Raw genomic sequence first — 41,269 nt, 5'->3', positions numbered from 1 at the left:
GCGTCACGGTGTGACGCGGGCGGCCCTGGGTGGTGCGAAGACGTCAGTCGCCGTTGCCGGGCGTCGGGGTCGTCTTCTGGATCTGCATCAGGAACTCGCCGTTCGACTTGGTCTGCTTCATCTTGTCGAGGAGCAGCTCGATCGCCTGCTGCTGGTCGAGGGCGTGCAGCACGCGGCGGAGCTTCCAGGTGACGGCCAGCTCCTCGCTGCCGAGCAGGATCTCCTCCTTGCGGGTGCCGGACGCGTCGACGTCCACCGCGGGGAAGATGCGCTTGTCGGCGAGCTTCCGGTCGAGCTTCAGCTCGGCGTTGCCGGTGCCCTTGAACTCCTCGAAGATGACCTCGTCCATGCGGGACCCGGTGTCCACCAGCGCGGTGGCGAGGATGGTCAGCGAGCCGCCGTCCTCGATGTTGCGGGCCGCACCGAAGAAGCGCTTCGGCGGGTACAGGGCGGTCGAGTCGACACCACCGGACAGGATGCGGCCGGAGGCCGGGGCGGCGAGGTTGTACGCACGGCCCAGGCGGGTGATCGAGTCGAGCAGCACGACCACGTCGTGACCCAGCTCCACCAGGCGCTTGGCGCGCTCGATGGCCAGCTCGGCGACCGTGGTGTGGTCCTCGGCCGGGCGGTCGAAGGTCGAGGAGATGACCTCGCCCTTCACCGACCGCTGCATGTCGGTGACCTCTTCCGGACGCTCGTCGACCAGGACGACCATCAGGTGGCACTCGGGGTTGTTGTGCGTGATCGCGTTGGCGATCGCCTGCATGATCATGGTCTTGCCGGTCTTCGGCGGGGCCACGATCAGACCGCGCTGGCCCTTACCGATGGGCGCGACGAGGTCGATGATGCGGGTGGTGAGTACGCCGGGGTCCGTCTCCAGGCGGAGGCGGTCCTGCGGGTACAGCGGCGTCAGCTTGTTGAACTCCGGCCGTCCGCGGCCGTGTTCGGGCGCCATGCCGTTGACGGAGTCCAGGCGCACCAGCGCGTTGAACTTCTCGCGGCGCTCGCCCTCCTTGGGCTGGCGCACGGCACCGGTGAGGTGGTCGCCCTTGCGCAGGCCGTTCTTGCGGACCTGGGCGAGGGAGACGTACACGTCGTTGGGGCCGGGCAGGTAGCCGGAGGTCCGGATGAACGCGTAGTTGTCGAGGATGTCGAGGATGCCGGCGACCGGGATGAGGACGTCGTCCTCGTTGATCTGCGGCTCCTGGATCTCGTCGCGTCCACGACGGCCCCGGCGGTCGCGGTAGCGGCCGCGACGGCCCCGGCGGCCGCCCTCGAAATCGTCGTCGTCCTGCTGCTGGCGGTCCTGACGGCCGCCGCCCTGCTGCCGCTGCTGGCCGCCGCCCTGGCCCTGCTGGTCGTCGCCCTTGTTGCGGCGGTCGCGGTCGCGCCCGCGGTCGCCGCGGTCACCGCGGTCGCCACGGTCACCGCGGTCACGGCGGTCGCGGCGGCGGCCCTCGCCGCCCTCGCCGTCGGAGCGGCCGTCGCCCTGGCCCTGCTGCTGGCCCTGGGACTGCTGGGCCGACGTGTCGCCCTTCGGCTCGCGGGTCTCGACGGCGACCGTCTCGGCGGACGGGCTGCCCGCGTCGGCGGTGGCGCGGCGACGACGGCGCTCGGAGGGGGCGTCGTCACCGGCGGCACCGGACTGGTCGGCGGCGGGCGAGACCTTGGACGGCTGACCGGGGATGTCGATCTGCTGCTGGGCGGCGGCCTGGTCGGCGGTCGCCTTGTCCGCCTTCTTCTCGGCCTTGCCGGCCTTCTCCGCCTTCTCGGCGGGGGCCTCGTCGCCCGTGCGGGACCGGGAGGTGCTGCGGCGCTTCGGCTTGGTCTCGCCGGCGGCGTCCGCGGCGGGCGCGGCCTTGGCGGGGGCTCCCCCGGCGGCCTGCGCCTCCTTGATGACCTCGATCAGCTGGCTCTTGCGCATACGCGCGGTGCCCCTGATGCCGAGGCCGGATGCGACCTGTTGCAGCTCGGCCAGCACCATGCCCTCGAGGCCGGTACCGCGGCGCCGCCGGGAGCCGGCACCGCTGGCAGGCGCGGAGGCGTCCGTGGCGGGCGCGGCAGCGGTCTCCTCGACACGTGCGCCCATCAGATCGGTGGTGTCGCTCACGAAGGGTCCTTCCCTGGAGCGGACGTCGGCCTGTCTGGCTCGGCGACCGGTTGTGCTGTCCGGCTTCGGTCCTTGCTGTGCGAACCGTGCCGGGGCGGTGGTCCGCCTGAAAGGCGGAAGAGATATCTGGTGATGGCGCGCCCCCTGGCCGTGACACCCAATGTCTGTGACACGCGGCGTGGTCGCACCGGTTCCGAAGCGTGCCCGGCGGGTCGCTCAGTGTCCGTGTCGGCCGTACTGTTCACGTACGACATCCACCACACAGTGCGACTTGGGGGGCTCCCGGAAGGATGTCTGTCCCGGACGGGGACACGAGGCACCTCGCCATGGTGGGGTCGGGTGCAGACTTGAGGTTAACACTACCGGATCCAACAAACATTCCCCCTCTCGAAATCCGGCAACCCTCCGCGTCTAAATGTCACTGGAGGTTGCCAGAGGCAGCACGCTCGCGCCCTGCTGGTCCAGGCTCAGCCGGTTGGCCGCCCAGTCCGTCCCCGCCAACGCCTCGACCTTGTCGGCCGTGTCGGCGTCGGCGAGGGCCATCACGGTGGGTCCGGCACCCGAGATCACCGCGGGGATGCCGTCGCCGCGCAGTCGCTCCACCAGCGCCGCGCTCTCCGGCATGGCCGGTGCGCGGTACTCCTGGTGGAGGCGGTCCTCGGTGGCCGGAAGCAGCAGCTCGGGGCGCCTGGTCAGGGCCTCGACGAGCAGCGCGGCGCGGCCGGCGTTGGTGGCGGCGTCGACGTGCGGGACATGGCGCGGGAGCAGTCCGCGCGCGGTCTCCGTCAGTACCGGCTTTCCGGGCACGAAAACCACCGGAACGATGGAATCGGCGGGCTCCATCCTGATCGCGCGGGCCGCGCCGGACTCCATCCAGGACAGAGTGAAGCCGCCCAGCAGACAGGCCGCCACGTTGTCGGGGTGGCCCTCGATCTCGGTGGCGAGGTCGAGCAGCGCGGCGTCGTCGAGGCGGGCCTCGCCGCCTATGGTCACCGCGCGCGCGGCGACGATGCCGGCGCAGATGGCGGCGGAGGAGGAGCCGAGGCCGCGGCCGTGCGGGATGCGGTTGGCGCAGACGATCTCCAGGCCGCGGGGCTGTCCGCCCAGGAGGTCGAAGGCGGTGCGCAGGGAGCGGATCAGGAGGTGTTTCTCGTCGCGCGGCAGCGTCTCGCTGCCCTCACCCGCGATGTCGATGTGCAGCCCGGAGTCGGCCACCCGGACGACCACGTCGTCGTACAAGCCCAGCGCGAGACCGAGGGCGTCGAAGCCCGGGCCGAGGTTGGCGCTGGTGGCGGGGACGCGCACCCTGACGGCGGCGGCGCGGAACGCTGGACCGGCCATCTCTCGATGACTCTCCTTGAGCTGCGTGGGTTGTCGAATGACGTTCGATCTGGCATCCGATGACGTACGGAACCTTCGGTGGCCGCCGCTGCCGGCGCGGCTGGGCGGCATATGCGGCAGGCGGGTTCGGGTACAGCCTATCGAAGGAAGGTTCCGTGGCGACATAGGGCGCACAGGAGGCGCACGATGCGTGTCGCAAGCCCCCTGTGCACCCCCCATAAGTGACTTTCCCGGCCGGACGTCGCTTACGCCCTCGTACGCCGGTGGGAGTGGCGCGGTATGCGCTGCGTGGCCTCAGACCAGCCCGAGCCGCTCGGCCGCCGTCGCCGCGTCGACCGGGACGGTGACCGGCTGCGGGGCGCCGGCGACGGCCCAGTCCGGGTCCTTCAGGCCGTTGCCGGTGACGGTGCAGACGATGCGCTGGCCCGGGTCGACCCTGCCCAGCTCGGCGGCCTTCAGCAGACCGGCCACCGACGCGGCGGACGCGGGCTCGACGAAGACGCCCTCCTGGGAGGCCAACAGCCGGTAGGCGCGCAGGATCTCACGGTCCGTCACCTCGTCGATGGCGCCGCCGGACTCGTCCCGCGCGGCGAGCGCGAGGTCCCACGAGGCCGGGTTGCCGATCCGGATGGCGGTGGCGATGGTCGACGGGTCCTTGACGACCTCGCCGCGCACGATCGGGGCGCTGCCGGAGGCCTGGAACCCCCACATGCGGGGCGTCCTCGTGCTGACCCCGTCGGCGGCGTACTCGCGGTACCCCTTCCAGTACGCGGTGATGTTGCCGGCGTTGCCGACCGGCAGGACGTGTATGTCGGGCGCGTCGCCGAGCATGTCCACGATCTCGAAGGCGGCCGTCTTCTGCCCCTCGATACGCACCGGGTTGACCGAATTGACCAGCGCCACCGGGTAGTTGTCGCTGAGCGCGCGGGCCAGCGTGAGGCAGTCGTCGAAGTTGCCGTCGACCTGGAGGATCTTCGCGCCGTGCACGAGGGCCTGGCCCATCTTGCCGAGCGCGATCTTGCCCTGCGGCACGAGCACGGCGGACACCATGCCCGCGCGCACGCCGTACGCGGCGGCACTGGCGGAGGTGTTGCCGGTGGACGCGCAGATGACGGCCTGCGCGCCCTCCTCCTTGGCCTTGCTGATGGCCATGGTCATGCCGCGGTCCTTGAAGGACCCCGTCGGGTTCGCCCCCTCGACCTTGAGGTGGACCTCGCAGCCCGTGCGCTCGGAGAGCACCTGTGCGGGCACGAGCGGCGTGCCGCCCTCGCGGAGCGTCACGACGGGCGTGCTGTCGGAGACGGGCAGCCGGTCCCGGTACTCCTCGATGATTCCGCGCCACTGGTGGGTCATTGCTGGTTACTCTCCTTCAACCCGCATGATGCTGGCGACACCCCGCACGGTGTCGAGCTTGCGCAGCGCCTCGACCGTACCGCCGAGGGCGGCGTCGGACGCACGGTGGGTGACGACGACGAGGGATGCCTCGCCGTCCTTGCCGGACTGCCGCACGGTGTCGATGGAGACACCGTGCTCCGCGAACACGGTCGCGACCTGGGCGAGCACGCCCGGTTTGTCGGCCACGTCGAGGCTGATGTGGTAGCGCGTGACGACCTCGCCCATCGGCGAGACGGGCAGTGCGGCGTACGCGGACTCGCCGGGTCCGGTCGCGCCGCCCAGCCGGTTGCGGCAGACGGCGACGAGGTCGCCGAGTACGGCGGACGCGGTCGGCGGACCGCCGGCGCCGGGCCCGTAGAACATGAGCTGCCCCGCGGCGTCGGACTCCACGAAGACGGCGTTGTAGGCCTCGCGCACGTTGGCCAGCGGGTGGCTGAGCGGGATCATCGCGGGATGCACCCGCGCGGTGACCGACGCCCCGTCCGCGGCCCGCTCGCAGATCGCGAGGAGCTTGATGGTGCAGCCCATCTCCTTGGCGGAGGCGAAGTCGGCGGCGGTGACCTCGGTCATGCCCTCGCGGTAGACGTCGTCGAGGCGCACGCGCGTGTGGAAGGCGATCCCGGCGAGGATGGCGGCCTTGGCGGCGGCGTCGAAGCCCTCGACGTCGGCGGTCGGGTCGGCCTCGGCGTACCCGAGGGCGGTGGCCTCGTCGAGCGCCTCCTGGTAGCCCGCCCCGGTCGTGTCCATGGCGTCGAGGATGAAGTTGGTGGTCCCGTTGACGATGCCGAGCACCCGGTTGACCTTGTCGCCGGCGAGGGACTCGCGCAGCGGCCGGATCAGCGGGATGGCACCGGCGACGGCGGCCTCGTAGTACAGGTCCTTGCCGTGCTCGTCGGCGGCGGCGTGCAGCGAGGCGCCGTCCTGGGCGAGGAGCGCCTTGTTGGCGGAGACGACGGAGGCGCCGTGCTCGAAGGCGGTGGTGATGAGGGTGCGGGCGGGCTCGATGCCGCCGATGACCTCGACGACGACGTCGATGTCCCCGCGCTTGACCAGGGCGGTGGCGTCGGTGGTGACGAGGGCGGGGTCGATGCCCTCGCGCACCCGGTCGGGTCGCCGTACGGCCACGCCCGCGAGCTCCACCGGTGCCCCGATGCGGGCGGCGAGGTCGTCGGCGTGCGTCGTCATGATGCGCGCCACCTCTGAGCCGACCACACCACAGCCCAGCAGCGCCACCTTCAGCGGACGCGTACGCATCATCCGACCTCGTTTCCTCATACCGTCTACGGTTGGACCAGTCTCACGCACCGGACGGGATTTTCTGCCTTTCGTCCGGATCGTGAGACGTTTATTTCATTTTCGGAGGGGTGTGGGGCGAAAGATCTTCACCCGACGTCGAGACGCAGCAGGTCCTCCTCGGTCTCACGCCGCACGATGACCCGCGCCTCGCCGTCCCGCACCGCGACGACCGGCGGGCGCAGCACGTGGTTGTAGTTGCTGGCCATGGAGCGGCAGTACGCGCCCGTCGCCGGTACGGCGATCAGGTCACCGGGGGCCAGGTCGCCCGGCAGGAAGGCGTCCTTGACCACGATGTCCCCGCTCTCGCAGTGCTTGCCGACGACGCGGGCCAGCATCGGCTCGGCGTCGGAGGTGCGGGAGGCGAGGGCGACGCTGTACTCGGCGTCGTAGAGCGCGGTCCGGATGTTGTCCGACATCCCCCCGTCCACGGAGACATACGTCCGCAGCCCGTCGAGCGGCTTGACGGTGCCGACCTCGTAGAGCGTGAAGGCGGTCGGGCCCACGATGGCCCGGCCGGGCTCGACGGAGATGCGGGGCGTCCGCAGCCGGGCGCTCTCGCACTCCCGCGTGACGATCTCGGTCAGCGCCTTGGCGATCTCGTGCGGCTCGCGGGGGTCGTCGTCGCTCGTGTAGGCGATCCCGAGCCCGCCCCCCAGATCGATCTCGGGCAGCTCGACCCCGTGCTCGTCGCGAATGTCCTTGAGCAGCCCGACGACCCGGTGCGCGGCGACCTCGAACCCGGACATGTCGAAGATCTGCGACCCGATGTGGGAATGGATCCCGATCAGCTCGATCCCGTCGAGCTGGAGGGCCCGCCGCACGGCCTCCGCGGCCTGCCCGCCGGCCAGCGGGATGCCGAACTTCTGGTCCTCGTGGGCGGTGGCGATGAACTCGTGGGTGTGCGCCTCGACGCCGACGGTGATACGGATCTGCACCCGCTGCCGCCGGCCGAGCGACTCGGCGGTGTGGGCGACGCGCACGATCTCCTGGAAGGAGTCGAGCACGATCCGCCCGACGCCCGCGGCGACGGCCCGCTCGATCTCCTCCGGCGACTTGTTGTTGCCGTGGAAGGCGATGCGTTCGGCGGGCATGCCCGCGGACAGCGCGGTGGCCAGTTCGCCACCGGAGCACACATCAAGGTTGAGCCCCTCCTCGTCCAGCCACCGCACGACGGCGCGCGACAGGAAGGCCTTGCCGGCGTAGAAGACGTCGGCCTCGGTCCCGAAGGCGGTACGCCAGGCCCGAGCCCGCTCCCGGAAGTCGGCCTCGTCGAGGATGTAGGCGGGGGTGCCGTACTCCTCGGCGAGCTGGGTGACGGCGATCCCCCCGACGGTGACGGCCCCGTCCCCGTCCCGCCCGACGGTGTGGGCCCACACCTTGGGGTCGAGGGCGTTGAGATCGGCGGGCGGCGCGGAATAGTGCCCCTCGGTGAGGACGTCGGCGTGACGGGGCCCGGCGGGGTGTGCGGAACGGCTCATTTCTTCGCTGACTCTCTCGCTGGCTTCACAGGTGGTCGGGTGCGTCGATACCGAGCAGGGTCAGGCCGCCGGCCAGCACCGTCCCGGCGGCTTCGGCGAGGGCGAGCCGGGCACGGTGGGCGGCCGAGGGTTTCTCCCCACCGCGCGGCAGCACGGCGGGCAGAAAAGGCAGCACGGCATCGGCGACGGTGACGAGGTGCCGGGCGAGGCGGTCGGGAGCGTGGTGGGCCGCGGCGGCGGCGAGTACGCGGGGGTGGTCGCCGAGCAGGACGTATATCCGGTGCCCGTCTATCCCGTTCGCGTCCTCCACGGGCCCCGGCTCGGCGGCGAAGCCGAGGTCGGCCGCGTTGCGCGCGAGGGCGCGGGTGCGGGCGTGGGCGTAGCGCACCCGGAAGAGGGGGTTGCTCTCGCGCTGGACCAGGTGCTCGTCACCGATCCGGGGCCGGTCGTGGGCGGCGGGGTGGAGCAGCGCCCAGCGTCCGGCGTCCCGCCCGAGGGGGAGGGGGTCGCCGGGGGCGGGCACGGGCCTGACCTGGACGGACGGCCCCTCGGAGGCGGGCTTGCCGGTGTCCACGCGCACGCCGAGGACGGCGCCCCACTCCACCGGGATCGGCGCGGCACAGCTGATGCGGGCGAGGGCGCCCTGGGAGCGCAGGATGCGGGCGGCGGCGTCGGCGACGACGAGGGCGCGGGGGTGGTGGTCGCAGTGCAGCCGCACGAGACGCCGTTCGCCGTCTCCGTCCTTGGGGTCGACGTGGCCGTACCGTGGCCCGCGCCGCAGCACCTCGGTGACCAGCTCGGCCGGGGCGGTGCGGTGGAGGCTGATGTTGAGAAACCCGGGCCCGGTGAGGACGACGTCGGCGATCCCGTCGGCGGCGGCGAGATGCGCCCGCAGCACCTCGGCGACCCGGTACGGCGGCTGCCCGGCCGGCCGGGCCAGCTGCAGGGCGATGCCGGTGGCGTAGTCACCACACCCACCGGGCCCCGGAGGCCCCACCCGGACCCGCACGGGCACGTCCACGTCCAGCTCTCCCCCGTCGACAGCGCGACGCACCGCGCGCAGCACGGTACGGGAGAGCTCTACGGGGGTCACGGGTCAAGCGTATGGGAGGAGGCGGGTGGGGAGGCCAACCGGTTTCGGGGAGTCCCGGGATATGGACGGGAAGGGTCAGAGGGAGGTCGCGGGGGCGATCACGCCTGAGCGGACGACTCACTCTCCCCCGCGCGGGAGGACGAGGCGGCCGCCCCGTCACCACCCGCCACACCGACCCCCGTGACGGTCCGCTCGGCCAACTGCCGTACGAGACTGACGAGCTCGGCGGGCTCGAACGGCTTGGAGAGGAAGGCGTCGACCCCGGCGGCGAACCCCGCGTCGACCTCGTACCGCGTACAGGCACTCACGATCGCGATCGGAAGCTCCTGGGTACGTGGGTCGGCACGCAGCCGCGCGGCGGTCCGGAGCCCGTCCAGGCGGGGCATGACCACGTCCAGCGTGACCACGTCGGGCCGCACCTGATGGACGACATCCAGACACTCGACACCATCGCCCGCGGTCACGACCTCGAAGCCCTCCAGCTCGAGATTGACCCTGATCAGCTGCCGGATGACCTTGTTGTCGTCCACAACAAGAACCCGGCCAGACGCCCTAGGCACAACTCGAGAGTAGGTCCGGACCGGCCACCGCGTCCGGCTTTTCCCCACTTCCACCCCTGCGGGGGACAACGGCCCGCGCGTGTGCCCCGACAGGCCCCACGACCCGCGAAAACCCGTTCATGACCACCCCGGGGGAGCTGGTAGTGTTCTACCCGTCGCCGCGAGCAACACCGAACGCGACGAACACGCCCCCGTAGCTCAGGGGATAGAGCAACGGCCTCCGGAGCCGTGTGCGCAGGTTCGAATCCTGCCGGGGGCACCCTGCATGAGGTGCCTAAAGACCCTGTCACCAGCGGAAACGCTGAGGATGGGGTCTTCGCGTATGTGCAGGCGTGTGCCGCTCGGAGCAGGCGCATGTCGGCGTCTGTGGACTATTCGTGGACAGGATCTTGGACTGTCTCCCCTGGTCAGCCCCAGAGTTTCCGGAGGAGCCGTCAGCCAGCGTCCGGCCACTCCTCATGGGGCGAAGGCGGCTCCGGATCGTTCTGCCGCTCCACTCGCCGAGCATTCTCCCCTCGCAGGGACGTCAACCACGGCCACAGATCCGGCAGAGGTTGTGCAGGGCAGGCAAGGCGGTGCTCGACGCGGCACCGTTGGAACTGATCCGGCGGGCACACTCCGTAGACCGTCACCCGCCCATCCGACAGTTCGATCCACCGGTGCTCCGCCGGCACGGTATGGGCCAGGGGATTCATGTCCGGCTCCAGCAGCACCCACTCTTGCTCAAGCGTCGGCACTCGGTCCTGCAACAGACCGCAGTCAGGACAAGGGGACTGCCCACCACTCAGCCGCCGCGGTTCCCTCTCTAAAAGCCCCATACCGTGAGGGTCGCCAGTCCGTCAGCCTCCGCGTAGAGCGCGAACCGGACGGAACCCCTGGGGCAGTAGTCCACCAGCGGAGCCAAAAGCGACGCGGCAGGTGCAACCGACAACCAACGACCGACGCCACGCGGCCGAGATACGGCGAAGCCCCCAGTCCATGCGGGCTGGGGGCTACAACTCACGTACGTGTCACTCGTACTCGCGCAACAGCTCTTCGATCTTGCGATTGACGACCTCTTGCCGCCCGTCGATGCATTTTGCGTACCGACTCAGCAAGACCTCCACGCTGTTACCTGCGCGTTCGGCGACCTCCGTCGGGTCGACACCGGCGTTGAGCCAGGTGGACAACGCCGAGTGCCGCAGATCGTACGGACGGGCAGCGAGCGGTGAGGCCACCGCGGCCGGCGGGAGAGCAAACACACGAGCCTCCTGCCACACGCGGAAGTACGTCGATGAGCCGACCACTCCCCCACGCTCATTGGTGAACAGCCGCCCGTCCTCGGCGGTACCGAAGGTGTCGAGGTGCCGCTTAAGGATGGCAACGAGCTGGGGCGGGATCGGCACGAGCCGCACTTCCTCGGCCGGCCGGTTCTTCAGACCCCGGTCGTCGTGGGTCTCTCCCGAGTCCGTCCACTGCTTGCCAGCACTGGGACGCGTCCGGTTCAGCAACGCCGTGCCCCAGCCCGTCTCCGGCAGCTTCAGGTCTGCCGCGGTGAGGCCCACAGCTTCAGCGGGGCGGAAGGCCCCGTAATACATGCAGGCGAACAGGCCGACCAGTCGACGGCCGCGAGCCCGACCATACCCGCCAACGTACGACACAGCCGTCAGCAAAGAGCGCGCCTGCTCTGGATTGGCCACCACCCGTGGATCGACTTCTCCGGCGACCTTCGGTTTCTTCCAGCGAATGCCAGTGATCGGGTTCTCTTTGAACTCCCCGAGATCGACCGCGTAGTGCAGGGCGTTGACGAGCGTCCGGCGCTTGCGGCGAACAGTCTCCGCGGCTGCCGCTGTGCCATCCAGTTTCAGCTTCAACGCGTCCAGCACGGCCCTGGCGATCGCAGCGTCACCGAGATCGGCGAGGGGGCGTGCAGCCTTCGACACCCAGTGCAGCGCGTGTGCGATCTCTTGTGGCAGTTCGCGGTCATCCGGACCGGGAAGGACGAAAGCCCAGTTCCGGAGCACCCTCCTGATCAGCTCCTCGGGTGGCCGACCTGGTCGATCGTCGAGCAGGGTCATGGTCACTGCAGTCAGCGACTCGTTGATGCCATTGCGCGTGTTGGGAGCGGCATGCGGCCACTTCATGGCGAGGTACTTCAGAGCGAAGGCGTACCAGCTCATAGAGGCCGCCTTTTCGACCATCGAGTCAGGCAACCCCGTGACCGTGTCGAACTCCTCGCCGCCATGAGCGGCCCGGAGGAGCTTGGAACGGTAGTGATCCGCCAGCCCCTTGGTGCGGAACTGGTCGGAAAACACATTGCCGGCCACGATCCACCGGACGTCATAGGACGACTTCTTCGTGTTCCTCTTTCGCACCCCCCAGACCTTGACGTCGAGAGACTTCACGCGGCGGCCTCCAACTGTCGCAACCAGGTCCGGAAGTCGCTTCGCCAAACCCGCAGTTCCCCGTTCGGGAGCTTGAAGGAAGCCGGTCCCTGTCCCAGTTCGCGCCACCGGTAGAACGTCCTCCGTGATACTCCGCCGAGCTCATCGAGGATCTGCGGGACGGTCATCAACTCGTCTTTCACGTCAGGCTCCTTCCAGGGCCAAGAGCTCTTCGCGGGCGGTTTGGCGGTTGAGCTGGAGATCTCGGGCGATGGTTGCGGCGAGGGCGGATTCGCCGGGGGTGTGGCCGTGGCCGGCGTACTGCCAGTCGGAAAGCACGAGGACGGTGTCCGGCTCGCGGGCGTCGATGCCGAGGGCGGTGACCTCTTGGGCCGCGCGGTAGTCAGCGCGTGCCTGGCGGAGCGTGCCGAGGGTGGTCGAGTAGCAGCGCGACTTCGAGGAGAAGTGACCGCGAAAGCCGAGCATGTGAGCCCAGGCCCACAGCCGCCGGTCCGGGTAGAGCGGATCGAGCATCTTGCACGCGACGATGAGGCGGCGGGCATGGTCCGGGACGTCGTGGCGGTCGAGTTCGGACAGCTCCCCAATCCGGCGGTCGAGCGTGCCCGTGTTCTCAGCCGCTTTGGTGGCGTACTTGGCCACGTAGGAGGCAACAGCCTGTTCGGTGATGTCGGAGCCGTCCCCGAACGCCTTCACGGGCCGTACGTCGAGTTGGGTGCCCCACCGGAAGGTGCGGGCCGGTTGGCCGTCGGCGGCCGGGGCCGAGACCGAGGTGTACGAGTGCGCGGCGGCGGCGCGGATCGCGTCGGCGAGGAGATCGACCGTTGCCCAGGATGGCGGCGGGGCGCCCGGGCCGTCGGGTCCGTCGATGCGGATCACGGCGTGGAAGTGCACGGCGCCGCGTTTCTGGAACTCGGCGACCTTGCCGTACGAGAGCCGGGCGCACTCTTTCAGTTCACGTTGCGTGATGCCGGCGCGGGCGGCGATCTCCCGGCGGAGTCGGTTGGTGAAGCGCTGCCAGAGCTGCCCGGCGTGGTTGTTAAACAGCACCGCGCCCGCGTAGTCGTACCTGGCCGGGTCGAGGGCGGTGCCCAGCTCCGCAGCGTCCGGGGTGTGGCGGATGCCGCAACGGCATGCGCCTCGGTCAGGGCGGTTGTGGACCGGGCCGAACGACGGGGCGGTGAGCGTGGCGAAGACGCGCGGGTGATCCCGGACGGTGGCGGGGATGTCGCGGCGGTCGTCGCCAGCGAGCCCGGCACGGATCAGGTGGTAGGTGTCTCCGGCGTAGGTCCAGGCGCAGGCGGGGCAGCGGGAGGCGCGGCGGTTGCCGCAGGCGACACGGAGCCGTCCACCCGGCTCGTCGGCGGTCGAGTAGTGGTGCAGGGTCTCGCCGGTGGCCTTGTCCTTGTGGATCGTCCAGCCGGTCAGGTGGATCGGGTCGGAGCAACCGCCCGTGCGCTTGGTCTGGTCTTGCCAGCGGTCGAAGCCCGGGGACCCGGCCACCCGCAGCAAATCGCCGAGGGTGATCGAGTCCAGGCCCGCCGCGGTGGCGGTGTCGCTCACGCCGCTACCTCCCGGCACGGACGAGGGAGGCGGCGGGGATGGTCGTGCCGGTGCCCTTGCAGGTCGGGCAGGTGACGCGGAGGGTGGCGCGGGTGCCGTCGGGGTGGCGGGTGCCGGTGGTGATGGCGACCGTCGGGAAGCCGTCGCAATCGCGGCAGATGCGCGCGGTGGGGGCGTGCTGGGGCATCATGAGGGTGCCTTTCGGGTCCGTTGGGTCTGGAAGGTGGGAAGGCGCCCGGGGCGGCGGTTCTTTGGCGAGAGAGCCGCCCCGGGGGCCGCTAGCGACGCCGGGCGTCGGAGGCGAGCAGGGAGCGCAGGACGACGGCGCAGACGGCGACCGAGGCGCCGGTGATGGCGACCGCCAGGAGCATGGAGACCAGGACGGCGCCGACGACCAGGACGACGGCGGTGCCGCCGCCGATGAGGGCGAGCGCGGTACCGGGCGTGAGCTGGATCGTGGGCCGGGTCGAAGCCGGGACCGGAGCCGGGGCGGCCGAGGCCGGCGGCGTGGTCGGGGTGCCGGGGGTGACCGTGGTCGGTTCGACGACGGCGGGCGGGGTGACGATGCCGGTGGGCTGGGGCATGGTCGGGAGCTTGGGCCGGAACATGAACGTTCCTCCTTCCTTGGTTACTTGAGGGCGGTGTCGATGACCGGGGCAAGGACGCTGTCGGCGAGGAGGAATCCGCCGAGCAGGAGCACGCCGATGAGCCACCAGGGCGGGCGGATGAGCTTGACGCCGAGGACTCCGACGATCAGCAGGGCGAACCAGAGCGGGACGTCCATGACGATGGCCTCCTAGCGGACCTTGCAGCGGTGGGTGCGGGCGGCGAGCTGGGCGGCGGACTGGCTGGTGTAGTCGGCGGACCAGCCGCAGCCGTCGGAGCTGCACACGGCGGCGTGCTTGGTCTGGCCGTGGCGGTCGCGGTGGGTGCCGATCTGCACCGGTCCGATCCGCATCACGGAGTGGAAGAAGTCGCGGGCAGGCATGACGGGTGATCTCCTCTCGGTTCAGGCGAGTTGGGCGGCGATGGCATCGGCCATGTGCGGCGGGACGCCGAGACGTGCGCGAAGGGTGTCGGTGTCGATCCGGGCACCGGTTCGGTGTTCGTGGTCGGCGGCGACCTTGCGGGCGTGGTCGACCAGCGCGGCCGGGACCGGGACGGCGGGCGGGGGTGCCGGTGTCGGGCCGGCGGGCGGGAGAGTCTGAGCGGCGTCGACGGAATCGACCGGTTCCGGAGCCGGGTCAGCAGCAGGTGCCGGAGAGGGCTGCGCCTTGGGCACGGGGTCCGGGTCGAGTTCGGCGGGTGCCGTTGAGGTCGAGGGGCGTTCCGCGGGCGAGTGGACGAGGAGGGTGCCGCCCATGAAGGCCAACGCGGGCCAGGCAGCGACGAGGATGCGCAGCCAGGCCGGAACGTTGCTCAGGTCGAGCAGGCCGGCGGTGGCGACGTTGGCGCCGAGTGAGGCGACCAGGGCAACCAGGAACCAGCACCAGGCCAGCCGGGACGGCCCGTCGGAGCGCAGTCGGCGCCAGGCGGCGACCAGGAGCAGGTCGACGGAGACCGGGTAGGCCCAGGCCTTCCAGCCGGTCTGGCCAGCCGCTTCGGCAAGGTCGTGCAGGTGGGCGAAAGACAGGGCGCCGGCGATGACGGCTTGCACCAATACGGCATCCACGCGGAGCACGGTGCGGGGCATGGTGTCCTCCTTCCAGGTCAGTCGGTGGCCTGGCCGGTGCCCCAGCAGGTGAGGCACAGGGCGGTCTGGTGGTCGTCGGTCACGCGGCCCTTGCGGGCGCCGACGCGGACGGTTTCGCGGGTCTCGCCCTTGCCGTCGCAGTCGGGGCACTTGGCGGGTTCCGGCGCCGGCGGGGTGGTCTTGCGGCGGGTGGTGGGCTTCTTCGCAGTAGCCATGAGGAACCTCCCGAGCGGGGTCAAGCGGCGGCCGGGGCCGACTCGACAGCCGGGGCCGGGACCGGGGCGAGGGTGCCGAGGGCGGGCCGGAATGGCGCGAGGGCGGGCAGATCCGGGGTCAGGTCGGCGTGCCGGTTGCAGACGTTCACTGCCTGGCGCAGCGAGGTGTGCGGGGCGCGGACGCGGGCCCAGCCACCGGACGAGTCACCGGTGACGGCGACGCCGGGCGTCTCGGTGGGGATCTGGATCGCGGCCAGCACGGCATCCGGGGCGATGTCGCCGAAGGCCATGTTCGCCGAGGATTCGTCGTTGACGCGGTGCGCGGTCCGGCCGGTGAGCTGCGCACGGAGCATCGTGATGCCCTTGCCGAGTTCCGAGCCGAAGCGCTGCCCGCAGATCTCCAGATAGACGCCGGCGGCACGGCCGAGCTGAGCCAGCCGGGCGAGCGCGGTGATGATCCGATCCCGGCGCTTCTCGTCGTCCTTCGTGGCGAAGAGGGCGAGTTCGGCGACCTCGTCGACCAGGACCACGATCGGCACCGGACGCAGGTCTTCGGGCAGGTCCCAGATGTCGGCGGCGATCTCGGCATCCGGCACGTCAGCGGTGATCCGCTGGTGAGCCCGGATGAGCTGATACACGTCCTGCATGTGGGACACGAGGGCGGCGAGGAGTTCGGCGGCGGTGTCGGGGTTGTCGGCGAGCGCGGAGAACCGACGTGCCAGCGGGAACAGCTCCACACCCTGCTTGCAGTCAATGCCGACCAGGGCGACCCGTTGCGGCGCGAGCCCGGCCACGAGGGTGCGCTGATAGACCGACTTGCCGGACTCCGTGGCGCCGAGGGTCAGCCCGTGCGGGACCGCGCGGTAGTCGCGGTAGTGCACGGCTCCGTCCTCGCGCAGGGCCACCGGGACCCGCATCGGCCGGGTGTCGACGCGGGCAGGCATCTGCACCCGCTTGAGCACGTCGTAGCCGGTCATCCGCAGCTCCACCACACCCGAGCGCAGCTCACGCGAGGTGACGCCGTACAGGGCGAACGAGTGCCGGAGCCGGTCGCACGAGGCCGCCACGTCGAAGGCGTCCTGACCGGGCCTGAGCTTGAGCCGCAGGACCAGGCCGGTCCGGGTCACCCCCAGCCGGAGGATGCGCGGGGCGCGGGGGCCGGGGATCGGCCGGTTGGTCATCCGGGCCAGGGTCAGGCGCCAGCGCGGGGCCGGGACTGTGAGCCCACAGGCGTCCATGACCGAGCCGTAGCGGACCAGGACCCGCAGCGCGGCGAGGGTGACCCCGAAGGTCATCCAGTACCAGGCGGGGCGCCGCCACCGCAGGAGACCCGCAGCGGCGACGACCAGCACCAGGGCGACGGTCAGCCACGTCATGGCTCAGGCCGCCTTCGAGGACGAGGCGCCGGCGGCGAGAGAGGTCACGGCGACCGCGCGGAAGGCGATGCCGTGGCGCTTCTGACCGTTGAACTCGTTCTCCCACGGCCGGGCGATCAGACCGGTCAGTGCGACCGGGGTGCCCATCATCAGGTCACCGGAGATGCCGGTCTCGGGGACGGTCACGGACAGGATCTCGACCTCGCCGTTGGCCGCGAACATGACGTCCACGGTCGACAGCGCGGCGCCGGTCTCGGCGTCCATGGCCCGCTCGCCGGTACGGCGGTCCTTCACCTTCGGCTGGGGGGACTGGGCCACCATCACGGTGGCGGTGGAGGTGTCGACGGGAATCTGACGCATGATGGAACTCCCTTTCCGGGGACGGGAGCGGCGGACTTGCTTGGCGATGGGTCGCCGCTCCTGTGCGATGGCGGGAGCCCGCAGCTAAGCCGCAGGCCTTGCGCTTCCAACTGGTGCGCACCAGTAGATTGCATCTGGTGCGCACCAGATGTCAAGCACCGTCGCGCGCTGGAAGCTTCCAACTCCCCTTGCTGCGACAGTTCTAGGGAAGCGCTCGCGCCAACGCCCCGGTAGCCAACAGGTCTTAACCGGGGGCCTGTTAACCCCTGCCGACCTGCGCTGATGTGAGGCATGCTGCTGTTACGGCTCAACACCCATACGCAGGGCGGCACTAGCGATGAACGGACTCAAGGCAGCGAGAATCGCGCGGGAATGGTCTCAGGGGCGCCTGATCCACGAGATCGAACGCCACGCTCGCCGGCACCTTCTCACCATTGCGTCGACCGCCAGCCTGAAGGTGTACGTCTCGGAGTGGGAGAACGACCGCCGCCCCATCTCAGCGCAGTACGCGAAGATCCTTCGTGCACTACTGGGCGTCACAGACGACGAGCTGACCGGCGGGACGGAAACGGCTGCCGTCGTCTCCGTTGCCGACGGATACGACGAACTCATGGGCCGCATCGACGCAGCTCGCAGCGTCAGCCTGACCATGGTCGAGACGTTCATGGATCAGACGGAACTACTCCGGACCATGGACCGGCAGTTAGGTGCCGCGAGCCTCGTCGACCAGATGTCCGCACACCTTTCGACCCTTGAGGACGCTCTCACGTTCGCCGTACTCCCCGAGACGCGACGACCGGTCGCCCGGGCACTCGCCGGGGCGGCGACCCTGGCAGCGTGGCAAGCACTCGACGTGGGCGCCGTTGAACGGGCCTGGCGGAACTACGAGCTGGGCAAGCGGGCAGCCCAGGAAGCCGAAGAGCCGATGTATCTGGCACACGCCACCGCTGAGCAGGCCTACGTACTCTGCGACGCCGGACGCCCATCCATGGCAGTCGAGCTGATACGGGACGCGCAGCGACTCGGAGGGGCGGCCATGTCCCCGCGCCTCGCGGCTTGGCTGTACGCGGCCGAAGCTGAGATCTGCGCCCGCGCCGGCCTCCAGGACGAGTGTCAACGGGCGCTTGAGAAGGCGGGCAGGCGCCTGCCGCCAGGAGAGCAAGCACGAGACCCGGACATGCTGAGCATCTTCCTGAACGCGGGGCATCTGGCCAGGTGGAGGGGGAACGCACTTGCACTGATCGGCGACGACGACGCGGTGAGCAACCTCTACACCGCGCTGGAAACGGCCGACCCGACATTCATACGGGCATCAGCCGGCCTGCGCTGTGACCTCGCGCAAGCGCATCTCGCTCGGGGCGAGTACAACCAGGCGCACGAGCACCTGCGGCAGGCTCGCCTTGTAGCGAGCAGGACCGGCTCAGTGCGTCATCGGCGACGGATCGAGCAGCTTACGCAGCAGTTGTAGGCGACGCGCCGGCGCCCCGAGAGGAGAGGACGTGCAGCAGCGCGACCAAGGTGCCCGACCCCATGAGTTCGCCGCGGGCCATCAGGCCGGGGATGTCGGCAAGGGGCACCCACGCGATGTGTCCGGCCTCTTCAAGGTCGGTCGGCTCGCCAACCAGCGTCGCGCCGTGGCCCACGAAAATCTCGTGCGGGGAGTCGACCATGCCGACCATCGGCTGATAGGTCACCACGTGCTCCAAGGAGTTGGGCCGCCAGCCGGTCTCTTCCTCGAACTCACGCATGGCCGTCTGCAACGGCTCTTCTCCGTCGTCGACGATCCCGCCGGGTAGCTCCCAGCCGAAGGACTGCGGGACGAAGCGGTACCGCCACATCATCAAGACGCGGTCCTGATCATCAATGACGGCAGCGATGGCCACATGGTGGAGGTGTACTACGTGGTGCTCAAAGCGCTTCACACCGGGAGGCTCGACATCCACGAGGGCGAGCTTCACCCAACGGTTGTCGTACAGCGTCCGCTCACCGTAGATCTTCCACGGCTCAACATCAGTCGGTGCCTCGGTGACGGCAGACCGGTCGGGCACGCGGTACGAGCTACGACCGTGCACCTCGACGGCGCCCTCAGAGACGAGCTTGGCCAAGACCTGACGCAGCGCCGTACGGCCGATGCTCAGCTCTTCGGACAGTGTCCGCTCGGACGGAAGCTTGACCCCGGGCTGGTACTTGCCCGTCGTGATCCACTCGCGAATCGTGCGGTAGACCCGCTCCGACTTCGGCCCCATCCGGTGAGCACGCTCCTTTGGATTCAACTTGCGGTGACCCGACCAGCGTAGCCGCAGCCTGCTCACGTGAGTAGGCAGATCGGCCGGGGATCAGCAGCCAGAAGAGCGCGGTAGGACTTTCCCTACTTCATCAAGGCTCGCTTCGCTCGCCTCGCTCCCGGCCTCCTGGAACTGCAAGCAGTCCGATCGGGAGATCGGAGGTGCCGCGCACAGCGCGGCGGCGCCGGTCGGTCGCCGCCGCGCCACCCCTCCTTGCCTTCGTCACCGGGGCAGCGCGCCGTCGCCCGCCCGCGCCCACAAGGGGCGAAGACCAGGCCGGGGCAGGGTGGGAGGGCGATGCCCAGGTCAGAACCCCGTCGTGGCTGGGGCGGTCGGCTCCACGGCTTTAGGCAGCCACTTTGGGGCGAGCCTCTAAGATCATGGCCCCAACGTCGTGCTTTAACGGGCAGGTCAACAGACTGCCCGACTCGCCGGAAGCTTACGGGGCCATGATCACTCGCCCCAAAGCAGCTCCAGCCCAAAGCCGTTCCACCGCCCTCTCTATGCAGTGCCGGCCTACGTGCCGCCGAGGCCGGTGCAGCCCGTCAATAGCTGCCCGAGCGACATGCTCATCTGCCAGACTGGCGAGCGTTGGCAAGCCGGGGAGGGCGCGGTGGCACCAGGTAGGGGGTACCAGCCTCGGGACCACCGAGGTCGTTGGGCAGCGTCGCGCCGACCACGTCCGAAGGGGCCGCCTTGGTGGTTCGTCGTCGGCTTCGTGGTGATCCTTCTAGTCGTGATCTACGCGCAGTAACCACCTGGCTTGCCACGGCCGATTTGGGGCACTGCTGCCAAGCGGTGTCAAGGCTGGCTGGTTCGGCTGACATCAGCGGCTGGCACCAACAGGTGCGGACGATGCCGACCAACGCTGAATCTCAACGGACTATCAGTCGACGGCACTGGCCAGTTGGCCGATGGTGTCGGCCCCTCGTGATCGACCTGATAAAAATAAGGCCGATCTGCAATGCGCATGGGTCAGGCCGCCGCCATCAACTGATGGAAGTGGCCGGCCAGGTTAGGGTCGCAGTCGTCTGAGTTGCATGAAGTCAGCCGGAGAGATACTCCAGAACAGCAGTAACTGCAGCATTTCTCATTTGACGGGCACGCTTAGTGCCGACGTAGTATGCCCGCTTAAAGACTTCTTCGTCAGACTTTAGGACCTCACCAATCGTCAGCAAGCCAAGCTCATCCCGTAGCTTCGAGCGCTGAAAATTAGTCACATCAAGATAGTCGATGGACCTATCGAGCTGCGCTTCCAGAGCCTGATTTCCTGTAGAGTCGACGCTACCCAGAGCGAACTTATCGATCGGACGATATGCCGGGTGATTTGCCCCGTACTCAACCATTCGCTTCAAGTACAAGTGCTGCCTGACGTGCTGGCCAAACTTAATTGGTTCCGCATCTTGGGCGAACATGCAGCCCAAGTTGACCATGTAGCGAGTACCAATCTCTCCGCGGGTTGCTCGAATTCCTGCGTCACCTTCCTGCACGATCCCGCTATAGCAGAGCAGACGCAGAGCTTCACGCACAGCCTGGGGTGCATCCCGATGGATCCAGAAATAGGAAGAGGTCTGCGAGGACCGACCGCTATTCCGCGCGAATAGCGCAGGTAGCACAGAGTCCTCAATAAAGCTCCGCCCCCAGTCGATCAGCCCACTATGCCCGGGATACCTCTCCGACAAGTTCGAGTGCTCTTTCCAGATCTCTTCTCGATAGTACTCCCTGATCGTCTCCTGTGCGTTCCTCCGATTAAACGGCGAACGCATAAGGAGCGTCTTGAGCAGGATGCGGGGGTTACCCGTGGCAGCATAAGAAAGCGTGTCAAATACGTCACCATTCGGTTCGATCTGTTTTTTGAGTGAACCATCTTGCTTGTAAACGATCGACCGCATCGCTGAAGCGTATTCGGAATCCGTCACGTTGCGATCCACGGATAGCAACGATGCATCATGCGTAGGCTGAAAAGCCTGCCCATAAGACGTAGCGCCTGGATAGACTGCGGCCTTGACCGTCAGATACGGGCTCCGCAGGTCACGCATCAAGGTGAAGAACTGGCGCTGTTGCTCCGGAATGAAAACATGGGCCGCCTCGTCAACAAATACGACCACACGCTTAATTCCCGTATACCGGCAGAGATCTTCCACGGCGTCACGCAGGACTTCGGGTACCGGTACGCTCACAGGCAGATCTTGCTGCTGATCATGCATCCACGACGTCTCGAAGATTGATTCTACTTTCTGCATACCTGCGTAATTACCGATGGCAGAACTGCCCTGAATCGCAGTAATTGCAGACCCGCCAGGGAGGGTCAGGCCAAACGTCGAGGCGGCACGCAAGATGCTCGTGCACAGCTTAGCCATCATCCACATCAAGAACCGGTCTGGCGTATCTTGTCGAATTAGGCTCGCCTGCGCGAAAGTGACATAGACGGGCAAGACCTTCAGCTCAGAGAAATCCCGACGAATCTCCGCCTCGGCAGCTCTCATCAAGAAGGACTTACCGACGCCGCGACTCCCCTTCAGAACAACAGGAGATCGCCCTTTCAGCGCGTCAATGAGATGGCGGTCTGTATCCGTCTCAACCAAATAGTCGAGAATTTCTTCCGGAGGAATATCCTCAGTGCGATAAACGATGTCACTCTGCATACAACGCTACCCTTCCAAGGGAAGACCGAGTACGGTTCGAACCGACTTCAAATGAGAGAGGCTATGCTCCAATGTCGCACCCAATTGACCATTGTCTCGCGAAAGGAGTTCTGAAGCGTAGCGCCCGTACAACAAGAATAGGACTGACTGTGCAGCATTTCGTGCTGTCGTGACCCAATCCTCTAGCGCCACTCTGGAAAAACTTACATCCTTGGGCAAAGAATCCGTCACTGCGAGTTTCCCGTGCACGAACTGCGAGCAATGCCGGTACGCCCTGGCAGACATGGCGGCATAGGCCGCTGCTTCCTCGACATCATGTTCGAAAAACTCGCGCATAAAGGACTTCGAGAGGACGCCCGAGTTCTCATCGAGAGCTTCCGACCAGGAGAAATCACGCCTATCGGATACCCATTGCCTCCTATGAAGTTCATTAGCAGAAAAGTAGACAGCGGCGAAGCTAAGTTCCAAGAAAGTGCGAACGCCACCGAAGGCCATTCTATACAAGCCGCAGGAAGCTGCGTACGTGGCAAAACCCAATTCTCGCCGGGCGTCAGCAAGCTGTCCAGCCTCAGGCCTATCTGCCATTCGAGCTTCCCATAGCCCGATATCAGCTTCGAGCTGCAAAATAGCGCCGAGTGATGTGCCACACACAGACGTCGAAGATCGAATTACATCACTACTAAGGTCAACCAGGTGAGAGAAGTGCTTAAAAATTCCCACACTCTCGGTCGAATCCATAGCGCCGTCACCCATTAACGATGCCTCCCCCAGGACACACGCCGTTCAGAGCAGCCTCACATCAAGGCCCCGACCCGCAGTCTATCTCCAACATCGGCCAGCGAACGCTGAGTTGTCGGCTCCTGCGCCGACGAGATCCCCACGACTGTGGCCAACTGCCATCAGACTCGGGTGGCTGGCCAACGCGCCCAGCAGCCTTCGCGCCCGTAACTCAGTTCGAATGACCAGGCATGCAACCGTCGACGGACGGTGACTGTTCCTGTGGCACCGCCGGTTGTCAGTGCTGTGATCTACAGTTCCCCAATCACGCGATCAACTCTGAGGGACACATGGCTACTTGGCTTCTGAACTGCAACCCGAAAACGTTCAAGCTCGACGAATACCGCAGCGACGGAGGGGTCCTGACGTCGTGGACCATTGCCCGGCACAAGGAGGAGGTCGCCGGTGGCGACGAGTTCGTGCTGTGGGTGAGCGGACCCAACGCGGGTGTTGCTGCGTACGGCCACTTCACAGGCCCTGCAGAGTTCGGTCAGCTAGATCCTCGCTACTGGGCGACCGATCCTGGTCGAAAGCACTTCGTGCCTCTAGAGGTCGACAGGTGGCTTGACCTGCGCGTGCCGAAATCTCAGCTGGCCAGCGACGCGCGCATGTCCGACGCGACGATCCTTCGGCAGCCCTTCGCGGGCAACCCTCATCGCTTGACTGCCGACCAGTGGCAGGCCATCCGCGAAGCCATAGAGGTCTCGGAGGGTGGTGATCCGGGATGGGATCTGGACCCGGGCAACACGATTCGTCGCACCGACCTGCATGCACGCTACGGAGGGAGCTCTCAGAACGGGATCTCGCCCTCCGGTACGTCGGACAACATCCTGATCTTCACGGCGCCGAGCTCTGGCCACCAGCACGGCTACTTCGATACCTGGAACGAAGACGGCACCTTCCATTACACCGGCGAAGGCCAGTCCGGCGACCAGAGGATGACCCGAGGGAACAAGGCCGTCCTGGAGCATCGCGAGACCGGTAAGCGCTTGCGTCTCTTCGACGGGGCCCGCGGAACGGTGCGCTACCTCGGCGAGTGGACGCTGAACCAGGAGCAACCCTTCACGTGGGCGGATGCGCCAGAGACGGGTGGCGGTCCTCTCCGGAAGGTCATTCGGTTCCACCTCGTTCCCGTGCGGGCAACGATCACCACGCCGGAGGTGAAGGTCGGGCAGGGCTACGTTGCTGTTGACGAAGACGTTGCACCCGCGCCATCAACCCCGAGCACCCCGGATCCGGATCTCGTGGGCCGCAACTTGTCGGCGCACCGCAGATTGCAGAATCAACTGGCTCAGGAGGCGCTGAGCCGCGGGCTGGAAGCTCTGTCTCCGGACGTCGCCGATCCCGACTTCGATCTTGCCTGGCGTGATGGCCAAGATCGGCTTACCGTCTGTGAGGTCAAGTCTCTGACGCGCGCCAATGAGCCCCGTCAGCTTCGGGCCGGCCTCGGACAGGTCTTGGACTATAAGGACCAGCTCAGCGACCGCACCGCGGAAGTCTCGGCGGTCCTATGGGTCGAACGTGAGCCGTCCGAGCTCAGGTGGGTCGACCTCTGTCGACGGGTCGGTGTCACGCTCGCATGGCCTGGCCGGGAGAACGCAGCCTTCTCCCGCGAACACGGCGACACCCGAGACTGAACCGCGTGATCACCCCCACCTCCGGACCGTTCACAGTTTGGGGCTTCAACTTGTGATCGCTTCTCTTCCCGTCAGCACAGTGCGTCAGAGCTGGTCACAATGACAGTGCTGACCTCTGGACCATTCATGGACGGAAGCCCGGAACGTTGACCTGGTTAAGCTGCTGACCAGCACGTTGGCAGCCGGTTGAAGCGGCCTCCGGAGCCGTGTGCGCAGGTTCGAATCCTGTCCGCCCGGACGTCTCCGCACCGCGGGGCGCTACTCCGGCGAATGTGTGAGATCAGCCGGTCTTGCCCCTGCGTGATCCGTCGCGTCGGACTTCCAACTGCGCTTGTACTCGACACCGAGGAACTTGAGGCGGAAGGTACCGGTGTCGGTCCGGGCAGGGTCGGTCCCGCCTGTGCGCCCCTTTCGGAACCAGGCGCCGGCGCAGGCGACGACCAGCGCGCCTACGCCGGTCAGCTTGGCCGTGCTGGTTCCAAAAGCGATCAGGACCACGGCGAAGACCAGAATGGCGAAGAAGATCCATGCGTCCAGGCGTCGGTTTGCCAGGGCCGCCGTGGCAGCTCTGCTGCCACAGGGAAATCCGCCACGGCCAAGTTCTACGTCGACAAGCCCAACTGATGGCCAGGTAGGCTTTGGCGCCCCGCGCTCCCTGCACGGATTCTGCCTCTCAGTGCAGTTGCTCGGCCAGGCCGATGATGATGCCCTCTGGGCCGCGGACGTAGCAGAGGAGGTAGGTGTTCTCGAAGTTGGCGATTTCGCCGAGGAGTTCGGCGCCGTGGGGGCGTAGGCGGGTGACTGTGGCCTCCAGGTCGTCGACGGCGTACATGACTCGGTGGGTGCCCAGGATGTTGTGGGGGCGGTTGCGGGGTGTGTCGGCGGTTGCCGTCGGAGTGCGGTACCTCGACAGTTCGAGGCGGCTGTGGCCGTCCGGGGTGCGGAGCATCGCGATGTCGCAGTGGACGCCGTCGAGTCCGGTGCACTTGTCGGCGACGGGGCCCTCGACCTCCGTCCTGCCCTCCAGCTCCATACCGAGTTCTACGAAGAACGCGATCGCGGCGTCCATGTCCTCCACGACGATGCCGATGTTGTCCATTCGCTGAATCGCCATGATCTCTATTCTCCCTTTTCGTCCTTGTCGTGCGGCCGGTGGTGGCCGGTGACGTCCCTGGGACGGAGTCGGGGGCGCGTTCTCGACATCCGTGGACGCAGAGTCGGGGACAGCTTCACACCGGGACGTATCGGGTCAGGATGATGCCGCTGCGGAACGTCTTCGCGTCGGTCAGTCGGAGGCTGGGGATCTCGAAGCCGTCCGGGAAGAGTCTGCGGCCTCTGCCCTGGACCACCGGGTAGACGAACAGGCGGTACTCGTCCACGAGGCCGGCCTCGATCAGGGTGTGGGCCAGGCGGATGCTGCCGGTGAGGACGATGTCCTTGCCGCCCTCCTGTGCCTTGAGGGCGCGGACCTCCTCGACCGGGTCGCCCGCCAGTACGGTCGAGTTGTCCCACATCGGGTCGGTGAGCGTGGTGGATACGACGTACTTCTGGACCTGGTTGAGGTATGCGGTGATGCCGGTGGTGTCGTCGGTCTGGTTCGGCCAGTAGCCGCGGAAGTCCGCGAACGTCTGGCGGCCCAGCAACAGCGCGTCGGCGCGGCTGTCCTGCCGCTGGCTCTCCTCCATGACGTCGGCCATGTCGACCTCGCCCTGGGCCTGAGGATCGAACCAGTCGGTGAGCATCTCGATCGAGCCGTCGACGGTGATGTTCTCGGTGATCGCGAGTGTGCGCATGTCGGTTCTCCTGAGCGGGTGGCCACGGGCGGGTACGGGGGTTCCGTCGCGTGACACTCTCCCAGGGCGGACGTCGCTTTTGTCCGACCATGCTCGCCGCCGACCGTGTGACGACCGAGGCGATGAGCGGTGCTTGTGTCGTCAGCCGGCGCTGTCGTAGCGCCGGGCGAATTCGGCGGCTCCCTTCAGCGACTCCGCGCCGAACATGACCGCGCCTACCGGTACCGAACGGACGCGGCGATCATCCGCACCCGGGCGTTCTCGCGGACGAATCGGTCGACGGCCGGGTCCGCGCCTTCGCTGTGGAGGATGTGCGCCTGAGAGAGGGGCGGTTCGGTTATCGGTTCGGGTGTCGGTTCGACTTCTTCTGTCATGTTCGGATTCTCTTTCGGTGGGTCACCGGGCCGGGAAATGTTCCTTCCCCTGCGGATCCGAGCCGTCCCACACTCCCCGGACCGCCTCCGCGTACTCCCTGCCCTGGCGTCGTCCCTCCCGGGCCGCGCCCGGGATGCGCGCGGCGTTCAGGGGGTTGCGGCCGAAGGCTCGGCGGGAGGGTCGGTCGGGGGTCAGGAGGGTGGCTCGGGTGCCGTGGGTGGTGAGGGTCCGGATGTGGGACTGGGCGCTCGGGGTGGCGCCCGCGGCCTTCGGGATGGGGGCCAGGACTACCACCCTCGCGCAGTCCGTGAGCAGGTCGGCGTTGGTCGTGGAGCGTACGCCGCCGTCCATCCAGCGGGACTTGCCGATGGTGATCGGCGGGAAGAGGGGTGGCAGGGCGCAGGTGGCGGCCATGGCGTGGGGGAGGTCGACTCCGTCGGCTGCCGTGAAGGCGGTGGGGGTGCCGGTCAGGGCGTCCACCGCGAAGAGGCGTACCTGGCGCTCCGGCCAGTCCGGGACCGGGATGTGGGGGCCTATCGCCTCCAAGACCGCGGTCTCCGGTACGTCGCGTACGGAGAGAGCCAGCCGGCCGAGGCGCTTCAGTGTCTTGTCCGGGTCGCGTGAGCGCAGGGACGCCCACAGGTACCTGACCGTCATCGACAGGGTGAAGTCCACGTCGATCATGGGGCGTTCGCGGTTGATCTGTTCCGTGTACAGGGCGGACGGTGTCGAGCCTTTCGCCAGGTCCAGGGCCAGCAGGGAGCCGGCCGACGTGCCGGCGAGGACGTCGGCGTCGCCGAGGTGCACACCGGCGTCGGCCAGTCCCGCCAGTACGCCGACCTCCCAGCCGTAGGCGGTCAGGCCGCCGCCGCCCAGGACCAGGGCCGTAGTCGGTCCGTTCGCCTCGTTCGGCACGTGTCCGTCCCCCTTGTCGAGTGCCCACATACGGGGACCACTCCCCGTTTCGCTTGCCGTCGAGACGGTAGCAAACAAGTGGGGAGTGGTCCACGTTTAGCCTTCGATGCTCGTCACGTGCTCGTTCCCGTGCTTCTTACGGGCGGGCCAGCACCGTCCTGATCACCTGGCGCAGCATCGACTCGGGGTCCGGGGCCGGGCCCGGGGAGCGCCAGGCGACGAAGCCGTCGGGGCGGATCAGGACCGCGCCGCCACGGGTCACTCCGTGGGACTTCGCCCAGTCCTTCTCCTCGTCGTCCTGGACCAGGTCGGCCTCCGGGGTGCCGCCCACGCGGTACGGCTTCAGCGGGATGCGCATCTCGGCCGCCAGCCGGGTCGCCGCCTCGTGCCAGCCGGTGGGCTGGGCGGCGTCGCTGAGCAGGACCAGGGAGTCCTCGTAGAGGTCCAGGGTGGAGACGCGGGCATCGCCCTGGCGGAGCCAGAGGTGCGGGGCCCTGCTGCCGGGGGCGCCGGTGAGGTCGAGGCCCTCCGGGACCACCGGGGTCGCCGGGTCGGCGCCGACCACCGCGCCCTGGGGGTAGCGGTAGCCGAGGGCGACGTTCAGGATGCCGCCGGGGCCGCCGGCGGGTGCCCCACCAGGGCCGCCAGGCCCACCAGGACCGCCCGGGCCTCCGGGCGCGCCACCGGGCCCACCGGGCCTACCGACCGCCCCACCGGGACCGCCCGGACCACCAGGCGCCCCACCAGGACCACCAGGACCGCCAGGCCCACCGGGCCCACCAGGCCCCCCACCCGCACCCGGCCCCCCACCCGTCATCCCCGGCGGCGGCGCGAAGCCCGGGTGGCTGTGTTCCACCGAGCGGCCCGCGGCTCGCGCGCTGGTGGCCTCGGCGACCGGGCGGCGTTCCGCGTCGTAGGTGTCCAGGAGGCCTTCGCCCGCCCAGCCCTCCAGGACCGCGGCCAGTTTCCAGGCGAGGTTGTGCGCGTCCTGGATGCCGGTGTTGGAGCCGAAGGCGCCGGTGGGGGACATCTCGTGGGCCGAGTCGCCGGCGAGGAGGACGCGGCCGGAGCGGTAGCTGCGGGCCACGCGCTGGGCGGCGTGCCAGGGGGCCTTGCCGGTGATCTCGACGTCGAGGTCCGGGACGCCGATCGCGCGGCGGATGTGGGCGGCGCAGCGCTCCTCGGTGAAGTCCTCCACCGTCTCGCCCTGTTCGGGGTGCCAGGGGAGGTGGAAGACCCAGTTCTCGCGGTTGTCGACCGGCAGGAGGGCGCCGTCGGCGTCCTCGCCGGTCAGGTAGCAGACGATGAAGCGGCGGTCGCGCACCACGCCGGCCAGGCGACGGGAGCGGAAGGTGGCGCTGACGTTGTGGAAGAGGTCGCCGGGGCCGCTCTGGCCGATGCCGAGCTGCTCGCGGACGGGGCTGCGGGGGCCGTCGGCGGCGACCAGGTAGTCCGCGCGGATGGTGGTGTGCTCGCCGGTCTCCCGGCTCTTCACGACCGCCGTGACGCCGTCGGCGTCGTCCTCGAACGACAGCAGCTCGGTGCCGAAGCGCAGGTCACCGCCGAGGTTGGTGGCGTGGGTGAGGAGTTCGGGCTCCAGGTCGTTCTGGCTGCACAGGCACCAGCCGCTGGGGCTGAAGCGGGCCAGTCCGCCGCCCGGGTCCATCTCCTTGAGCAGCCACTCCCCCTCGTCGCCGACCAGCGTGGTCGTCTGCAGGATGCCGTGGTTCTCGGCCAGGGTGGCGGCGGCCTTCCTGATGTCCGGCTCGGTGCCGGCCACCCGGAAGATCTCCATGGTGCGGACGTTGTTGCCGCGCCCGCGGGGGTGGATGGAGGTGCCGGCGTGGCGCTCCACCAGGGTGTGCCGGACGCCGAGGCGCCCCAGGAACACCGAGGTCGACAGGCCCACCAGGGACCCGCCGACGATGAGGACCGGGACCCGGTGGACCGCAGGGGCGGCGGCGCCTCCGGACCGGTCGGCTCTTTCGTTCATTGATTCGTCCTCCGTTGTGACACACGTCCGTCGTTCGGTAGGGCGGACGTCGTCCTCGCTGTGACCGACGGGCGTCCTCGTATGCGGGACCGTCGTCGAGTGATTCGCCCCGCGCCAGATGTGCGCCGGGGCCCTCATGCCTTCCCCGTGCGGCCTGATGAGGCCCGCGGCGGAGGAGCTTTCACCCGCTTAACACTCCTGGCGCGCGGTCCTCGCGGGCACGGCCGACGATCGGCTTATTGCGACCGGCGTACCCGCCCGAGCCATGGCGTGCGCCGCGACGATCGCCCCCAGTCCCAGAGAAAGTTCCCCGGAGAAGAGGTGGGCCGGATGACGGTCTCTCCCGTCGAAACAACGGATGGCGTGTCGGCGGATGCCCTGACCACTGACGCCGGGACGACGCCCGTCGCCCCGGCCGCGGACGCCGACGGCGTATCGACATCGGCGTTCGACGGATCCCGCGTACGGGTCGTGCTGATGCTGGACATCCACGACGGAATGCAGCAGGAGTTCCTGGACGCCTACGACGGCATCCGCGACCGGGTCGCCGCCGTTCCGGGACATATCAGTGATCAGCTGTGCCAGTCTGTCGACAACCCCACCCAATGGCTCCTCACCAGCGAGTGGGAGACCGCCGAGCCCTTCCTGAGCTGGGTCAGCAGCGACGAGCACCTCGACATGGTCGAGCCCCTGCAGCACTGCGTCCGGGACACCCACTCCCTGCGCTACAGCGTTCTGCGCGAGACCGAGGGCGAGGACGATCAGACCTCGTCCGGCGCGGCCGGTGAGGCGCTGCGGTCCGCTCCCCGGATCGGGAACAACCTCGTCCGGCACGCCCTGACCTTCACCGTGCGGCCCGGCAGCGAGGTCGACGTCGCCCGGCTGCTGTCCGACTACGCGGCGCCCGCAGCCCAGGTCGACGACTCCGGCCGGCTGCTGCGCACCTCGGTCTTCATGCACGGCAACCGGGTCGTCCGGGCCGTGGAGCTGCGGGGCGACCTGCAGACCGCGTTGCGGCACGTGGCCCGGCAGCCGGGCGTGCGGGCGGTCGAGGAGGCTCTCAACCCGCATCTGGAGCAGGACCGGGACCTGCGCGACCCGCGGTCCGCCCGGGAGTTCTTCACCCGCGCCGCCATGCCGGCCGTCCACCACGTGGCGTCGGGGGGCCGGGCCGGTGTACGCGGGCAGCGGCTCGCGCTGCTCTACCCGGTGCGGCCGGGCGCCGGTGCGGAACTGGCCCGGCTGCTGGCCCACCGGGACGCGTCCGCCCTGCGGGCCCAGGACGGCCCGGTCCTCGCCGCCACCGTCTTCCACCGCGACGACCTGGTCGTACGGCTCGTCGACGTGGACGGCGACCCGGACGGGGCGCCCGTCTCCGCCGTCCTCGGTCTGCCCGCCGCCGGACCCGGCAGGTCGGCCGGAGCCGCCGCGGCCGCCGTGATCGAGGCCGCCGAGCGGCTCCTGGACACCGCCGCGTACGGCGTCGACGGGACCCTCAGCGAGCCCCGCACCCTGGCGTTGTTGCTGGCGCGGGCCCGTATGACACCCCTGACCGACCGGCACGCGTCGGACGCCTGAACCACGCCCCACCGGCGCGGGCTCTCCTTCGCGCCACCCTCCCGAACCGACCGACACCCGCACCACGCACCCGGTACGGCCCGACGGCGCGCCCGCCGGTCCGCGTGGTCTCCCCGCCCCTCACCCTCCTCCCCCACCGCTTCTCGTCACCCGGAGTGAACGACATGACAGACCAGCAGGTAAACATCATCTCGATCGGCGACGTCGCGCCGAACCGCCGCCGCGGAGGAGACATCCGCGCCATGCTGACGCCCACCAGCGCGGGTGCGACCAGCGGCTTCATGGGCGTGGCCATCGTGCGGCCCGGCGAGCGGATCGCCGAGCACTACCACCCGTACTCCGAGGAGTTCGTGTACGTCACCGAGGGCGCCCTCGAGGTGGACCTGGACGGGGCCCCGCACACCCTCTCGGTCGGGCAGGGGATGCTGATCCCGCAGGACATGCGGCACCGCTTCCGCAATGTCGGCGACGTCGAGGCGCGGCTCGTCTTCCACCTGGGCCCGCTGGCCCCGCGGCCGGAGCTGGGCCACGTGGACACGGAGGACGCGGCCGGCAACGCCATCCCGCACGAGCGTCCCGCCGCGGCGGCCGAGGCGGTGTCATGAACCGGCGTCGGGTGGCCGTCACGGGCATAGGCGTCGTCGCCCCGGGCGGGATCGGCGTGTCCCAGTTCTGGGGCCTGCTGTCCGAAGGCCGTACGGCGACGCGCCGCATCTCCCTCTTCGACCCGGCCGGGCTGCGTTCGCAGATCGCCGCCGAGTGCGACTTCGAACCGGCCGACCACGGGCTGGGCCTGGCCACGACCCAACGCTGCGACCGGTACGTGCAGTTCGCGCTGGTGGCCGCCGCGGAGGCGGTCCGGGACGCGAACCTCGACCTTACCCGGCAGGACCCCTGGCGGGCCGGCGCCACGCTGGGCACCGCGGTCGGCGGCACGACCCGGCTGGAGCAGGACTACGTCCTGGTCAGCGAGCGCGGTGAGCGCTGGGACGTGGACGACAAGCGGGCCCAGCCGCACCTGGAGCGGGCGTTCACCCCGGCCACGCTCTCGTCCGCGGTCGCCGAGGAGTTCGGCGTGCGCGGGCCGGTGCAGACCGTCTCCACGGGCTGCACCTCCGGGCTCGACGCCGTCGGATACGCCTACCACGCGGTCGCCGAGGGACGCGTCGACGTGTGCCTGGCGGGCGCCGCCGACTCCCCCATATCCCCGATCACGATGGCCTGCTTCGACGCCATCAAGGCGACCTCGCCGAACAACGACGACCCCGCGCACGCCTCCCGGCCCTTCGACGCCGACCGCAACGGCTTCGTGATGGGCGAGGGCGCGGCGGTGCTCGTCCTGGAGGACCTGGAGCACGCCCGGGCCCGTGGCGCGGACGTGTACTGCGAGATCTCCGGCTACGCGACGTTCGGCAACGCGTACCACATGACCGGGCTCACCAAGGAGGGCCTGGAGATGGCGCGGGCCATCGACACGGCGCTGGACATGGCCCGCATCGACGGCTCGGACATCGACTACGTCAACGCGCACGGTTCCGGCACCCAGCAGAACGACCGGCACGAGACCGCGGCCGTCAAACGCTCGCTGGGCGAGCACGCCTACGCGACGCCGATGAGCTCCATCAAGTCGATGGTGGGTCACTCGCTCGGCGCGATCGGCTCGATCGAACTGGCCGCGTGCGTCCTGGCCATGGCCCGCCAGATGGTGCCGCCGACGGCCAACTACACGACCCCGGACCCCGAGTGCGACCTGGACTACGTGCCGCGCGAGGCACGGGAGCGGAAGCTGCGGCACGTGCTGTCGGTGGGCAGCGGCTTCGGCGGCTTCCAGTCGGCGGTCGTGCTGAGCGCTTCCGGTTCCGGTTCCGAAGGAGGGCAGCGATGAGCGGACGGCAACGGACCAACGACGGGGCCAGGCGCGCGGTCGTCACCGGGCTCGGTGTGGTGTCCCCGCACGGTGTCGGCGTCGAGGCGCACTGGAAGGCCACCGCGGACGGCACCAGCAGCCTGGGGCCCGTCACGCGGGAGGGCTGCGACCATCTGCCGCTGCGGGTGGCGGGCGAGGTGCGGGGCTTCGAGGCGGCCGAGACGGTCGAGGAGCGCTACCTCGTGCAGACCGACCGGTTCACGCACTTCGCGCTGTCCGCGGCCCAGTTCGCGCTGGCCGACGCCCGGTTCGGCCGGGCGGACGTCGAGTCGCCGTACTCGGTCGGCGTGGTCACCGCCGCGGGTTCCGGCGGCGGCGAGTTCGGGCAGCGGGAGCTGCAGAACCTGTGGAGCCAGGGCTCGCGGTACGTCGGCCCGTACCAGTCGATCGCCTGGTTCTACGCGGCCAGCACCGGCCAGGTCTCCATCCGCAACGACTTCAAGGGCCCCTGCGGGGTCGTGGCCGCCGACGAGGCGGGCGGCCTGGACGCCCTGGCGCACGCGGCGCTGGCCGTGCGGGGCGGCACCGACACGGTGATCTGCGGCGCGACGGAGGCACCGCTCGCCCCGTACTCGATCGTCTGCCAGCTGGGCTATCCCGAGCTGAGCCGCGCCACCGAACCCGACCGCGCCTACCGTCCGTTCACCGAGGCGGCCTGCGGCTTCGCGCCGGCCGAGGGCGGTGCCGTGCTGGTCGTGGAGGAGGAGCGGGCGGCCCGGGCGCGCGGCGCGGACGTGCGGGCGACGGTGGCCGGGCACGCGGCGACCTTCACCGGGGCCGGCCGCTGGGCCGAGTCCCGGGAGGGGCTGGCCCGCGCGATCGAGGGCGCGCTGGCCGAGGCGGGCTGCCGGCCCGAGGAGGTCGACGTGGTCTTCGCGGACGCCCTCGGTGTCCCGGAGGCCGACCGGGCCGAGGCTCTCGCCCTGGCCGACGCGCTCGGCCCGCACGCCGCGCGCGTGCCGGTCACCGCGCCCAAGACCGGGACCGGGCGGGCGTACTGCGCCGCTCCGGTGCTGGACGTGGCGACGGCGGTGCTCGCCATGGAGCACGGGCTGATCCCGCCCACCCCGCACGTGGTGGAGGTCAGCCACGACCTGGACCTGGTGACCGGCCGGGCCCGCCCCGCCGAGTCGCGCACCGCTCTGGTGCTGAGCCGCGGGCTGATGGGCTCCAACTCGGCCCTCGTCCTGCGGCAGGGCGGCACCGCGCCGTCCGCGCACTGAGACCGACCGACGCCAATCCGAGTGAGCGCCGCGTGTGGGCGCGCGCCACCTTGAGTGAAGGAGGACACCCCCATGACCGACCAACTGGCCTACCAGGTGACCGTCGAGGAGCTGGCCGCGCTGATGAAGCGCACCGCCGGCGTGCACGTCGAACCGGAGACCCTGCGCCGGCAGGCCGACGACGGCTTCGACACCTTCGGCCTGGACTCCCTCGGCCTGCTGGGCATCGTGGCCGAGCTGGAGAAGCGGTACGGCCTGGGCCTGCCCGAGCAGGCCGAGCGCTGCAAGACGCCCGCCGATTTCCTCGCGCTGATCAACGGCGCCCTGAAGACGGGAGTGTGACATGGCAGGTCACACCGAGAACGAGATCACCATCGCCGCTCCGATGGAGCTGGTCTGGGACATGACCAACGACATCGACGGCTGGCCCAGGCTGTTCAGCGAGTACGCCTCCGTGGACGTGCTCGAGCGCGACGGCGACCGCGTCACGTTCCGGCTCACCATGCACCCGGACGCGGACGGCAAGGTGTGGAGCTGGGTCTCCGAGCGGGTCGCCGACCCCGTCACCCGCACCGTCCGCGCCCAGCGGGTCGAGACCGGTCCCTTCCAGTACATGAACATCGTCTGGGAGTACGCGGAGACCGCCGAGGGCGTGCTGATGCGCTGGATCCAGGACTTCGCGATGAAGCCGGACGCTCCGGTGGACGACGCCTGGATGACGGACAACATCAACCGCAACTCCCGTACGCAGATGGCGCTGATCCGGGACCGGATCGAGCAGGCGGCGGGCGAGCGGCGGACCGCGTCGGTGCTCGCCGACTGACACCGACCCCGAACGACACCGGCGAAGGGCGTCACCCCATGCACCACACACTGATCGTCGCCCGGATGGCACCCGGCGCGGCCCCGGACATCGCGAAGGTGTTCGCGGAGTCCGACCGCGGCGAGCTGCCGCACCTGGTGGGCGTCAACCGGCGCAGCCTCTTCGAGTTCGGTGACGGTGTGTACCTGCACCTGATCGAGAGCGACGAGGACCCGGCCCCCACGATCGGCCGGCTGACCGGGCATCCGGAGTTCCGCCAGGTCAGCGAGCGGCTGGAGCCGTACGTCTCGGCGTACGACCCGGCGACCTGGCGCGGTCCGAAGGACGCGATGGCGCGCTGCTTCTACCGCTGGGACCGGACCGCCGCGGGCTGACGGTCCGTCCACGCACCGCTACGGGGTCGCCCGGCACCGGCCGGGCGGCCCCGGCGCGCGTGTGACGACACGGCGTACCGATCGGTTGCGGCCGGAGGGCGAACTCCCCTGTGAGAAGACCCACTTGGGGATCTGTGGGTTTTTCGCACAACTTTCCGCTTGGATCTTGTGGGGACACGAGCACACGGGAGTCCACCGTGCGCGCCCCGCGGACCAGCAGAGAGGACGCACGTCGTGGGCCGATCCCCCGCCCGCCGGACCGGCCCCCGCAGAGGCAGGCGCCGCGGATCCGCCCGCGTGGTCCTGGTCCTCCTCGCCCTCGGGGCGGTGCTGGTCACCGCGGGCGCCGCGGTGGCGTACTGGCAGGACACCCGGCCCCCGGTGACGGACGACCAGGTGGCCGACGTGGCCGACGCCCTGGACGCCGCCGGGACGCCCTCCCCCTCGGCCAGCACCTCAGCGTCACCGTCCGCAAGCGCGTCACCGTCGCCCTCGCCCTCTTCCTCGCCCTCCACCATCGCCATTCCGGCGACCGGCCCCGGCACCTTCGTCACCGCGCGGGCCGACGGCACGACCGTGGGCACCGGCAGCCGGGTGCGCCGGTACAAGGTCCTGGTCGAGGAGGGCATCGACGTCCGCCCGAGCGCGGCCGCGGCCGAGATAGCCGACGTGCTCGCCGACCGCCGGGGCTGGACGAGGGACGGGGCCACCTCCTTCCGGCTGGTCAGCACGGGCTCGTACGACTTCGTGGTGAAGATCGCCACGCCGGGCACCGTCGACCGGATCTGCGGCGCGGCTGGCCTGCTCACCCGGGGCGAGGTGAACTGCAGCGTCGGTACGGACGTCGTGGTGAATCTCAAGCGCTGGGTGCTGGGTTCCCCGGAGTTCGACGGCCCGATCCACGAGTACCGGGCGCTGATCGTCAACCACGAGGTCGGCCACCGCATCGGCCACGGCCACGAGACCTGCCCCGGGGCCGGCCGGCCCGCCCCGGCGATGATGCAGCAGATCAAGGGCCTCAAGGGGTGCGTCGCCAACGCCTGGCCCTACGACCGCGACGGCGACTACCTGGGCGGCCCCTCGGTGCCCTGAGCCGCGCGGCCGGGGCGTTCGGCGGACGTTCGCGGGACAGCCCCCGGCGCGGCGGGTGATGATCGGACCATGACCACCACATCGCGCTTCGACCCCCGCGCCCTGCTCGCCCGGAGCCGGCTCGGCGTACTCGCGACGATCAAGTCGGACGGCCGCCCGCAGCTCTCGCCCGTCATGCCCGCCTACGACGCGGAGGCCGACGTCATCCGTGTCTCGACCCGCGACGGGCTGGCCAAGACCGCCAACCTGCGCCGGGACCCGCGGGCCACGCTGGAGGTGACCGCCCCGGACGGCAGGTCCTGGGCCACCGCCGAGGGCGTCGCCACGCTCACCGGTCCTGGCACCGACCCGCACGGACCGGAGGTCGAGGCGCTGGTGGAGTACTACCGCGCCGCCTCGGGGGAACACCCGGACTGGGACGAGTACCGGGCGACGATGGTGGCCGACCGCCGGGTGCTGCTCACCATCACCGTCGAGCGCGTCTACGGGGCCGACATCGGCTGAACCCAAAGTTTGTGCCCGGGGCGCTGATAGATCCGCCCGCCGTTTCCGTACCTCCTGGCGAATCCGTACGAGTGCGAGTCCCTCGCGTCGCCCCTGGAGGCACCATGCGCCTGTCCCGCAGCAGGATCGGAGTCGTCGTCCTGTTCGGTGCGATGACCCTGACCCTCACCGCGCTGGCCTTTCCGGCCATGCTCGGTCTGGACAAGGCCGACGGCAATCAGGACCGGGTCATCGCCAGCACCAAGTTCGGGCCGCTCACCGAGGCCGACCGGGACTTCGTGGTGAAGGTCAGGGCCGCCGGGCTGTGGGAGTACCCGCTGGGCGAGATGGTGCGGGAGCGCGGCACCACGAAGGAGATGAAGACGGCCGGCGAGCACCTGATCGTCGGGCACGCCGGTCTTGACGCGATGTGCCGCGAGATCTCCCCCGAGCTGGGCATCACACTGCCCAACCGGGCCTCGCCGCAGCAGGAGGGCTTCGTGGCGACGGTGGACGCCAAGACCGGCAAGGCATTCGACTCGTCGGCGGTCAACATCATGCGGGTGACGCACGGTCAGATCTTCCCGGCGATCGCCAAGATCCGGGCGTCCACCAAGAACACCCTGGTGCGGCAGCTGGCCGACCTGGCCAACGACACCGTCCTGGACCACATCACGGTGCTGGAGAAGACCGGCATGGTCGAGTACGACGAGGTCACCTTCCAGCAGACCGGCCCGGCGAAGCTGCCGCGGGAGAGGGTGACCCCGCCCCCGCCTCAGCCCGGTGAGCAGGTGCTGGTGCTCAAGCCGCGGCCCGACCTGAACGTGAACACCGCGTCTCCGACGCCCACTCCGTCCCCGGCGGCCCCCTGAGCCCGGCCGGCGTCAGACCTCGCGGGCCACGGCGACGTCCGTCGGCCAGCCCAGCGGATGCGGATGGTCGTCGTCCGTCACCGGTCCGGCGGGCTCGCCGCCCGCCTCGCTGAACGCGGTGAGCGCCTCGACGAGGGCTGCCCGCTGGTGCGGCGCGAGCCGTTCGACGATCGCCGCCACCTCGGCGCGGCGCCGGGCGCTGACGCGCTCGACGGTGCGCCGGCCCGCCTCGGTGAGGGTCAGGAGGGTCTCGCGCCGGTTGCCGGGGTTGGTCTGCCGGTCGGCGAGCCCGGCCGCGATCAGCCGGTCGACCATGCGCATCGCGGTCGACGGGGCGACCTGGAGGTGGTCGGCGAGCCCGACCAGCTTGGTGGCGCCCCGGGTGAACAGCACCATCAGCATCCGGAACTGGGGCAGCGTCACCCGCTCCTCCACCTCGGCGAGCGACCGCGCGGAGACCGCCACCAGCAGTCGCGACGCGGCCAGTACGGCCCTGGTGACCGCGTCGACGTCGTCCAGGCCCCCGACGGGCATCTCACGCTCCGGCATGGGTCCTTTCTATCGCGCCGAAGTCCCCGCACCCGCACCCGGGAACGGCTCGACGCCTTTGCGCGTTCATGGGTTGGCGGTCGACGGAGACCGCCGCCCATGACCACCCGGCCCCGGATCCGGCGGCGGGCGGGACCGTGCGGCCGGAGACCCTGGTGATCTTATTTTGCACTGTGCAATGATCCGACGGGGGCCGGTCCGCGGCCGCGTGCCGTACGGCGCCCGGGAGTGACACCGACACGGTGCTGCGGCACAGGACGGCACACCGGCCGCCGGCGGGCCCCCACCCCGCTCCCGCCCGGCCCGTCCGGGGCCGAACGAGAGAGGAAGAGCGGGACGATGACCGCTTCGGGGCCGGACCGCGGCGCCACACCGGGTGAGCCGGACGAGCCGGGCGGCACGCCGCCCGTGCCGGAGCACGTGTGGCGGCTCTTCCTGGAGGACGACGAGCGCGCCATCCGCGCCTCCGCGCCCAGGGAGCCCTCCGCGCGCGACCGGACCCCGGGCTGGCGGCCCGGCCCGCCGGCCACCGGCCCGTCCGGGCACCCGGACACCCGGCCCGTCCCCGCCGCCGGCACGGTCGGTGAGCCGTGGCGCCCGGAGGACCCGTGGACCGGCCCCGGCTGGCGTGACCTGGACCGCCGGGCCCGGCTGCGGCGGATCGGCCGGGTGATCGGCACGGCGACCGCGGTCGCCCTCGCCCTGACCGCGTGGTCGCAGCTGTCCACCGGCCCGGGCGCCCCGGGCGGCGAACCGGCCGACACGATCGGGCGGCGCCTGGACGAGAGCCCCGCCCTGCCCACCCTGGCCTCCCTCGCACCGACGGAGTCCGGCACCGCGAGCCCCGCGGCCTTCGAGCCCGCGCCGTCCGCGATACCCCGGGCCTCGGCCTCTCCCTGGACCATCGACTGAGCACTTGTTCAGCGCTGAACGCTTGTTTAGTATGTTGTACATGCGTTCAATCACGGCGGACCGGATCCCGGAGGACCGGACCACGCGGGCCCTCATCCGCGACGAGGCGCTCACCCTGTTCGCCGCGCACGGACCCGACTCGGTGACCGTGCGGCAGATCGCGGCGGCCGCCGGGGTGTCACCCGGCCTCGTGGTGCACCACTTCGGCTCGAAGGACGGACTGCGCCAGGAGATCGACCGCCATGTCGTGACCGCCTTCGAGGCGGTCCTCGGCGAACTCACCGGCGAGGACGGCACCGAGCCCCTCGGCGCATCCACCCCGGGAGCCTCCCTGAGCACGGCGTTCACCCGCCACTTCCCGGCCGACTCCCCCCTGCCCGGCTACCTGCGCCGTCTGCTGCTGACCGACACGGAGGCGGGCCGGCTGCTGTTCGGCCGCCTCTACGAGCTGAGCCGCACCGCCCTGGCCGGGCTGGCGGCGGCCGGGGTGGCCGTGCCGGGCCGGGACCCGGCGGTCCGCGCCGCCGTACTGCTCGCCAACGACCTGGCCGTGTTCCTGCTGCGCGACCGCATCGGCGAGGTCCTGGGCACCGACCCCCTGTCCGCCGACGGAATGGCCCGCTGGGCCCCCGAGGTGCTCGGCATCTACGCCGGCGGACTGAACGCGCCGCCTCCCCGGGAGGCACCCCCGCACACCTAGGAAGCCCCGCAGTCCAGGAGGGCCGAAAGGCCCGGGAAGGCCACGGTGACCGCCCATGCCGACCGCACCCGACCCCGCCCCCGTGCTCATCGCCCGCGACCTGCACAAGGCGTACGGCACCCACCGCGTCCTGCGCGGCGCCGACCTCGACGTCGCCCCCGGGCAACTGGTCGCCGTCGTCGGTGAGAACGGCGCCGGGAAGTCCACCCTCCTCAAGGCACTGGCCGGCACGCTGGCCCTGGACCGCGGCGAGGTCTCGCTGACCGGGACGCTCGGCTACTGCCCCCAGGAACCGGTGCTCAGCGGCAGCCTGACGGTCGGACAGCACCTGGACTACTTCGCCGCCGCGCACCGCCTGCCCTCCCTGGACCGCGGCCGGGAACTCGTCCGCGCCCTGGGCTACGAACGCTACGAGGGCACGCCCGCCGGTGAACTGTCCGGCGGGACCCGGCAGAAGCTCAACCTCACCCTGGCCCTGCTGCACGACCCGGAGGTGCTGCTCCTCGACGAGCCGTACCAGGGCTTCGACTGGGAGACGTACCTGCGCTTCTGGGACCTGGTGACGGACCTGCGCGCCCGCGGCAAGGCCGTCGTGGTCATCACCCATCTCGTCTTCGAGCAGGACCGCTTCGACCTGCTGGCCGACCTGGCCGACGGCCGTCTCACCGCGCGGACGGCCGGAAGGGAGCCCCGCCATGCCGACGCCTGAACCGGCCACCCACCCGGGACCGCGGTACGGACAGTTCCCCACCGCCCTGCGCTTCTCGGTGCGCGACCAGACCCGCAACCGGCTCGCCGGGCTGCTGCTCGGGGTCTTCGTGCCCCTCTGGTACCTGGTCATGACCGCGATGGCGGGCGGGGAGCCGCTGGAGTTCAAGCTGTACGCCACCGGCGAGGTCCTGCGCGTCGACGCCGGCCACCTCACCCTGATCACGGCCGGGCTCAACTGCGTCACGATGATCGCCGGGTTCGTCGTCTTCGACGCGGTGCGCAAGTCGCTCGCGTTCGACCGGCGGCTCGTCTTCGCCGGGTTCAGGCAGTCCACCCTCATCGGGGCCAAGTCACTCGCCGTGGCCGCCGTCGCCACCGGCATCGCCCTCTACACCGCGCTGGCGGCCCTGCTCTTCTGGCGACCGACGGTGGGCGCCTGGTTCGGCCTGCTCGCCGGGTTCACCGTCATCGCGCTCACCTACGGCGCCCTCGGACTGCTCCTCGGGGTGCTGGTGAAGCGGGACCTGGAGGGCTTCTTCCTGATCATCATGGGCGGGCTGATGGACACGTTCCTGCAGAACCCGCTGGGCAACCCGCTCGCCAACGAGCCGATCCTGCAGTGGTTCCCGTCCTTCGGCCCCATGCAGTTCGCGGCCGGCGACGCCTTCGCGGACACCGCCCTGTGGGGGCACCTCGGGCTCGGCCTCGCCTGGGCGGCCGGTTTCAGCGCGGTGGGGCTGGTCA

At 69.8% G+C, this 41,269-nt stretch carries 43 protein-coding genes and 1 tRNA gene (1 of these 44 cut by a window edge); 17 read left to right on the top strand and 27 right to left on the bottom strand.

Going from position 1 to position 41,269, the window contains the following annotated elements; translation table 11 throughout:
- Nucleotides 1-43 precede the first annotated feature (43 nt).
- The 7 genes from rho to ACFC1X_RS26315 form a co-directional block, all read right to left on the bottom strand.
- Complete coding sequence (rho, locus tag ACFC1X_RS26345) at nucleotides 44-2,110, bottom strand: transcription termination factor Rho (protein WP_376357544.1); 2,067 nt, start codon at nucleotides 2,108-2,110, stop codon at nucleotides 44-46.
- Between the two features lie 411 nt (nucleotides 2,111-2,521).
- The gene (gene thrB / locus ACFC1X_RS26340) at nucleotides 2,522-3,451 is read right to left on the bottom strand and encodes a homoserine kinase (RefSeq protein ID WP_376357542.1); all 930 of its coding nucleotides are present in this window, start codon (nucleotides 3,449-3,451) and stop codon (nucleotides 2,522-2,524) included.
- A gap of 294 nt (nucleotides 3,452-3,745) precedes the next feature.
- Nucleotides 3,746-4,804: a threonine synthase gene (gene thrC / locus ACFC1X_RS26335; RefSeq protein ID WP_125493195.1), complete on the bottom strand. Its 1,059-nt coding sequence runs from the start codon at nucleotides 4,802-4,804 to the stop codon at nucleotides 3,746-3,748.
- Between the two features lie 6 nt (nucleotides 4,805-4,810).
- Nucleotides 4,811-6,103 (bottom strand): homoserine dehydrogenase, encoded by a 1,293-nt coding sequence (locus ACFC1X_RS26330; protein WP_376357540.1) that lies wholly within the window; start codon nucleotides 6,101-6,103, stop codon nucleotides 4,811-4,813.
- A 125-nt stretch (nucleotides 6,104-6,228) separates the two neighbouring features.
- Complete coding sequence (gene lysA, locus ACFC1X_RS26325; protein ID WP_376357538.1) at nucleotides 6,229-7,620, bottom strand: diaminopimelate decarboxylase; 1,392 nt, start codon at nucleotides 7,618-7,620, stop codon at nucleotides 6,229-6,231.
- Between the two features lie 25 nt (nucleotides 7,621-7,645).
- Nucleotides 7,646-8,713: an ArgS-related anticodon-binding protein NrtL gene (gene nrtL / locus ACFC1X_RS26320; RefSeq protein ID WP_376357536.1), complete on the bottom strand. Its 1,068-nt coding sequence runs from the start codon at nucleotides 8,711-8,713 to the stop codon at nucleotides 7,646-7,648.
- 98 nt (nucleotides 8,714-8,811) lie between these two features.
- Entirely contained in the window at nucleotides 8,812-9,273 is a 462-nt protein-coding gene (locus ACFC1X_RS26315) for a response regulator (RefSeq protein WP_376357534.1), read from the bottom strand.
- 187 nt (nucleotides 9,274-9,460) lie between these two features.
- Between ACFC1X_RS26315 and ACFC1X_RS26310 the strand changes: the two genes are divergently transcribed.
- Nucleotides 9,461-9,532, top strand: a tRNA-Arg gene (locus ACFC1X_RS26310).
- 175 nt (nucleotides 9,533-9,707) lie between these two features.
- On the opposite strand, the gene ACFC1X_RS26305 is transcribed toward ACFC1X_RS26310, so the two are convergent.
- From ACFC1X_RS26305 to ACFC1X_RS26250, 12 genes are all read right to left on the bottom strand, one after another.
- Nucleotides 9,708-10,091: a DUF6083 domain-containing protein gene (locus tag ACFC1X_RS26305; RefSeq protein ID WP_237557391.1), complete on the bottom strand. Its 384-nt coding sequence runs from the start codon at nucleotides 10,089-10,091 to the stop codon at nucleotides 9,708-9,710.
- Nucleotides 10,092-10,283: 192 nt separating this feature from the next.
- The gene (locus ACFC1X_RS26300; RefSeq protein WP_376357532.1) at nucleotides 10,284-11,657 is read right to left on the bottom strand and encodes a tyrosine-type recombinase/integrase; all 1,374 of its coding nucleotides are present in this window, start codon (nucleotides 11,655-11,657) and stop codon (nucleotides 10,284-10,286) included.
- A complete protein-coding gene (locus ACFC1X_RS26295; RefSeq protein WP_161346910.1) occupies nucleotides 11,654-11,824 on the bottom strand; it encodes an AlpA family transcriptional regulator in 171 nt (56 codons plus the stop codon). The genes ACFC1X_RS26300 and ACFC1X_RS26295 overlap by 4 nt, the downstream gene beginning before the upstream one ends.
- A gap of 16 nt (nucleotides 11,825-11,840) precedes the next feature.
- A complete protein-coding gene (gene repSA / locus ACFC1X_RS26290) occupies nucleotides 11,841-13,217 on the bottom strand; it encodes a replication initiator protein RepSA (RefSeq protein WP_376357530.1) in 1,377 nt (458 codons plus the stop codon).
- Between the two features lie 4 nt (nucleotides 13,218-13,221).
- Nucleotides 13,222-13,404: a hypothetical protein gene (locus ACFC1X_RS26285; RefSeq protein ID WP_376357564.1), complete on the bottom strand. Its 183-nt coding sequence runs from the start codon at nucleotides 13,402-13,404 to the stop codon at nucleotides 13,222-13,224.
- Nucleotides 13,405-13,495: 91 nt separating this feature from the next.
- Nucleotides 13,496-13,825, bottom strand: coding sequence for a SpdD-like protein (locus tag ACFC1X_RS26280; RefSeq protein ID WP_376357528.1), 330 nt, complete (start codon nucleotides 13,823-13,825; stop codon nucleotides 13,496-13,498).
- A 20-nt stretch (nucleotides 13,826-13,845) separates the two neighbouring features.
- Complete coding sequence (locus ACFC1X_RS26275; protein ID WP_202546018.1) at nucleotides 13,846-14,001, bottom strand: hypothetical protein; 156 nt, start codon at nucleotides 13,999-14,001, stop codon at nucleotides 13,846-13,848.
- A 12-nt stretch (nucleotides 14,002-14,013) separates the two neighbouring features.
- Nucleotides 14,014-14,205, bottom strand: coding sequence for a mobile element transfer protein (locus ACFC1X_RS26270; RefSeq protein WP_007387681.1), 192 nt, complete (start codon nucleotides 14,203-14,205; stop codon nucleotides 14,014-14,016).
- A 21-nt stretch (nucleotides 14,206-14,226) separates the two neighbouring features.
- Complete coding sequence (locus tag ACFC1X_RS26265) at nucleotides 14,227-14,910, bottom strand: DUF2637 domain-containing protein (protein WP_376357526.1); 684 nt, start codon at nucleotides 14,908-14,910, stop codon at nucleotides 14,227-14,229.
- Nucleotides 14,911-14,927: 17 nt separating this feature from the next.
- Entirely contained in the window at nucleotides 14,928-15,125 is a 198-nt protein-coding gene (locus tag ACFC1X_RS26260; RefSeq protein WP_376357524.1) for a hypothetical protein, read from the bottom strand.
- Between the two features lie 20 nt (nucleotides 15,126-15,145).
- Nucleotides 15,146-16,501 (bottom strand): FtsK/SpoIIIE domain-containing protein, encoded by a 1,356-nt coding sequence (locus ACFC1X_RS26255; RefSeq protein WP_376357522.1) that lies wholly within the window; start codon nucleotides 16,499-16,501, stop codon nucleotides 15,146-15,148.
- 3 nt (nucleotides 16,502-16,504) lie between these two features.
- Nucleotides 16,505-16,861: a hypothetical protein gene (locus ACFC1X_RS26250; protein WP_007387638.1), complete on the bottom strand. Its 357-nt coding sequence runs from the start codon at nucleotides 16,859-16,861 to the stop codon at nucleotides 16,505-16,507.
- A 457-nt stretch (nucleotides 16,862-17,318) separates the two neighbouring features.
- On the opposite strand from ACFC1X_RS26250, the gene ACFC1X_RS26245 reads away from it, so the two are divergent.
- A complete protein-coding gene (locus ACFC1X_RS26245) occupies nucleotides 17,319-18,329 on the top strand; it encodes an XRE family transcriptional regulator (protein WP_376357562.1) in 1,011 nt (336 codons plus the stop codon).
- On the opposite strand, the gene ACFC1X_RS26240 is transcribed toward ACFC1X_RS26245, so the two are convergent.
- Both ACFC1X_RS26240 and ACFC1X_RS26235 read right to left on the bottom strand, forming a co-directional pair.
- Entirely contained in the window at nucleotides 18,313-19,107 is a 795-nt protein-coding gene (locus ACFC1X_RS26240; protein WP_376357520.1) for an NUDIX domain-containing protein, read from the bottom strand. The genes ACFC1X_RS26245 and ACFC1X_RS26240 overlap by 17 nt on opposite strands.
- Before the next feature lie 1,085 nt (nucleotides 19,108-20,192).
- On the bottom strand, nucleotides 20,193-21,791 hold the full coding sequence (locus ACFC1X_RS26235; protein ID WP_376357518.1) for a hypothetical protein: 1,599 nt from the start codon (nucleotides 21,789-21,791) through the stop codon (nucleotides 20,193-20,195).
- Between the two features lie 1,067 nt (nucleotides 21,792-22,858).
- On the opposite strand from ACFC1X_RS26235, the gene ACFC1X_RS26230 reads away from it, so the two are divergent.
- Nucleotides 22,859-24,205 (top strand): hypothetical protein, encoded by a 1,347-nt coding sequence (locus ACFC1X_RS26230; protein WP_376357516.1) that lies wholly within the window; start codon nucleotides 22,859-22,861, stop codon nucleotides 24,203-24,205.
- Nucleotides 24,206-24,878: 673 nt separating this feature from the next.
- On the opposite strand, the gene ACFC1X_RS26225 is transcribed toward ACFC1X_RS26230, so the two are convergent.
- The 5 genes from ACFC1X_RS26225 to ACFC1X_RS26205 form a co-directional block, all read right to left on the bottom strand.
- Entirely contained in the window at nucleotides 24,879-25,319 is a 441-nt protein-coding gene (locus tag ACFC1X_RS26225; RefSeq protein ID WP_376357515.1) for a VOC family protein, read from the bottom strand.
- 115 nt (nucleotides 25,320-25,434) lie between these two features.
- Nucleotides 25,435-25,998, bottom strand: a complete 564-nt coding sequence (locus ACFC1X_RS26220) for a dihydrofolate reductase family protein (RefSeq protein WP_376357513.1) — start codon at nucleotides 25,996-25,998, stop codon at nucleotides 25,435-25,437.
- Nucleotides 25,999-26,213: 215 nt separating this feature from the next.
- Nucleotides 26,214-26,372 (bottom strand): hypothetical protein, encoded by a 159-nt coding sequence (locus ACFC1X_RS26215; protein ID WP_376357511.1) that lies wholly within the window; start codon nucleotides 26,370-26,372, stop codon nucleotides 26,214-26,216.
- 22 nt (nucleotides 26,373-26,394) lie between these two features.
- Entirely contained in the window at nucleotides 26,395-27,318 is a 924-nt protein-coding gene (locus ACFC1X_RS26210; RefSeq protein WP_376357509.1) for a patatin-like phospholipase family protein, read from the bottom strand.
- A gap of 106 nt (nucleotides 27,319-27,424) precedes the next feature.
- Nucleotides 27,425-29,281, bottom strand: a complete 1,857-nt coding sequence (locus ACFC1X_RS26205; RefSeq protein ID WP_376357508.1) for an FAD-dependent oxidoreductase — start codon at nucleotides 29,279-29,281, stop codon at nucleotides 27,425-27,427.
- A 330-nt stretch (nucleotides 29,282-29,611) separates the two neighbouring features.
- Between ACFC1X_RS26205 and ACFC1X_RS26200 the strand changes: the two genes are divergently transcribed.
- The 10 genes from ACFC1X_RS26200 to ACFC1X_RS26155 all read left to right on the top strand — a co-directional run bounded on the left by ACFC1X_RS26200 (nucleotide 29,612) and on the right by ACFC1X_RS26155 (nucleotide 37,653).
- A complete protein-coding gene (locus ACFC1X_RS26200; RefSeq protein WP_376357506.1) occupies nucleotides 29,612-30,859 on the top strand; it encodes a SchA/CurD-like domain-containing protein in 1,248 nt (415 codons plus the stop codon).
- Nucleotides 30,860-31,023: 164 nt separating this feature from the next.
- Nucleotides 31,024-31,464, top strand: coding sequence for a cupin domain-containing protein (locus ACFC1X_RS26195; protein ID WP_376357505.1), 441 nt, complete (start codon nucleotides 31,024-31,026; stop codon nucleotides 31,462-31,464).
- Nucleotides 31,461-32,744, top strand: coding sequence for a beta-ketoacyl-[acyl-carrier-protein] synthase family protein (locus ACFC1X_RS26190; RefSeq protein WP_376357503.1), 1,284 nt, complete (start codon nucleotides 31,461-31,463; stop codon nucleotides 32,742-32,744). Before ACFC1X_RS26195 ends, ACFC1X_RS26190 begins: the two co-directional genes overlap by 4 nt.
- Complete coding sequence (locus ACFC1X_RS26185) at nucleotides 32,741-34,009, top strand: ketosynthase chain-length factor (RefSeq protein WP_376357501.1); 1,269 nt, start codon at nucleotides 32,741-32,743, stop codon at nucleotides 34,007-34,009. Before ACFC1X_RS26190 ends, ACFC1X_RS26185 begins: the two co-directional genes overlap by 4 nt.
- A gap of 72 nt (nucleotides 34,010-34,081) precedes the next feature.
- The gene (locus tag ACFC1X_RS26180; RefSeq protein WP_376357499.1) at nucleotides 34,082-34,351 is read left to right on the top strand and encodes an acyl carrier protein; all 270 of its coding nucleotides are present in this window, start codon (nucleotides 34,082-34,084) and stop codon (nucleotides 34,349-34,351) included.
- Nucleotide 34,352: 1 nt separating this feature from the next.
- On the top strand, nucleotides 34,353-34,832 hold the full coding sequence (locus tag ACFC1X_RS26175) for an SRPBCC family protein (protein ID WP_376357497.1): 480 nt from the start codon (nucleotides 34,353-34,355) through the stop codon (nucleotides 34,830-34,832).
- A gap of 38 nt (nucleotides 34,833-34,870) precedes the next feature.
- Complete coding sequence (locus ACFC1X_RS26170) at nucleotides 34,871-35,206, top strand: TcmI family type II polyketide cyclase (protein ID WP_122616215.1); 336 nt, start codon at nucleotides 34,871-34,873, stop codon at nucleotides 35,204-35,206.
- 234 nt (nucleotides 35,207-35,440) lie between these two features.
- The gene (locus tag ACFC1X_RS26165; RefSeq protein WP_376357495.1) at nucleotides 35,441-36,298 is read left to right on the top strand and encodes a DUF3152 domain-containing protein; all 858 of its coding nucleotides are present in this window, start codon (nucleotides 35,441-35,443) and stop codon (nucleotides 36,296-36,298) included.
- Nucleotides 36,299-36,367: 69 nt separating this feature from the next.
- On the top strand, nucleotides 36,368-36,802 hold the full coding sequence (locus ACFC1X_RS26160; RefSeq protein WP_376357493.1) for a PPOX class F420-dependent oxidoreductase: 435 nt from the start codon (nucleotides 36,368-36,370) through the stop codon (nucleotides 36,800-36,802).
- A gap of 104 nt (nucleotides 36,803-36,906) precedes the next feature.
- On the top strand, nucleotides 36,907-37,653 hold the full coding sequence (locus tag ACFC1X_RS26155) for a DUF4142 domain-containing protein (RefSeq protein WP_376357491.1): 747 nt from the start codon (nucleotides 36,907-36,909) through the stop codon (nucleotides 37,651-37,653).
- A 12-nt stretch (nucleotides 37,654-37,665) separates the two neighbouring features.
- On the opposite strand, the gene ACFC1X_RS26150 is transcribed toward ACFC1X_RS26155, so the two are convergent.
- Nucleotides 37,666-38,202, bottom strand: coding sequence for a MarR family winged helix-turn-helix transcriptional regulator (locus ACFC1X_RS26150; RefSeq protein ID WP_376357489.1), 537 nt, complete (start codon nucleotides 38,200-38,202; stop codon nucleotides 37,666-37,668).
- 339 nt (nucleotides 38,203-38,541) lie between these two features.
- Between ACFC1X_RS26150 and ACFC1X_RS26145 the strand changes: the two genes are divergently transcribed.
- The 4 genes in view from ACFC1X_RS26145 to ACFC1X_RS26130 are tightly spaced (at most 55 nt apart) and all read left to right on the top strand, a layout consistent with a single transcriptional unit that may run on beyond the window.
- Nucleotides 38,542-39,114 (top strand): hypothetical protein, encoded by a 573-nt coding sequence (locus tag ACFC1X_RS26145; protein WP_376357488.1) that lies wholly within the window; start codon nucleotides 38,542-38,544, stop codon nucleotides 39,112-39,114.
- Nucleotides 39,115-39,154: 40 nt separating this feature from the next.
- On the top strand, nucleotides 39,155-39,814 hold the full coding sequence (locus ACFC1X_RS26140) for a TetR/AcrR family transcriptional regulator (RefSeq protein ID WP_376357486.1): 660 nt from the start codon (nucleotides 39,155-39,157) through the stop codon (nucleotides 39,812-39,814).
- Nucleotides 39,815-39,869: 55 nt separating this feature from the next.
- On the top strand, nucleotides 39,870-40,523 hold the full coding sequence (locus ACFC1X_RS26135) for an ABC transporter ATP-binding protein (RefSeq protein WP_376357484.1): 654 nt from the start codon (nucleotides 39,870-39,872) through the stop codon (nucleotides 40,521-40,523).
- Nucleotides 40,510-41,269, top strand: partial view of a hypothetical protein gene (locus ACFC1X_RS26130; RefSeq protein ID WP_376357482.1) — the 5' portion only. It continues 35 nt past the right edge of the window; the window shows 760 of its 795 coding nt (coding positions 1-760); its start codon is at nucleotides 40,510-40,512; its stop codon lies off the right edge, out of view. Before ACFC1X_RS26135 ends, ACFC1X_RS26130 begins: the two co-directional genes overlap by 14 nt.

The sequence above is a fragment of the Streptomyces sp. NPDC056128 genome (assembly GCF_042263835.1).
GTDB lineage: Bacteria > Actinomycetota > Actinomycetes > Streptomycetales > Streptomycetaceae > Streptomyces.
The sequence above is the reverse complement of the archived record's forward strand: the minus strand, read 5'-3'. Positions and strand labels throughout refer to the sequence as shown.

Excerpts from the sequence above, each read along its gene's own strand:
- ACFC1X_RS26140 (WP_376357486.1), top strand. The coding sequence starts at position 39,155 with ATGCGTTCAATCACGGCGGACCGGATCCCGGAGGACCGGACCACGCGG.
- ACFC1X_RS26160 (WP_376357493.1), top strand. The coding sequence starts at position 36,368 with ATGACCACCACATCGCGCTTCGACCCCCGCGCCCTGCTCGCCCGGAGC.
- ACFC1X_RS26175 (WP_376357497.1), top strand. The coding sequence starts at position 34,353 with ATGGCAGGTCACACCGAGAACGAGATCACCATCGCCGCTCCGATGGAG.
- ACFC1X_RS26155 (WP_376357491.1), top strand. The coding sequence starts at position 36,907 with ATGCGCCTGTCCCGCAGCAGGATCGGAGTCGTCGTCCTGTTCGGTGCG.
- ACFC1X_RS26270 (WP_007387681.1), bottom strand. The coding sequence starts at position 14,205 with ATGCCTGCCCGCGACTTCTTCCACTCCGTGATGCGGATCGGACCGGTG.
- ACFC1X_RS26195 (WP_376357505.1), top strand. The coding sequence starts at position 31,024 with ATGACAGACCAGCAGGTAAACATCATCTCGATCGGCGACGTCGCGCCG.
- thrC (WP_125493195.1), bottom strand. The coding sequence starts at position 4,804 with ATGACCCACCAGTGGCGCGGAATCATCGAGGAGTACCGGGACCGGCTG.
- ACFC1X_RS26240 (WP_376357520.1), bottom strand. The coding sequence starts at position 19,107 with ATGGGGCCGAAGTCGGAGCGGGTCTACCGCACGATTCGCGAGTGGATC.
- ACFC1X_RS26275 (WP_202546018.1), bottom strand. The coding sequence starts at position 14,001 with ATGGACGTCCCGCTCTGGTTCGCCCTGCTGATCGTCGGAGTCCTCGGC.
- ACFC1X_RS26150 (WP_376357489.1), bottom strand. The coding sequence starts at position 38,202 with ATGCCGGAGCGTGAGATGCCCGTCGGGGGCCTGGACGACGTCGACGCG.
- ACFC1X_RS26260 (WP_376357524.1), bottom strand. The coding sequence starts at position 15,125 with ATGGCTACTGCGAAGAAGCCCACCACCCGCCGCAAGACCACCCCGCCG.
- ACFC1X_RS26220 (WP_376357513.1), bottom strand. The coding sequence starts at position 25,998 with ATGCGCACACTCGCGATCACCGAGAACATCACCGTCGACGGCTCGATC.
- ACFC1X_RS26215 (WP_376357511.1), bottom strand. The coding sequence starts at position 26,372 with ATGACAGAAGAAGTCGAACCGACACCCGAACCGATAACCGAACCGCCC.
- ACFC1X_RS26145 (WP_376357488.1), top strand. The coding sequence starts at position 38,542 with ATGACCGCTTCGGGGCCGGACCGCGGCGCCACACCGGGTGAGCCGGAC.
- ACFC1X_RS26225 (WP_376357515.1), bottom strand. The coding sequence starts at position 25,319 with ATGGCGATTCAGCGAATGGACAACATCGGCATCGTCGTGGAGGACATG.
- ACFC1X_RS26295 (WP_161346910.1), bottom strand. The coding sequence starts at position 11,824 with ATGACCGTCCCGCAGATCCTCGATGAGCTCGGCGGAGTATCACGGAGG.
- ACFC1X_RS26305 (WP_237557391.1), bottom strand. The coding sequence starts at position 10,091 with ATGGGGCTTTTAGAGAGGGAACCGCGGCGGCTGAGTGGTGGGCAGTCC.
- ACFC1X_RS26280 (WP_376357528.1), bottom strand. The coding sequence starts at position 13,825 with ATGTTCCGGCCCAAGCTCCCGACCATGCCCCAGCCCACCGGCATCGTC.
- ACFC1X_RS26170 (WP_122616215.1), top strand. The coding sequence starts at position 34,871 with ATGCACCACACACTGATCGTCGCCCGGATGGCACCCGGCGCGGCCCCG.
- ACFC1X_RS26180 (WP_376357499.1), top strand. The coding sequence starts at position 34,082 with ATGACCGACCAACTGGCCTACCAGGTGACCGTCGAGGAGCTGGCCGCG.
- ACFC1X_RS26230 (WP_376357516.1), top strand. The coding sequence starts at position 22,859 with ATGGCTACTTGGCTTCTGAACTGCAACCCGAAAACGTTCAAGCTCGAC.
- ACFC1X_RS26330 (WP_376357540.1), bottom strand. The coding sequence starts at position 6,103 with ATGATGCGTACGCGTCCGCTGAAGGTGGCGCTGCTGGGCTGTGGTGTG.
- ACFC1X_RS26200 (WP_376357506.1), top strand. The coding sequence starts at position 29,612 with ATGACGGTCTCTCCCGTCGAAACAACGGATGGCGTGTCGGCGGATGCC.
- ACFC1X_RS26190 (WP_376357503.1), top strand. The coding sequence starts at position 31,461 with ATGAACCGGCGTCGGGTGGCCGTCACGGGCATAGGCGTCGTCGCCCCG.
- ACFC1X_RS26250 (WP_007387638.1), bottom strand. The coding sequence starts at position 16,861 with ATGCGTCAGATTCCCGTCGACACCTCCACCGCCACCGTGATGGTGGCC.
- thrB (WP_376357542.1), bottom strand. The coding sequence starts at position 3,451 with ATGGCCGGTCCAGCGTTCCGCGCCGCCGCCGTCAGGGTGCGCGTCCCC.
- ACFC1X_RS26235 (WP_376357518.1), bottom strand. The coding sequence starts at position 21,791 with ATGCAGAGTGACATCGTTTATCGCACTGAGGATATTCCTCCGGAAGAA.
- ACFC1X_RS26265 (WP_376357526.1), bottom strand. The coding sequence starts at position 14,910 with ATGCCCCGCACCGTGCTCCGCGTGGATGCCGTATTGGTGCAAGCCGTC.
- ACFC1X_RS26255 (WP_376357522.1), bottom strand. The coding sequence starts at position 16,501 with ATGACGTGGCTGACCGTCGCCCTGGTGCTGGTCGTCGCCGCTGCGGGT.
- ACFC1X_RS26205 (WP_376357508.1), bottom strand. The coding sequence starts at position 29,281 with ATGAACGAAAGAGCCGACCGGTCCGGAGGCGCCGCCGCCCCTGCGGTC.
- ACFC1X_RS26285 (WP_376357564.1), bottom strand. The coding sequence starts at position 13,404 with ATGCCCCAGCACGCCCCCACCGCGCGCATCTGCCGCGATTGCGACGGC.
- ACFC1X_RS26210 (WP_376357509.1), bottom strand. The coding sequence starts at position 27,318 with ATGTGGGCACTCGACAAGGGGGACGGACACGTGCCGAACGAGGCGAAC.
- lysA (WP_376357538.1), bottom strand. The coding sequence starts at position 7,620 with ATGAGCCGTTCCGCACACCCCGCCGGGCCCCGTCACGCCGACGTCCTC.
- ACFC1X_RS26135 (WP_376357484.1), top strand. The coding sequence starts at position 39,870 with ATGCCGACCGCACCCGACCCCGCCCCCGTGCTCATCGCCCGCGACCTG.
- ACFC1X_RS26185 (WP_376357501.1), top strand. The coding sequence starts at position 32,741 with ATGAGCGGACGGCAACGGACCAACGACGGGGCCAGGCGCGCGGTCGTC.